The sequence below is a fragment of the Streptomyces sp. GSL17-111 genome, from assembly GCF_037911585.1.
Lineage (GTDB): Bacteria > Actinomycetota > Actinomycetes > Streptomycetales > Streptomycetaceae > Streptomyces.
In genome coordinates this window covers 4,077,501-4,135,171 of record NZ_JBAJNS010000001.1, presented here as the reverse complement: position 1 = coordinate 4,135,171, position 57,671 = coordinate 4,077,501, and the positions used below count along the sequence as shown (strand labels likewise).

Genomic DNA, 57,671 nt, shown 5'->3' with positions numbered 1-57,671 from the left:
GGAAGGACTGGCGGAAGGCCAGGTTGATGCCCAGGCCGCCGACGGCACCGACCGCTCCGATGAGTCCGATGGCCGCCCCCGAGAGTCGGCGGCCGTAGCGGGCGGCTTCCTCACCGGTGAGGCCGAGGGCGAGGGCCTTGGCGTGGTAGATGCCGGGGATCATCTTGTAGGTGGAGCCGTTGCCCACACCGGTGAGGACGAACAGGACGATGAAGCCGCCGAGGAAGACGGGCAGCGACTCCTGGACGGACGCCAGGATGATCACCACGGTCGCGGCGGCCATGCCGGCGAAGTTCCACAGGGTGATGCGGGCGCCGCCGTAGCGGTCGGCGAGCGAGCCGCCGAGCGGGCGGATGAGCGAGCCGAGGAGCGGGCCGATGAACGTCAGCGAGGCGGCCTGGAGAGGGGTGCGGTCGAACTGGTTCTGGAGCACGAGGCCGAACGCGAAGCTGTATCCGATGAACGAACCGAACGTGCCGACGTACAGGAAGGACATAATCCAGGTGTGCCGGTCGCGCACGGACTCCCGAGCGGCGCCGGTGTCGTTCTGCATGACGCTCAGGTTGTCCATGAACAGCCAGGCGCAGGCGGCGGCGACGACGACGAGCGGCAGGTAGATCGCCAGCAGCACGCGCGGCTGCCCGGCGCCCGCCGTGGCGATGACGGCGAGGGCGACGAGCTGGATCACCGGCACGCCCACGTTGCCGCCGCCCGCGTTGAGGCCGAGCGCCCAGCCCTTCCTGCGCAGCGGGTAGAACGCGTTGATGTTGGTCATCGAGGAGGCGAAGTTCCCGCCGCCGACGCCCGTCAGCAGCGCCACCAGCATGAAGGTCGTGTACGACGTGCCGGGCTCCATGACGACGTAGGCCGCGACGCCCGGCACCAGCAGGAGCGACGCGGCGATCACCGTCCAGTTCCGGCCGCCGAAGCGGGCGACGGCGAAGGTGTAGGGCACGCGGACGAACGCGCCGACGAGCGTGGCCATGCCGACCAGGAAGAACTTGCCGGCCGCGTCGATCCCGTACTCGGGCCCCATGAAAAGGACCAGCACCGACCACAGGGTCCATATGGAGAAGCCGATGTGCTCGGAGAGCACGGAGAAGAGCAGGTTGCGGCGTGCGATCCGGGCGCCCTTCTCCCGCCAGAACGTCTCGTCCTCGGGCTCCCAGTGATCGATCCACCGGCCTCTGCGCGGGCTGTCAGAATCTGTCCTCACGTCGCCTCCTCGTCACACGTCGTCATCGGGACCGAGAGTAGAGCGCACGGGTTTCGGGCCTGTGGCGGGACGTGACACGGGCGAAACCTCCCGCTCACCTACCCGACGGCCGCTTGGTGAGCGGGCCGGGGCAGCCCGAGCACGGCGGTGACGGCCAGCTCGTACAGGGAGCACTCGGCGCCGGGCACGGGGCCGGGACCCGCCGCGAGCAGCCGGGGCCCCTGGGCGGTCTGCACGACGGTGGCGTGCGTGAGGCCCACCTGGTGGTCGACGGCCTCCAGCGTCACCGTGACCAGTCGTCGGACGGCGCGCAGGACGTCCGGACGCAGGCCGGCCGGGGCGGGCACTTCGGGGAGGCCGTCCGTCCCGCCGGGGGCCGCACAGGGGTCTCCGCCGGGGCCCCCGCAGGCGGCGGACCGGCCCGCGGGCGCCACGCTGTGCACGGTGTGGGCGCCGCCGTAGGAGTGCGCGCAGACGTCGTACGCCGGGCCGTCGAGGCATTCCTCCACCAGCAGGGGGCCCGTCTCCGGCGCGGCGGCGAAGGGGACGGCGAGCGCCTCGGCGTCCGCAGGGGTGTGCAGGAGGCGGGCCCGGCCCGTCGAGGGGCGGACGACGCAGGGGAAGCCGGTGCGCCGGGCGGCGTCGACCAGCCCGGCCGCGTCGCACCGCTCGGCCCGCACCGGGTAGGGGGTGTAGCGGTTGGCGAGCTCCCGCAGGGCGGCCGGTTCGGTCAACGCGCGTAGCACGCCGGGCGGATTACCCGGAAGGCGCAGGATCGCGTTCGCGTAGGAGGCGTGCAGCGCGGACGCCGCGTCGAAGCCGAAGACGGACGTCTGGGGCATGCCGCTGAACGGCCGCAGCACGTTGAGCAGGCGCCGGGTGTCGCTCCAGTCGCACTCCACGGCCTCGTCGGCCTCGGCGAGGGTGCGCCGCATCCCCGGAGCCGCGAGGTCGGGGCCGACCACGAGGGTCCGGGCCCCGACCGCGCGGGCCGCCCGTACGGCCTCACCGCGGGGGTTGAGGAGCAAGGCCGTGGGCGTGGGGGGTGGCGGTTTCATCTGACGGGCCCCCGAGCGTCCGTCAGGTGGGCGCGTGCGCGCCGGATTCGGGCGTGGTCGGTGTTCGCTCCCCCGACCGCCACAAGCGTGGTCATGACGTCTCCGCTATTGGGTCGACAGGCCGACGACTGGTCAGGTCGGGCCCGTTGTCGCCCGCTGATCATCACAGGGGCGCCACACGAGTGACAGGAAATCATCAGTTCGTCGCCGACGGCAAGGGTCTGCACGCCCTCGGTGGCCGACCCGGCACACACACCGGGACGAACCACCGCGAGACCCGTGTCGGACGTGGGGCGGGGCCGCTACGCCCGCGCCCCCGGGCCGGAGGCCACCAGGTCCTGGTAGTCCTGGTGGCGGGAGAGCCACCCGGTCACGTACGGGCAGGTGGGCCGAACGAGCCGGCCCTCGGAGCGGATGGAGTCGAGGGCTCCGCGCGTCAGGTCGCTGGCGACGCCCTGCCCCTCGAACTCGGCGTCCACTTCGGTGTGGATCAGCTCCCGCACCCGGCCCCGGTCCCGGTAGGCGACCACTCCGGTGATCCGTTCGCCGAGACGGGCTTCGAACCGGTGCGGACCGGTGGCGTTGACGACATCGACGTCCACGTCGGCCTCCTTGCGTGCGTGCGCCCGCGCAGACCGCGACCCCGCACGCGCGGGGTCGCGGTGTCGGGGATTTCCGTGCCCTGCTGAAGACCGGTCCTCACGTCCCCCGCCGACGCGGCCCAGCAGCGCTCCGCCACATCTGGATCACGCCACCTCCTCACATCCTCGGGGAGGCTTGCCCTTCCAGGCTACGCCCGCCCGTCCCCCACGGCGAGGCACGCAGGGGCGCCCCGGCAGGCGCGGCGCGGGCCGACCAGGGCCAGTGGCCGGTGACCGGCTTCGGGCCCCGGGGATATGGGGGTGCGGTGGGGACTCGGGGTGTGCGAGCGTGCGGCCCATGGCACCGGAACCCCCAGCCGTACTGCGCGCGGACGCCACCGTGGGAGCGGCCCCGTGATCACCGTCCCGGCGGGCCGGGTGACGCTCTCGGACCGGCGTACGCAACGGAGTTGGACGGTGGACGTCCGGCCGTTCCGCCTCGCGCCGGTGCCCGTCACCCAGGACCTCTACGCCCGGGTCGCCGGAGCACGGCCGGCCGCCGCACAGGGCGACCGGCTGCCGGTGGAGAGCGTCTCGTGGCGGGACGCCGTCGCCTTCTGCAACGCCCTCTCGGCGCAGGAGGGGCTCGTGCCCGCCTACCGGCCGCTCCCCGGCGGGGAGCGCGTCGTCCGGGACACCGGCGCCGACGGCTACCGGCTGCCCACCGAGGCGGAGTGGGAGCACGCCTGCCGCGCGGGCACCGAGGGCCCCCGGTACGGCCCGCTGGACGACGTCGCCTGGTACCGGCGCAACGCCGGCGAGCGGCTGCCCGAGGTCGGCGGGAAGCGGCCCAACGCCTGGGGGCTGTACGACATGCTCGGCACCGTCTGGGAGTGGTGCTGGGACGTCTACGACGCCGAGGTCTACGGGGAGTACCGGGTGCTCCGGGGCGGCGGCTGGTTCGACGAGCACTGGAGCTGCCGGGCCTCCGTGCGGCGGCGCAGCCACCCCGACCTCCGCCTCGACGACGTGGGCTTCCGTCTCGCCCGCCCGGCGCGGGACGTCAGTGCGGGATCGCGTCGATGAGCGCGCGGGCACCCCGGGCGAGGAGGGCGTCGGCCACGCTGAGGCCGAGCTCGGCCGGGCCGGTGGTGGAGGACTCCTCCGCGTGCAGCACGGTCGTGCCGTCCGGGGTGAAGACGCGGGCGTGCAGGTACACCTCGCCCGACGCGGCCGCCCGGGCGTAACCGGCGACGGGGGTGTTGCAGTGGCCCCGCAGGGCGGCGAGCAGGGCGCGTTCGGCGACCATCTCCCGGGCGGTCGCCGGATCGCCGAGCGCCCTCATGGCGCTGGCCACCGGCTCGTCCCCCTCGCGGCACTGGAGGCCGAGGACGCCCGCGCCGAGCGGCGGGCACATCGTCTCGACGGGGAGGACCTGGGCGATGCGGGCGGAGGCGCCGACGCGGTCGAGGCCGCAGACGGCGAGGACGAGGGCGTCCACCCGGTCCTCGTCCAGCTTCTCCAGCCGCCGGCCCACGTTCCCCCGGATCGGCACGCGGCGCAGGCGCGGGTGGGAGGCGGCGAGCTGGGCCGCCCGGCGCACGGACGAGGTGCCGATCCGGGTGCACGACGGCAACTCGTCCAGGGTCAGCCCGCCGGGGTGGACGAGCGCGTCGCGGGGGTCCTCGCGCCGCATCCACGCGGCGAAGACGGTGCCGTCGGGGAGCGGCCGGTCGCCCGGGACGTCCTTCATGCAGTGGACGGCGACATCGGCGTCGCCGTCCAGCAGGGTGGCGTCCACCTCTCGGGTGAAGGCGGCCTTGCCGCCGAGGGTGGCGAGGTTGCCCGTCCAGCGGTCGCCGTAGGCGGTGACGGGCACGACCTTCGTCGCCGTCCGGGGGAACAGCTTCGCCAGCTCGCGCCGGACCCGTTCCACCTGGGCCAGGGCCATCGGGGAGGAGCGGGTGGCGATGCGGATCAGCTCGGGGGCCACGCCCGCAACGCTAGGCTCCGGAGCCGGCCGACGCTCCCGGACCGTGCCGAACGGGTGGTCCGCGCCGCCGCGTTCGGCCTCCGGGTGCGGCTCAGCGCCGTACCGGCCACAGCCGTGGACGACGGCGGGCGGCGACGTCCTCCGCCCAGCCGACGGCCACGATGAAGAGCGCGACGAGCGGCCAGACCAGCACGAACATCAGCGGCGGATAGAGGCTGGTCAACAGCTCGGCGTGGGTGGGCCAGACACCGGGGATGTCCCACAGCGGGTCCAGCAGCGGGATCGAGGCGATGAGCGCGATCTCGTGCCACAGGTACAGCGTCACTGCGCGGCTGTTGGCGAGCGTGATCGGTTTGTCCCAGCGGGCCAGCCGCTCCGGCAGCCGCTCCCAGGACGGACTGATCCGCAGCAGCAGGACGCAGAAACCGAAGGACCACAGGGCCTGGGCGAGCGGGATGTCGTTGAGATCCATGCCGTCGGCGCCCGGATGGCCGGCGGCCCACCACAGGCCGACGGCCATGAACAGGGGCGCGAGGGAAGGTGCGATGTAGGCGGGGATGCGTCTGAGGAGCCCGTCGTGGTGGGCGAAGCCCAGGACCCAGCAGGAGCCGAAGGTCACGAAGTCGACGACCGCGTGGCCGGTCTGGCCGGGGATCTCCACCAGCCCGGTGCCGAGCAGCGCGGTGAGGCCGAGGGGGGCGAGCAGCGTCACCCAGAGAAGCCTGCGGAAGCACCACAGCAGCAGCGGGGAGAGCAGCACGAACCAGAAGTAGGCCCGCAGGTACCACAGCGGCGCGGCCGCCTGCACGGCCCAGGTGTCGGAGAGCAGCCCGCCCTCGTCGCCGATGTGCCAGGGGAAGGGCGGGGAGCCGACGGGCACGACCCAGCACAGCAGCCGTACCCAGAACCAGACCTCCTCCCCCTTGGCCGGGCCCCAGCCCTGGTAGAAGAGCATGCTCAGGACCAGCACGCCGTACAGCCACAGGGGCAGCAGCAGCCGCCGGACGCGCCGCTTGATGACGCCGGGCGCCGGGCGCCTCAGTGAACGGGCCATCAGCGAACCGGCGAGCGCGAACATCACGCCCATCGACGGGAAGAGGAACGTCAGCCACGCCCACCCGAAGGTGTGGTAGACGACGACCCGCAGCAGCGCGAGCGCCCGCAGGAGGTCCAGGTAGCGGTCGCGCGGCGCGGCAAAGGACGCGTCAGCGGGGTGCGCGTCAGCGGGGTGCGCGTCAGCGGGCTGCGCCTCGGCGGGGGACGCGGGCACGTCCTGCGTCGGCCCCGCCCGGTGGCCGGGCGGGGGCACGGTGGCGGTCATGCGACGGGACTCGTCTCTCGCGGTTCGGTGCGGCCCCCCGCCGCCGGCGCCGCGTCGACCGCGCCGGTGCGGCGGAGCTTCTGCCAGCGCAGTCGGCCACCGGTCAGTGCGGTGATCCAGGACTGGAGGAGGACGACGTACATGAGCTGGCGGTAGAGGATCTGCTGGAGCGGCAGTGACAGCAGGTGCGTCATCTTCTCGCGGTCCAGGCGGAAGGCGTAGGCGGCGCAGAGCGCCTGGATGCCGAGGACGCCGAGCCAGGCCAGGACCGTCTTGCCGGTCGGGCCGAAGATGATGCCGTAGAGGAGGAAGACGTCGATGAGCGGGGCGAGCAGCGGCGCGACGACCATGAACGCCGACACCAGCGGCAGCCCGACCCGTCCGAACCGTCCCGAGGCACCGCGTTCGACGAGCGCGCGGCGGTGCTTCCAGATGGCCTGCATCGTGCCGTAGCTCCAGCGGTAGCGCTGGGACCACAGCTGCTGCACGGACTCGGGCGCCTCCGTCCAGGCACGGGCGTTCTCGGCGTACACGACGCGCCATCCGTCGCGGTGCAGCGCCATGGTGATGTCGGTGTCCTCGGCCAGCGTGTCGTCGCTCATGCCGCCGACGCGCTCCAGCGCCGTGCGGCGGAAGGCTCCGACGGCGCCGGGGATGGTGGGCATGCAGCGCAGCACGTCGTACAGGCGGCGGTCGAGGTTGAATCCCATGACGTACTCGATGTGCTGCCAGGCGCCGATGAGCGTGTCGCGGTTGCCGACCTTGGCGTTGCCCGCGACGGCTCCGACCTCCGGGTCGCCGAAGGGCTGCACCAGCTCGCGCACCGTGGAGGGCTCGAAGACGGTGTCGCCGTCCATCATGACGACGATGTCGTGGCTGGCGTGGGCGATGCCGTTGTTGAGGGCGGCGGGCTTGCCGCCGTTGGGCTGCCGCACGACGCGCACGCCGGGGACGGCCATGGCCTCCACCACGTCGGCCGTGCCGTCGCTGGAGCCGTCGTCGATGACGATGACCTCGACCGGGTGGTCGCTCTGCGCGAGGGAGCGCACGGTGTTGGCGATGCACTTGCGCTCGTTGTAGGCGGGGACGAGCACGGTGACCGGTTCGGTGACCGGCGGGCCCCAGGAGAAGTCGGGCCGGCGGACGCGGCGGGCGTGCAGGAACGACAGGAGGAGCATCATGGCGAAGCGGGCGAAGACCAGGGTGCCGATGACCGCGAGGAGCACGGTGAGGATGCCCATGGCGTTCTTCGAGACGGTGACGGCACCGACGAACGCCTTGCCCTTCCACAGCTCGACGCCGCTCACCTCCGTGTGGGCGCTGCGGGTGCCCAGGGCCTCGGTGAGGTTGGTGAACCGGTAGCCGCGGTCCCGGAGCTCGGGGAGCATCCGGCCGAGGGCCGCCACCGTCTGGGAGCGGTCGCCGCCGGCGTCGTGCAGGAGGACGATCGCCCCCGCGTCCTCCTCCTTCGGCATGGCGTTCTCGATGATCGCGTCCACGCCGGGACGGGCCCAGTCCTTGCTGTCGGTGTCGTTGAGGGCGGTGATGTAGCCCCGGCCACCGATGTAGCGGGTGACCTCCCACGAGTTGTTGTCCAGCGCGTACGAGTGGGAGGAGTAGGGCGGGCGGAAGAGGGAGGTGCGGATACCGGCCGCTCCGGCGAGGGAGAGCTGGTTCTGCGCCAGCTCCCAGTCGATGCGGTCCCGGGTCTGGAGGTCCAGGTCCGGGTGGTTGAAGGTGTGCAGGCCGATCTCGTGTCCCTCGTCGACCATGCGCCGGACGAGGTCGGGGTGGCGGGCCGCCATGGCACCGGTGATGAAGAAGACGCCACGGGCGTCGTAACGGGCCAGTTCGTCGAGGACCTGCGGCGTCCAGACGGGGTCGGGGCCGTCGTCGAAGGTCAGCACGATGGTGCGGTCCGGGACGCGGTGCGTCGTCGGTTCGGACCCCCGGGCGTCGATGACGGGCCCGCCCTCCAGCACCTCCTGCGGTACCTCGTCCTGCGCGGTGGGCGCGCCGACCCGGTGGTCGGCGAGGAACTCGCTGTGGACGTAACCGCGCAGGAGCATCATCGCCACGACGGCGACGAGGACGAGCGAGGGCAGCAGGTAGCGCAGCGGCAGGCGGCGCGGACCGCGCTGCCGCCTGTGGGCGGCCTTGGTCATCGGTCCGCCTGGGCGCCGTCGCCGGACTGCGACCCGTCGGGTTCGCCCGCTCCGCCCGGATCGTCCGACTCCTCGGCGGTGGGCGACGGCTCCTCCTGCGGGGCTTCGTCGTCCGGCGGCGGGTCCTCGTCGGCGGGCGTTCCGGGCTGGGTCTCCGGCTCGGGGCTCTCGGCGGGCTCCGGCTCGGCGTCGTCCTCCGCCTCGGGGGGTACGGGCGTCCGGTCGGAGGGCCGGGCGGGTTCCGGGTCGGCCGGGGGCGCGGGTTCGGCGGGCACCACGGGGTCGGCGGCGGTTTCGCGGGGCTCGGTGGCGACCTGCTCGGAGGCGGCGGGGGTGGGGCTCTCCTCGGGCTCGGCGTCGTCCGGTATGACGATCTTGTCCGAACCGGTGTCGTTCTGCCCGGAGATGGGCAACCAGGGAGCGCTGGCGTTCCCGCCCGCGAGGCTGACCCCCAGCACGACGGCGTAGCAGGCGCAGGCGATCCCGAGCAGCCAGCCGACACGGCGCAGCGTTCGCCGTCTGCGCCCGCTGCTGTCCACGAAGACAGGAGAGTTCAGGCTCATGATCTGTGTGCACCCCTCGACGACCGAGCGCTCTGCCGAGGGTTGCCCTGTAGGTGCCGTTCGCCCGCTAGGTACGTTCCGAACCGTTGCCGCGCCGGATCTTTCGCCCGGCGCCTGCCCGCCCTCAAACACCGCGTCGCGCTGAATCTACCGCACATCCCCGCACACAAGTCCGACGTATCACTCATCGGACGCGCACATCACATGACGATCCGATGACACCACGGGTCACTGCGGACTCTCAATTTCCGAGCGCCTCGTCAGCCGCGGGCAGCCAGGAATGCGGCGGACGCACGAGCCACCCCTCCCGCGCGGACAGCCGAGCCCCGGCCGTCAGCAGGGCCGTCAGCCCGGGGTGCCGCAGTCCCCGCCGCCACACCACCGACACCGGCGAGAGCGGCACCGGGTCCGTCAGCGGGCGCAGCACCATGCCGGGGACGTCGACGAACACCTCGCTCGCCAGCACGGACCAGCCCCGGCGGCGGACGACGCGGACGAACTCGGCGTCCCCCTCGATCTTCGGGAACGGCGGCGCGAGCCGGGCGCCGCGCCCGGCGAGGAGCAGCCGGGCGTAGTCCGTCCACTCGGCCGTGTCCGCGTTGCCCGCGCCCGCGTAGAGCGTCTCCCCGGCGAGTTCCGCGACGGGTACGGCCGTGCGGGCGGCGAGCCGGTGACCCTCCGGGAGCAGCACGGCGACCCGCTCGTGACGGACGAGTCGGTGGTCGACGTGCGCCCGCAGCGCGGGGTCGAGCCCGGCGACCCTCCCGAACGACACGTCGACGGCCCCGGCGACGATCCCGGCCGCCGCTCCCGCGAGTCCGCTGTGGAAGCGGGCCACGAACTCCAGCTCGGGCGCCGCCTCCCGGGCCGCGTCCAGCACCCGCTGCCCCGTGCTGACCGGCGCGGCGACGTCCACGACCAGCGGGCGGTCGCCGTCGGACGCGGCGGCGACCAGTTCGTCGTACGCCGTCAGGACCCGCCGGGCGTGCGGCAGCAGCCGTTCACCGTCGGCCGTGAGCGTCACCTGCCGCGTCGTGCGGAGGAACAGCGGCACGGCCAGTTCCCGCTCCAGGCGCCGCACGTCGCGGCTCAGCGCCTGCTGCGCCACGAACAGCCGGGCGGCGGCGCGGGTGAAGTGCAGTTCCTCGGCGACGGCGACGAACGCGCGCAGCAGCCGGGGGTCGGGGGTGTGGGGCATCGGCCCATATTGACAACACCGGTGGGTGAATGGCCAGTCATCAGGTGTTGGACGCCACCGAGCGGCCCCGGCCAGGGTGAACGCATGCCGTCCACCACCCTGCTGGCCGTCTCCGGGACCACCCTCGTCGCCGTCGACCTCGGGCCCCGGCCGCCGCGCCGCCGCCCGCGCCGGCCCTCCCGCCTCGCCCCCTACGCGCGCCTGTTCGCCCGGCCGGGCACGAAGGCCTTCACCACGGGCAACCTCATCGCGCGGATGCCGATGGGGATGTTCACCGTCTCGGCCGTCCTGATGATCGCCATGACCCGCGACTCGTACGCGCTGGCCGGTGCCGTCACGGCCGTGGGGCTCGGCGCGACGGCCGTCGTCGGCCCGCTCACGGCCCGGCTCGTGGACCGCTTCGGCCAGGCACGCGTCGCCGTGCCGGCCGTCTCGGTGGCCGTCGCCGCCCAGCTGGCGCTCGTCCTGTGCGTCCGCGCCGACGCCCCGGCCTGGACGCTCTTCGCCGCCTACGCCGCCTGTGCCACCATGCCGAACCTGGGCGGCATGGCCCGCGCCCGCTGGACGCACCTCTTCGCGGGCGACGCCGCCGCCCGGCACACCGCCAACTCCTTCGAACAGGCCGCCGACGAACTCTGCTTCATGGCGGGCCCGGTCCTCGCCACCTTCCTGTGCGTCACGGTCAGCCCGTACGCCGGAACACTGTCGGGTGCGGCGCTGCTCCTGACCGGCACGCTGATCTTCGCCGCACAGCGCCGCACCGAACCGCCCGTCGCCGCCCGGGATACCACGGCCGGACGCGGCCCCCTGCGGCGGCCGGGCATGCCCGCGCTCCTGGTGACGTTCCTCGCCACGGGGGCGGTGTTCGGCTCCCTGGAGGTGGCCACCATCGCCTTCGCCGACGCCCAGGGGCAGCGCGGGCTGGCCGGGCTCGTCCTCGGACTCCAGGCGGCGGGTTCCTGCGCCGCCGGGCTGCTGTACGGTCTCGCCCCGCCGGCCACCGCCCCCGGTCGCCGCTTCGTGGTGTGCGTGACGGCGATGGCCTGCCTCATGACCCTGCCCCTGGCCGCCGCCGGCACCGGCAGCCTCGCCGTCCTGGCCCCGGCCCTGCTGCTGGCGGGCATGGCCACGGCCCCGACGATGGTCACCGGCATGGGGATCGTCCAGGCGACCGTCCCGCCGAGCCGCCTCAACGAGGGCATGACGCTCGCCGTCACCGCCCTCCTGGGTGGCGTGGCCCTCGGCGCCGCCCTCGGCGGCTGGGCCGCGGAGCACACCGACGGGGGCACGGCCTTCACCGTGCCCGCCGCCGCCGCGCTCACGGCCGCCGTGGCGGCCGCCGTGAGCGCCGCCCTGCGGGCCCTGCGGCGCGCACGAGGCGTACGGGCCCGGCGGGCCCCGAGGGCCGCACCGGCCGGTCGGTGAACGCACGAAGGCCCTCGCCGGACGGCGAGGGCCTTCGTGGACAGTGGAGATGGCGGGAATCGAACCCGCGTCCAACGGTGCGGAGACAGGGCTTCTCCGAGCGCAGTCTGCTGTGCTTTTCTCAGCCCCGGCAGTCACGCAGACAAGCTGCCGACGGGCTCAGTCACTGTGAGATGTCCCGGCAGACCCCGTGACCGGGTCTACGCGGTGAGTTCCCTAGCTGATGCCAGGAACCGGGTCGGGAACGCACCCGGGCTGACACTTCGCAGGTCGCTGCTCAGGCAGCGAGGGCGAAGGAATCGCGCTTGGAGTTGGCGATTATTTTTTTGCGGCACATGGTTAGCGAGATCATTGCCGCGTTCCTCGGCTCGCTTCCCCTATCTCGACATCCGCTGTCGAAACCGATCATCCCCATGTTCAGTTGACAACCCCGCGAGGGGCGGACCCCGCGCGGCACTGCTGTCGCCCATCGTACGGGATCAACCCGCACGACAGCCACTGCATTCCCGCGCGCGCCCGGACCGGGCCGACGGCGCGCCTCTCAGCGGCGGGCGCGGCGGCGCGCGGCGGAGATCGCCCGCTCCGCCTCCCGGCGGTCCTGCTTCTCCCGCAGCGTCTGCCGCTTGTCGTACTCGCGCTTGCCCCGGGCGAGCGCGAGCTCGATCTTGGCCCGGCCGTCCTTGAAGTACAGCGCCAGGGGCACCAGCGTGAGGCCGCTCTCCTGGAGCTTGCCCGTGAGCTTGTCGATCTCGGCCCGGTGCATCAGCAGCTTCCGCTTGCGGCGGGCACTGTGGTTCGTCCACGTGCCCTGGCTGTACTCGGGGATGTGGACGTTGTGCAGCCACATCTCCCCTCCGTCCAGCTGGGCGAATCCGTCGACCAGGGACGCGCGGCCCTGGCGCAGCGACTTCACCTCGGTACCCGTCAGCACGAGTCCGCACTCGTACGTGTCCAGGATCAGGTAGTCGTGCCGGGCCTTCTTGTGCTGCGCGATGAGTTTGCGACCGGTCTCTTTAGCCATAGCCGGGCCATTGTTCCTCACGCCCGGGCGGCGAGGCCACTCAATACCGTCAGGCCCTTGTCCAGCGCGTCCTCCCCCTCGCCCACGGCGACGTCGGGCACGAGTCCGACGCCCTCCATCGTGCGGCCGCCCGGCGTCGCGTACTGGCCGACGGTCAGCTCCGCCACGGACCCGTCGGGCTGTTCCTGCGGCACCTGCACCGACCCCTTGCCGAACGTGGGGCTGCCGACGACCAGGGCCCGCCCCCGGTCCTGGAGAGCCCCGGCGAGCAGCTCGGCCGCGCTCATCGAGCCCCCGTCGACCAGGACCACCAGCGGACGCTCCGTGTCACCGCCGCGCTCGGCGTGCAGGGCCCGCTGGCCCTCACCCTCGCCGTAGGTGGCCACCAGACCGCCGTCGAGGAAGACGGAGGCGGCCTCGGTGGCCTCCAGCAGCAGCCCGCCCGGGTTGCCGCGCAGGTCCAGCAGGACGCCCTGACCGGGCGGGAGGGCTTCGACGGCCTCGCGCAGCGCCTCGCCGGCGCCGCTGGTGAAGGCGCTGACCTTCAGCCGGGTGATCCCCTCGGACGGGTGCGCGACGGTCACCGGGTCCGTCGCCAGGCGGGCCCGCTCCAGCAGCTCGGCCCACGCGTGCTGCCCGCGTGCCAGCCCCAGCTCGACGGCGCTCCCGACCGGGGCCGCCTCCTCGTCCCCGCGCAGCCGGGCCACCACCTCGGTGACGGGCAGCCCGGTGACGTCGCGGCCGTCGATCGTGCGCAGCCGGTCACCGGGACGCACACCGGCGTCCTCGGCGGGGCTGTCCGGCGTCACCCGGGCGACGACCACGCCGTCACCGGCACCGCGCACCGCGATGCCGACGCCCACGTAGCGGCCGTCCAGCGCCTGCCGCAGCCCCTCGTACTCCCGCGCGGTGTACGCCGCCGACCAGCGGTCGCCGCTGCGGCTGACGGCCTCCTGCGCGTCGTTCGCCCCGCGGGGCTCGGCGACGGCGCCGACCGGGGCCCCGGGGCCTTTGCCGCCGTCGTCCCCCGGCGCCTGGTCCGTGGTCCAGGAACCGGTGGCGAAGCCTGTCAGCAGCACCCCCGCGAAGACCAGCGGCAGTGCAGCCCCGCGGCCGATGCGGCGGGGCTGGACGAACATCCACGAGCCCGACATGAGGCGGAGTCTAGGACAGCACGGGCCGAAGCACGGCGGCTTGACCGTACGGCGCCCGCGTTCTATCTCACACCCGGTTCACACGTTGAGGTACTTGCGCAACGTGAGGAAGGCGGCCAACGACGGCATCAGCAGACCGACGCCCACGACCCACGGCAACTGCTGCAGGACGGCGTCGTAGCCCACGAAGTTGACCACCTGGATCTGCTCCGCCAGGAACTGGTCGATCAGCGCGTACTTCCCGAGCAGCAGCATTCCGCAGGCCAGAGCCGCGCCGATCAGCCCGGCGATGGCCGCCTCCAGGATGAACGGCATCTGGATGTAGAAGCTCGACGCGCCCACCAACCGCATGATCCCCGTCTCGCGGCGGCGGCTGAACGCCGAGACCCGCACCGTGTTGACGATCAGCAGCATCGCCACCACGAGCATCAGCGCCATGACGAAGAGGGCGGCCTTGTTCATACCGTCGAGCAGGCCGAACAAGGGTTCCAGCAACGCCCGCTGGTCCTGGACCTCCTGCACGCCGGCCCGGCCGCCGAAGGCGCTGGCGATGACGTCGTACTTGGTCGGGTCCTTGAGCTTGACCCGGAAGCTCTCCTGCATCTGGTCCGGAGTGAGCGACGAGGCGAGCGGAGAGTCCTTGAACTGCTCCTGGTAGTGCTTGAACGCCTCCTCCTTCGGCTCGTAGTAGACCTTCTCGACGACGTCCAGCTTCTTGAGGTCCGCCTCGATCTCCCGCTTCTGCTGGCCGGTGACGGCGCCCCGGTCGCAGTGCTGGGGGTCGTTCTCCGCGTCGTTCTTGTTGCAGAGGTAGATCGCGACCTGGACCTTGTCGTACCAATAGCCCTTCATCGCGCTGACCTGCTGGTTGGCGAGCAGCGACGAACCCAGCAGGGCGAGTGAGATACCGACGGAGACGATCACCGCGAAGGTCATCGTGAGGTTGCGGCGAAGGCCGGTGAAGATCTCCGACAGAACGAACTGGCCGCGCATGGCGTCCTTTCAGTGCTGATAGCCGTAGACGCCACGCGACTGGTCGCGCACGAGACGGCCCTGTTCGAGTTCGATCACGCGCTTGCGCATCTGGTCGACGATCTGCTGGTCGTGGGTCGCCATGATGACCGTCGTACCGGTGCGGTTGATGCGGTCGAGCAGCTTCATGATGCCGACCGAGGTCTGCGGGTCCAGGTTGCCCGTGGGCTCGTCCGCGATCAGCAGCATCGGCCGGTTGACGAACGCGCGGGCGATGGCGACACGCTGCTGCTCACCACCGGACAGCTCGCCCGGCATCCGGTCCTCCTTACCGCCCAGACCCACGAGTTCCAGGACCTCCGGAACCGTCTTGCGGATCTGGCCGCGCGACCTGCCGATCACTTCCAGGGCGAAGGCGACGTTCTCCCCCACCGTCTTGTTGGGCAGGAGCCGGAAGTCCTGGAACACCGTGCCCAACTGGCGCCGCATCTGCGGCACCTTCCAGTTGGACAACCGGCCCAGGTCCTTGCCGAGGACGTGGACCTGGCCGTGGCTCGCCCGTTCCTCCCGCAGCACGAGCCGCAGGAAGGTCGACTTGCCGGAACCTGAGGAGCCCACGAGGAAGACGAACTCACCGCGCTCGATCTCCAGCGACACGTCGCGGAGGGCGGGGCGGGCCTGCCTCGGGTACGTCTTCGAGACACTGTCGAATCGGATCACTGATTTACACCACGTCGGCCTGGGTAGAGGGGCATCGGGGGCCGCGGTGCGGCTCCTGTGTCAGTGGGCTGACCCTACGCGAAGCGGTCGTCACGCGGCAGCCCGGCTCCGGTTTTGCGCACGTATGCGTCGGCGGACGAATCCTGGCAGAGTGGAAAGCGGAGCAACCCTTGGGGAACGAATCACTCCGCGAGGGCGTTGGCGCGAAAGAGGAGGAGATCGCATGACATGCGACCGACTGGTGTGCGCCAACTGCGCGGGTCCGGTGAACGAGGCCCGCTGTTCCGTGTGCCGAGCCCAGCGGGCGCGCCAGCACCGGGACGGCCTCTCGGCGGCGCTGACGCCCGCCATGCTGCTCGCGCTCCTCGTGGCCCTGCTCTCCGTGGCCCTCGCGGCCCGGGAGATGGCCTTCTGACAACGGTCGGCCCGGCCCGCACGACGCGTCGCCGCTGACGCCGGGCCGCGCACACGGCGACCGGAACACCGCGAGGGCCCGGACACCCTGGGTGTCCGGGCCCTGTGCGCGGTGTGACACCGCCCGTGGATCAGGCGGCCGCGCCGTTGCGGGTCATCAGCCGGGGCAGCATGCGGAAGCCCACGCCGCCGGCGATCATCGTCGCGGCGCCGACGAGCAGGAACGTCGTCTCCGCCGCACCGGTCTCGGCCAGCTCCTCGCCGCCACCCTGCGGGGTGGCCGGCTGCTGCGGCTGCGGCTTCTGCTCGGGGGTGGTGATGTCCTCCTGGGCACCACCGGTACCCTGCGGCTGCTCGCCGCTGCTGCCACCCGCACCCTGCGGCTCGTCACCATCGGTGTCGCCGGTGTCACCGGAACCACCGTTGTTGCCCGAGCCACCGTTGTTGCCCGAGCCACCGTTGTTGCCGGAGGCACCACCGTCAGCCGCGCCACCGTCAGCGCCACCGTCAGCCGCCCCGCCGTCGGCGCCACCGTCGGCCGCGCCACCATCGGCACCACCGTCAGCCGCCCCGCCGTCGGCGCCACCGTCGGCCGCGCCACCATCGGCACCACCGTCGGCCGCGCCACCGTCAGCGCCACCGTCGGCACCGCCGTCAGCCGCGCCACCGTCAGCGCCACCATCGGCGGCACCGCCGTCAGCACCGCCGTCGGACGTGCCGCCGTTGGTCTCGGGAGTCGGGTCGCCCGGGTCGTCCCCGCCATCGGCCCCTTCGATGACCTCGACGTCGAGGTCGATCAGGCTGTCGCCGTCCTGCGTGGCGACGCTCTCCCCCGTGCCGCCGTTGCCCCCGGCGGCCTGCGCGACGCCGGCGACGGTCAGCGAGGCACCGGCGGCGAACACCGTCCCCGCGATGACCCGTGCCACGCGCACTCGCGTCTTGGAATTGGTCACTACCAACTACCCCCAGTAGCTCTTCGTCATGGAGCAGCGGTACCGGGCGCTCATGGTGCCGGGGACCTTCAGCACGGGAGCCCACGGCCACTTCGACGGACCGGGCTTCCCACGCGCCCCCTCATCTGCACACGTCCCTGACACACGCCTGCTGAGCGAACAGCTTTCCCAGTTTTCACAGCAGCGTCAAGCGACGGCCGGACGAAATGTCCGGCTGCAACGACCACTTGTCGACAATGACGGGCCGGTGTGAGCCATGCAACACCCGCCCGCCGTACCGACCGTCAGCTCGCCGGGGACTCCTGCTGCTTGCGCCAGCGAATACCGGCCTCCAGGAACCCGTCGATGTCGCCGTCGAGTACGCCCTGGGGATTGCCCACCTCGTGGTCCGTCCGCAGGTCCTTGACCATCTGGTACGGCTGGAGGACGTACGAACGCATCTGGTTGCCCCAGGAGTTGCCGCCGTCGCTCTTGAGCGCGTCCATCTTCGCCTGCTCCTCGGCCCGGCGGTGGGCCAGCAGCCGGGACTGGAGCACGCGCAGCGCCGCGGCGCGGTTCTGGATCTGCGACTTCTCGTTCTGGCAGGAGACGACGATCCCGGTCGGGATGTGCGTCATCCGGACCGCCGAGTCCGTGGTGTTGACGGACTGCCCGCCGGGGCCCGAGGAGCGGAACACGTCGACGCGGATCTCGTTCTCCGGGATGTCGATGTGGTCGGTCTGCTCCACGACGGGCATCACCTCGACGCCCGCGAAGGACGTCTGGCGGCGGCCCTGGTTGTCGAAGGGCGAGATGCGCACCATCCGGTGCGTGCCCTGCTCGACGGAGAGCGTGCCGTACGCGTAGGGGGCCTTCACGGAGAAGGTGGTGGACTTGATGCCCGCCTCCTCCGCGTAGGAGGTGTCCAGGACCTCCGTGGGGTAGCCCCGGCGCTCCGCCCAGCGCAGGTACATGCGCTGGAGCTGTTCCGCGAAGTCCGCGGCGTCCACGCCGCCGGCCTCGGCCCGGATGCTGACCATGGCCTCGCGCTCGTCGTACTCGCCGGAGAGCAGCGTGCGGATCTCCAGCTCCTCGACGGCCTTGCGCACCGTCGCCAGCTCGCTCTCGGCCTCCGCGCGGGCGTCGGCGTCGTCCTCGCCGTCGGCCAGTTCGAAGAGCACACCGGTGTCCTCGATCCGGCTGTGCAACTCCTCGACCTTGCGCAGCTGGCCCTGGAGGTAGGCCAGCTTGCTGGTGACCTTCTGCGCGTTGTCGGGGTCGTCCCACAGCGAGGGGGCCGCCGCCTGCTCTTCGAGCACGGCGATGTCGGCCCTCATCTTGTCGAGGTCGATCACGGCCTCGATCGACTCCATGGTCGAGGCGAGGGACTTCAGCTCTTCGGATACATCGACGACTGCCACGCCCACCAGCCTACCGGCTGACCGGACGGTGCTCTGCGGTCCCGCCGGAAGGGGCGCGAGGGGCGGTCACTCGGCGGGTGCGTCGGGCCCGGCGTCCGGCTCGACGGCCGGGGGCGGGGCTCCGTTGTCGTCGCCGTCGCCACCGAAGGCCAGCCAGCCGCCCACGCCGAGCGCCGCCGCCGTGAGCGTCGCGGCGGCGGTCAGTCGGACGCGGCGGCGGCGCTCGGCCGCACGGTGACGTGCGGAACCGGCGCGCGGCTGACCCGGAGCGCGGGGTGTGCGCGCCGTACCGTGCGCGCCGCCGGCCAGTTCCTCGGCCCCGGGCACACGCATGCTCGTGTGCGTCTCGCGGTTGGCGGAGTCCGGTGCGGCGGTACCGCGCACCAGCGGCACGGCGCCCCGGGCGGGCGGCGGCTCATAGGCCGGCGGCTCCTCCTGGGGCACGGGCTCGGGCTCCGGCTCGTCGATGTCCAGGGCCGGGACGCCGAGCAGCCGGGGCTGCAGTTCGTGCAGCCGCGCGGCCAGTTCGGCGGCCCGCAGCCGGGAGGCCGGAGCCTTGGCCAGGCACTGGTGGACGAGCCGCCACAGCTCGGACGGGACGCCCGGCAGCGGGGCGACGGCCTCCGTGACGTGGCGGCGCAGGACGGCACCGGGGTGTCCGCCGCCGAAGGGGGTGAACCCGGCGAGCGCCTCGTACAGCACGGTGGCCAGCGCGTAGATGTCGACGGCGGCGCGCGGCGGGAGTCCCTCGACGATCTCGGGAGCGACGTAGTCCGGCGTGCCCACGACCCGTCCCGTGCCACCGCGCCGGGGGGCGTCGATGAGCCGGGCCACACCGAAGTCGGTGAGCAGGGCGTGCCCGGTCGCCTCGTCCAGCAGGATGTTCTCGGGCTTGACGTCGCGGTGGACGTACCCGGCCGCGTGTGCCGCCGCCAGCGCGTCGGCGATGTCGGCGGTGACGCGGACGGCGTCGGCGGGCGTCAGCCGGCGGTGCCGGTCGAGCTGGGTGCGCAGGTCGGAACCGTGCACCAGGTCCATGACGAGCGCCAGGTCGTTGCCGTCCACCACGAGATCGCGCACGCCGACGACCCGCGGATGGTCCAGGCTCATCAGCGCGGTGCGTTCGTGCACGAACCTGCCGACGAGTTCCTGGTCGGCCGCCAGGTCCTCGCGCAGCAGCTTGATGGCGACGCGACCCTCCGGTCCCGAGCCCAGCCACACCGTGCCGGCGCTGCCCCGGCCCAGGATCCGGTGAGCGGTGTAACGACTGCCGATCTTCCGTGCCATGGCGTCCAAAGTACGCGGCGCGGGGGCGCGCGTGACCTGCGAACGCGGGTAACGGCCGAACTCGCGCCCCGAAAGTCGACAAAGCGCCGGAGTGAGCGTCCCGTGCCGGCGGTCGGTCGCCCTCCGCTCAGCCCGCCGTGCCCCCGTCGGTGGTGGCGCCGACGCTGTCGCGGACGTTGTTGAACCAGTCGACCATCGTTTCCCAGAAGCTGCGGCCTTCGGCCACCCACTCCGGAACGGGGGTGAAGTTCCAGACCAGCGCGACGATCGCGACGAGCATGAGGATCATGAACAGGCAGCCCTTGAGGCAGCCGAGGCCGGGGATGCGCATGGGGTTGGCGCTGCGCCGCGGCGGCCTGGGCTCACGCGGGGCCCGCTCCGGGCGGCGCTGCTCGTACCGCTGCGGCTGCGGCTCGTAGGGCCGGGGCTGCGGCTCGTAGTGCTGCGGCGCGGGCGCGGGCTGCTGCGGCGCGGGCTGCGCGTACCGCTGTGGCGGCTCGGCGTACCGCTGCGGCGGCTGGGCGTGCTGCGGCGGCTGGGCCTGCTGCGGGGGCCGGTCGCCGGTGGGGCGCTGCGGGGCCGGGCGACGGGCGGGACGCCGCCGCAGCGGGTCCTGGGCCGGGTCGAGCGGCTGGAACTGCGTCTGGTCGTTGCGCTCCCGCGCGGCGCGCATCTGGTTCTGCCACGGGTGCGCCCCTTCCCCGGACTGCTGCTGAGGCGGCTGCTGCGGCATGACGGTGGTGCGGTCCGCGCCCCCGTCCGGGCCCTCGCCGGGCGCCCCGTGCCCCATGACCGTCGTCGCCGCGTTCGGGTCGTACCCGGCGCCGGCACCGCCGGAGGGCAGGACCTGCGTCGGGTCGGCGTCGCCCGCTCCTGCGGCGGGAGTCGTCCCCGGGACCGGGGCGGGGCTGGGGTCGGGGGCGAGCAGGGCGGCCACGCCGAGGGCGGCCTCGTAGGCGGCCGGGCTCGCGGTGGGCGCCAGCCCGGCCGCGACGGTCCGCAGGGCCCGGGCCAGCGTGACGGCCCCCGGCCGCTCCTCCGGCGCCTTGCGCAGGCAGTGCTCGATGACGGTCCACAGCGGCTCGGGGACGCCGTCGGGGCGGCGCGGCTGCTCGTTCAGGTGCCGGTGCAGCACCTCCAGCGCGCTGCCGCCGCTGAAGGGCGGCCGTCCGGTGAGCGCCTCGTAGAGCAGGATGCCGGCGCCGTAGACGTCGACGGCGGAGGTCTGCGGCCGGCCCTCGGCGGACTCCGGTGCGACGTAGGCCGGGGTCCCGACGAACTCGTGCGTCCGCGTGAGGCCCGGGGAGTCCGCGAGCCGGGCGATGCCGAAGTCGGTGAGCATCGGCCGCATGCCGCCGGCGTCCTCGGCGAGGAGGACGTTGGCGGGCTTCAGGTCGCGGTGGACGACGCCGTCGTCGTGGCTGGAGGCGAGCGCGTCGGCGATCTGCGCGGTCAGCAGGGCGGCGGCAACCGGCGTCAGCGGCCCGTTCTCACGCAGGTAACGGTGCAGGTCGGGGCCTTCGACCAGGTCCATGACGAGGGCGAGGAGGTCACCCTCGACCACCAGGTCGCGGGTGCGCACGATGTTCTCGTGGGTCAGGCGCAGCAGCACCGAGCGTTCGCGCAGGAAGCGCATGACGACGTCCGGGTCGCCGGCCAGCTCCTCCTTGAGGACCTTGATCGCCACGAGCTCACCGGGACTGCCGGTGACCGCCGCCTCCGCGCCGGCCGCCTCGCGCTGGCGTCCGCGCCACACGGTGCCGGTGGCGCCGCGTCCGAGCGGCTCCTCGAGGAGGTATTTGCTGCCTACGGGCCGCACGTCATCGGCTCCCTGGTCGTTCCTGCCGGGCTGGGCGCCCGTCCGGATGGTCCGGGCTTGAATGATCTTGGACGCTGCCGGGCCGATCGGTCCAGCAGTCGGGCACGGCTCGCGCGGGCGGCCGCCCGCTCCACTGTAGTCGGGGCCCGGACGGACCGGCGGGGGATCGGGCGGAGCGCTCTCCCCCGCCGATCTCCCCCGCCGGTCACGTGGCGGCGGGGGCCAGAGGCCACCTCGCCGGGCGGAGACGGGGGCGGTCGTGATACGTACGTGCTTGGTCGAAAGTGTTACCCCGTCAGATGTGAACTCGGTCACAAGCGGTCCCTCTTACGCGTGACCCGGCTCAATCAAGATCATTGGACCGTGCTCGCGGCATGCCTTGTCGGTCGCGGGTGGCAGGATGCACCGACGGGGCTGAACCGGGAGGGGCCGATGCCGAATCAGATCCGGCTCACCGTCCGTGGGCCACGCGCCGGCTCGGGGCAGGGCACGGACGCGTGTGACGTGCTCGTCACCGCGCCGCCCGGCACCGTGCTCGCCGCCGTCACCGGCGGCCTGTCCGCCGCGTGGGCCGCCGCGTGCGCGGGCGCCGCCGCGCCCGCCGCGCCGTCGCGGGAGGGTGAGTCGGCCGCCGTCTTCGTGGGCGGCAGGCGGCTCGACGCCCAGCGGCACACGCTCGGCGAGCCACCGCTCGTCGACGGCGCCGTCGTCTCCCTGCACCAGCCCTTCGAGCCCCCCGCCGCCCCGGCGCCGAGCGGCCCCCGGCTGCACGTCGTCGCCGGGCCGGACGCGGGCGGCGTCCACCTGCTGCACGGTGGCCACGTCCGCATCGGGCGCTCGGCCGACGCGGACGTCGTGCTGGACGATCCGGACGTGTCGCGGCTGCACTGCGTCGTGACGGTCGCGGAGACCGGTTCCGTGACCGTGGCGGACCTCGGTTCCACCAACGGCACCACGGCCGACGGCGTCCCCGTCGGAGAGCGCCCGGTCGCGCTGCGGCCGGGCACGTCCCTGCGGGTGGGCGAGTCCGTGCTGCGGTTGCGGACGGACCCGGTGGCCGTGGCTCCCGAGCCGGGCGCCCCCGCGCCCCGGCGGAGTCCGGAGGCCGCAGGCCGACAGGGCGCGGCGCTGGCCTTCGTCCCGGAACAGGCCGGGCCGGAGGGGGCCCGGGGCCGGGGCGGCCCCTCGGGGACGGCCGCCGGGCCGACGGGCGGCGTCACACACGGCTCCGGACTGGCGGGCGCGCCCACGCCGTTCCTGCCGCCCCCCGGCCCGCCCACGCCCGGTCCCCCCACGCCCAGCCTGCCCGGCGGGCCTGCGGGGTCGGACCGGGCCGCCGTGGAGCGGCGGGCCGTGCGCGGGATGAGCGCCTGGGCCCGCCGCCTGTCGGGCAAGCGGAACGCCCCCGAGGCCGGCGAGCGCTCCCCCGGGCCCGCAGCGGCCGCACCCGGTGGCCCGGTACCCGCACCCGATCCGGGCCGCTGGCCGGACGCGGCCGAGATCCTGCTCACCGCCCTCGGACCCGGCCCCCGCCTGTGGGAGCGGCACCCCGCCCACCAGGACGCCCTGACGGTCCGCCTGGGCACCGCCCATCACGGGGCCCGCGCGGGCAGTCCGGTGACGGTGTCGCTGCGCGAGGCGGGCTCCCTCGGGCTGGCCGGTCCCCGGTCCCGGCTGCTGTCACTGGCCCGTTCGGTGCTGGCCCAACTCGTGACCCTGCACCCGCCCGGCGGGCTGGAGATCGTGCTGCTGGCCTCCGGCCGGGGCACGACCCGTACCCGGGACTGGTCCTGGCTCGGCTGGCTGCCGCACCTGCGCCCGGCCCACGGCCAGGACTGCCGTCTGCTGTTCGCGTTCGACCGCGAGCAGGCCACCGCGCGCACGGCGGAGCTCGCGCGGCGGCTGGAGGAGAGCCCGCTCGGCCCCGAGTGGACGAGCGCCGAACGGGCGGACGTCATGGCCGCCGCCGCCCGCCACACCGGTCCCGCCACGGTGCTCGTCGTGGACGGCGACCCCGGCTCGGCCGCGCTGCGCGAGTCGGTGGCCCGGCTCACGTCGGGCGGCGCGGCGGCGGGGGTGCACGTGCTGTGTCTGGCCGAGACGGCCCCCGCGACGCCGTCGTCCCCGCAGTCCGAGACGCTGGCCGCCGCGAACACCGTGCTGCCCGCCTTCCGGGAGTGCGGTGCGGTGGGGCTGCTCAGCGGGGCCGTCGCCACGGCCGTCCGCGTCGTGCGCCGGGGCGGGGACCGCGCGGGCGAGCCCGCCACGGTGGACGGCGTGTCCCCCGCCTGGGCCGAGCGGGTGGCCCGCGCGCTCGCCCCGCTGCGCGAGGCGGAGGCCGTGGAGGCGGGCGTTCCGGCGCCCCGGCACGCCGCTCCGCTGCCGGACGGCTCCCGGCTGCTGGAGGAGCTCGGCCTGGCCCGGGCCACCCCGGCCGCGGTGCTGGCCCGCTGGCCGGAGCCGGTGGCGCCGCCCGGTGCCGCCCTCGTCCTCGGCGCCGGTCCGCGCGGGCCCGTCGACGTGGACCTGGCGACGGCACGCAGCCACCTGCTGATCAGCGGTGCGGCGGGCAGCGGCAAGTCGGAGCTGATCTGCTCGGTCGCGGCGGCCCTCGCGGCGGGCGACCGCCCCGACCGGCTGGCACTCCTGCTCGTGGACGGCGGCACCGGCCGGACGCTGCGGGCGGCCACGGAGCTGCCGCACGCGTCGACGTACCTGAACGCCGGCGATCCGGTGCGGATGCGGGCGTTCGCCCAGGCCCTGAGCGGTGAGCTGAAGCGGCGCGCCGAGCTGCTGGAGGGCGAGGCCTACGAGACGCACGCCCTGCCCGGACACAGCACTGCCGCGACGGCCGGCACCGGCGGCCCCGAGGGCGCCCCGCCGGTTCCGGACCTCGCGGGGAGCGGCGTGGACGCCGACCGGGGCACGCTCCGGCTTCGTCCGCGCACCGCAGGGGGCGCCCCCGGCCCGGTGCTGCCCCGGCTGGTCGTGCTGGTCGACGACCTCGACGCCCTCGTCGCCCCCGCCCTGGGCAACCCGGGCCGTCCGGCGGCGGGGTCGGTGGTGCGCGCGCTGGAGACGGTCGCCCGGGAGGGCGTGCGGCTCGGCGTGCACCTCGTCTCGGCCACGGGCCGGCCGGACCGGACCGCCCACACCGTGGCCGACCAGGGGTCGGCGCTGCGCGTCGCCCTCGGCGGTTCCCCGGACGGGGGCGGCCCGCCCGGGCGCGGGGTGCTCCACCGCCCGGACGGCTCCTCGACGCCGTTCCAGGCCGGGCGCGTCACCGCCCGGATCCCGCGCACGGCGACGCAGCGCCCCACGGTCCTGCCGCTGGACTGGCAGCGGGCCGGTGACCCGCCCACCCGGCGGCCCGTCCGTGAGATGGGCAACGGTCCGACGGACCTGGCGCTGCTGGCCAGCGCGATGGAGCGGGCGACGGCCGAGTCCGGGGCGGTGCCGGTGCCGCCGCTGGCGTAGCGGCCCGGAGCGGAGAGCACACGCCCACGGATGGGGTACTCCCGGGTGGGCCGGTCGAGTGGGAAACGCGGTGCGGTGGTCCGGATGGCGTGGCACCGCGTGCGCGCCACGCATTATCGGCTTAACAGACCGGCCCCGTGACCGCGCCCACCCCTGGGATGTGTGCCGTGCCCCGCTTCAGCATCATCGTTCCCGCCCACCAGGTCCATGCCTACCTGCCCGAGTGCCTGGAGTCCGTTCTCTCCCAGTCCTTCACCGACTTCGAGCTCCTCGCGGTGGACGACGGCTCCCCCGACGGCTGCGGCGGCCTCCTCGCCGAGGCGGCCGGGACCGACCGGCGGGTGACGGTCCTGCGGCTGCCGGAACCGGGCGGGCCGGGGCCGGCCCGCAACGCCGGGATGCTGCACGCGCGCGGCGACTACGTCCTCTTCCTCGACAGCGACGACGCACTGGCCCCCGGCGCGCTCCAGGCCGTCGCCGACCGGCTGGAGGACACCGCGGGTCCCGACGTCCTCGTCTTCGACCACGAGCGCGCCTTCTGGCACGGCCGCATCGAACGGAGCGTCCCCGCCGGCATGCTGGACCACCGCGAGCCGCAGGTCTTCCGCGCACAGGACCGGCCCGGGCTGCTCCGGCTGCCCGCCGTCGCGTGGAACAAGGCCTACCGGCGGGAGTTCCTGCTCCGGGGCGGCCTGCGGTTCCCACCAGGCGCCTACGAGGGCGTGCCCTTCACCTGGTGGACGCTGCTGACGGCCGAGGCCGTCACCGTGCTGGACCGCGTGTGCGTCCAGCACCGGCGCCGCAGGTCCGGCGGGCTGCTGGCGCAGGCCCCCCGGCGGCACTTCGACGTCTTCGGCCAGTACGACCGCGTCTTCGCGCTCGTCGGCGAACAGCAGCGGTTCGCACGGTGGCGGCCGATGCTCTACCGCCGCATGAGCGACCACCTGGTCTCCGTCATCCTGGCGCCCGGACGGCTGCCGCGTTCCGCCCGCGCGGAGTTCTTCCGGCGCAGCGGCAAGCAGTGCGCGCGCTACCGGGACGCCGCCGGGCGCACCGACCTGCGGCACCTGCTGCTCCGGCTCGGCGCCCGGCGCACGTTCCGGCTGCTGTGGGCGGCGGGGAGCCTGCGACGGCGTCTACGCGCCGCTGTACGCGCCGTGCGGGGCCCGCTGATGCGGACGTACTACCGGATCCACCTGCGCCGGCGCGTCGACCCGGCGCTGGCCGTCTTCGCCGCCCCGGCCGAGGGCGGCTACGCGGGCGACCCGGCGGCATTGGAGGCCACCGCCCGCCGGCTCGTCCCCGGGCTGCGCACCGCCTGGGTGGGCACCGCCGAGGAGGCACCGGACCTGCACCGCAGGGTGCGACGCCTCCAGCCGGGCTCGGCGGCGCACTGGCGCGCCCTGGCGCGGGCCAAGTACCTGGTGACCAGCGGGGACGTCGAGCCGGGGCTGCGCAAGCGGCAGGGCCAGACCCTCGTGCGCACCCACGTGGGCACGCCGCTCGCCCGGGAGGGCCTGGACCTCGGCAACCACCCGGTGGCCGGGCTCGGCACCGACTTCGCGACGCTCCTGTCCCGCATCGACGCCTGGGACTACAGCGTCTCCGCCAACCGGCACTCCACCCTCGCCCGCGAACGGGCCTACCCCGGCGCGTACACGACGCTGGAGTACGGTGCGCCGCGCAACGACGTCATGTACCGGGCCACGGCCGACGACGTCGCCCGCATCCGGGCCGAGCTCGGTGTGCCGCCCGGCACCGTGGCCGTCCTGTACGCGCCCGCCGAACGGGACTACCTGCGCGGGCGGCCCCGGCTGGACCTCGCCCGGCTCGCCCACACGCTGGGCCCCGGCTTCACCGTGCTCGACGGCGGCGCACCGCGCGGCCCCCACCGTTCGGCGACCCGGCTGTGCCTGGCGGCCGACGTGCTGGTCACCGACTACGCGCCGCTGATGTTCGACTTCGCCAACCTGGACCGGCCCATCGTCATCCACGCCGACGACTGGGAGACCTACCGGGCCACCCGGGGCACCTACTTCGACCTCACCACCGCGCCGCCCGGGCCGGTCGTCCGCGACCTTCCCACGCTGGTGCGGCTGTTCCACAGCGGCGCCTGGCGGGCGCCGCAGGGCGCGGAGCTGCGGGCGGCGTTCCGGGAGCGGTTCTGCCCCTACGACGACGGGCACGCGGCCGAGCGCGTCGTGCGGGCCGTCTTCCTGGACGGCGCCGGTCTCGCGCCCGTCGTCCCGCCGCACGAGCGCAGGCCGGCCCCGCTGCCCCCGCCCGCACCGCGCGTCGTGCGTCCGGCGGAGACGCTGCGCTCCACGCGCTCCGGCGTGTAGGACGCGCGCACGACCGCGGGCCGGACGGGGAGCAGCCCGTCCGGCCCGCGGTCGTGCGCCGCCGTCAGCGGTTGCTGCGCAGCAGGGTGCGCATGGTGCGCATGGCGACCGACAGGTTCGCCAGGTCGAACGTCTCGGAGTTGTGGATCTCCTCCAGCGTCGCCCGGGCGCGCCCGAGGATCGCGGCGTTCTTCTCCTCCCAGGCCTTGAACCGCTGCTCGGCGGTCGCCGTGGCGTCCCCGCCCGACAGCACGTCCGCCGTGAGCAGCTGGTGCGCGGCGTACAGGTCCTCGCGGATCGCGGCGCGGGCCATGGACTGCCACCGGTCGGCGCGCGGCAGTTCGCTGACGCGGTCCTGGAGCTGGGTGATGTTCAGCCGGTCGGCGAGGTCGTAGTACACCTCGGCGACGTCCAGGAGCTCGCGTCCCGTGCGGTCGGCGACGGCCACGATGTCCAGGGCCGGGAAGACCGAGGAGAACCCGGCGACGCGGCGGGCGAGCTCGGAGGGCACGCCCGCGTTCTCCAGCTCCTCGTGAATCGCCTCGAACCAGGCCAGGTCCTCGCCCTTGAGGAGGGCGGGGAGCTGCGACCACACCGTCTCCACCCGCTCGCTGAAGACCTCCACGGTCTCGGCGAGCAGGAGCGGCTGCGGCCGGTTGCCCAGCAGCCAGCGGGTCGCGCGCTCCACGAGGCGGCGGCTGTGCAGCCGGATGCGGGTCTGCGTCTCGGCGGCGACCCGGTTGTCGAGCGTCTCGACCTCGTCCCACACCCGGGCCATGTCGAAGATGGCCCGGGCGGCGGTGTGCGCGCGCACGATCTCCTCGGTCGTGGCCCCCGACTCCTCCCGCAGCCGGTGCAGGAACGTCGAACCGCCCGTGTTCACCGTGTCGTTGACGAGCACGGTGGTGACGATCTGACGGCGCAGCGCGTGGTGGTCGATCTCGTCGGGGAACCGCTCGCGCAGCGCCCGGGGGAAGTAGGAGTGGGCCAGCTTCCGCAGGTACGGGTCGTCGGGCAGGTCGGTGCCGATCAGCGCCTCGGTGACGGTGATCTTGGCGTAGGCCAGCAGCACCGCCAGCTCGGGCTGGGTGAGGCCCTGCCCGCTGGTCTGCCGCTCCCGGATCTGCCGGTCGGAGGGCAGGTGCTCCAGCGAGCGGTCCAGCCGACCGGAACGGGAGAGGGCGCGCATGAAGCGGGCGTGGGCCTGGAGCAGGCCGGGGGCCGTCTCCAGGGCGTTGGCCAGCGCCACGTTCTGCGCGTAGTTGGTGCGCAGGACCAGCTCGCCGACCTCGTCGGTCATCTCGGCCAGCAGGGCGTTGCGGTGCTTGACGGTCATGTCCCCGTTGCCGACGACGGCGTTGAGGAGGATCTTGATGTTGACCTCGTGGTCGGAGGTGTCCACTCCGGCGCAGTTGTCGATGGCGTCGTTGTTGACCTTGCCGCCGCACAGGGCGTACTCGATGCGCCCGAGCTGGGTGAGGCCGAGGTTTCCGCCCTCGCCGACGACGCGGGCCCGCACGTCGCTGCCGTTGACGCGGATCGCGTCGTTGGCCTTGTCGCCGACGTCCTGGTGGCTCTCGCCCGACGCCTTCACGTACGTGCCGATACCGCCGTTCCACAGCAGGTCGACCGGTGCCTGGAGGATGGCCTGCATCAGCTCCGACGGCGTCAGCTTCGCGGCGGAGGACTCCAGGCCGAGGGCCTCGCGCAGCTGTGGTGAGACGGGCACCGACTTGGCGCTGCGCGGGAAGACGCCGCCGCCCGCGGAGATCTTGTCGGTGTCGTAGTCCGCCCAGGAGGACCGGGGCAGCTCGAACAGCCGACGGCGTTCCTCGTACGAGGTCGCGGCGTCCGGATCCGGGTCGACGAAGATGTGCCGGTGGTCGAAGGCGGCGACCAGGCGGATGTGCTCGCTCAGCAGCATGCCGTTGCCGAAGACGTCACCGGACATGTCGCCGACGCCGACGACCGTGAAGTCCTGCGTCTGCGTGTCGTGGTCCAGCTCGCGGAAGTGCCGCTTGACGGACTCCCAGGCGCCGCGCGCCGTGATGCCCATGCCCTTGTGGTCGTAACCTGCCGAGCCGCCGGAGGCGAAGGCGTCACCCAACCAGAAGCCGTAGGAGACGGCGACCTCGTTGGCGATGTCGGAGAAGGTGGCCGTGCCCTTGTCGGCGGCGACGACGAGGTAGGTGTCGTCCTCGTCGTGCCGGACGACGTCCTTGGGCGGCAGCACCTCGCCGTTCAGCAGGTTGTCGGTGATGTCCAGCATCCCGGAGATGAACGTGCGGTAGCAGGCGATGCCCTCGGCCAGCCACGCGTCCCGGTCCACGGCCGGGTCCGGCAGCCGCTTGCCGACGAAACCGCCCTTCGCGCCGACGGGCACGATGACCGTGTTCTTGACCTCCTGGGCCTTCACCAGGCCGAGGATCTCCGTGCGGAAGTCCTCCTTGCGGTCCGACCAGCGCAGGCCGCCGCGGGCGACCTTGCCGAAGCGCAGGTGCACGCCCTCCACCCGGGGCGAGTACACCCAGATCTCGTAGGAGGGACGGGGTGCGGGCAGGTCGGGGATGGCCTGCGGGTCGAGCTTCATCGACACGTAGTCGTGCAGCTCGCCGTCGTCGGTGCGCTGGAAGTAGTTGGTGCGCAGGGTGGCTTTGATGACGGTGAGGAAGGAGCGCAGCATGCGGTCCTCGTCCAGGTTGGCCACCTGGTCCAGGGCGCCGTCCAGCTCCTCCAGCAGCCCGTCGAGCAGCTCCCGCCCCGCGTGCTGCCGCTCGGGGGCGAGGCGCGCCTCGAAGAGGCTCACCAGCAGCCGGGTCGTGTGGACGTTGCGCCGGAGGGTCTCCTCCATGGTGGCCTGGCCGAACTTCGCGCCCGCCTGCCACAGGTAGCGGGCGTAGGCGCGCAGCACCATGGCCTGCCGCCAGGTCAGCCCGGCGGCCAGGACGAGGGCGTTGACGCCGTCGTTCTCGGCCTGCCCGCGCCAGACGGCGGCGAAGGTGTCCTGGAAGCGCCGGCGGGCGTCCTCGCCCAGGGCGTCCGCGCTGGGCTCCGGCAGCCGCAGCCCGAAGTCGTAGATCCACACCCGGGTGCCGTCGGCCGTGCGCAGCTCGTAGGGCCGCTCGTCCACGACCTCCACGCCCATCGCCTGGAGGATGGGCAGGACGGCGGAGAGCGAGACGGGCTCGCCGGTGCGGTAGATCTTGAAGCGTCGTTCGCCGGGGGCGGCGCCGACCGGTTCGTACAGGCTCAGCGCGAAGCCCTCGCCCGTCTCGTCCAGCTGCGCCAGGTGCTGGAGGTCGGCGACGGCCGCGCGGGGGGAGAAGTCCTCCTTGTAGCCCTCGGGGAAGGCGTTGCTGCCGAGGGTGCCGAAGCGGCGACCCAGCTCGGCGGCCCGCTCCTCGCCGCACTCGGCGACCAGGGCCTCCGCGAAGCCGTCGGCCCAGGAGCGGGCGGCCTCGGCGAGGCGGTGCTCGATGCGGTCGGCGTCGGCGTCGGTGAGGCGGCCCAGCTGCGAGCCCGGCTCGACGCGGACGACGAAGTGCAGCCGGGAGAGGACCGACTCGGTGTTCCAGGCGGTGAAGTCGACGCTGGTGCCGCCCAGTTCCTCCCGCAGGATGTCGATGAGCCGCAGCCGCACGTTCGTCGTGTAGCGGTCGCGCGGGAGGTAGACGAGCGCGGAGTAGTACCGGCCGTACTCGTCCTGACGGAGGAACAGCCGCAGGCGGCGGCGCTCCTGGAGGTACAGGACGGAGATCGCGATGGAGCGCAGCTCGTCCACGGGGATCTGGAACAGCTCGTCGCGCGGGTAGGTCTCCAGGATCTGGAGCAGGTCCCGGCCGTCGTGGCTGTCGGGTGTGAAGCCGGCGTGCGAGAGCACGGCCTCGACCTTGCGGCGGATCACGGGGATCTGCCGGACGCTCTCGACGAAGGCGGACGCGGCGAACAGGCCCAGGAAGCGGCGCTCGCCCACGACGTTCCCGTCGGCGTCGAACTTCTTCACCCCGACGTAGTCGAGGTACGAGGAGCGGTGCACGGTCGCGCGGCTGTTGGCCTTGGTGAGCACCAGCAGCCTGCGCTCGTGCGCCTTGGCGCGGGCGTCGGGGCTCAGGCGGTTGAACGACGGCGAGACGGGGTGCCCCTCGTCGTCGGCGGTGTGCGTCGGGTCCGCCCGCAGGATGCCGAGGCCGGTGCCGGGCACCGACTTGAGCACGTCCGCCCGCTCCCCGCTCGCGTCGGTGGAGCGCGCCAGCTCGTACTCGCGGTAGCCGAGGAAGGTGAAGCGGTCGTCGGCGAGCCAGCGCAGCAGCTCGCGCGCCTCGGTGACCTCCTGCTCGGACAGGTCGTCGGTGGGCTCGTTCGGGAGGTCGTCGGCGATGGCCAGGGCCGTGCCGCGCATCTTGCGCCAGTCCTCGACGGCCTCCCGGACGTCGGACAGGACGCGGCGGAGGTCCAGGGTGATCTGCTGGAGGTCCGTCGCGTCCGTCTCCCGGTCGATCTCGACGTGGATCCAGGACTCGGTGACGGCGTCCGGCGGCAGCTGGTCGGGCCGGTGGGTGTTCGGCTCCGGGGAGAGCGGGTCACGCCCGGCGTCCAGCACCTCCAGCAGCTTGCCGGTCACGTCGCGGCGGACGATCACCTGCGGGTGGATGACGACGTGGATGCCGCGGTCCTCGCGGGTCAGCTCGTTGGTGACCGAGTCGACCAGGAAGGGCATGTCGTCGGTGACGACCTCCACGACCGTGTGGGTGCAGGTCCAGCCGTTCTCCTCGACGGAGGGGGTGTAGACCCGGACGTTCGCCGTGCCCTGCGGGCGCTGCTGGGCGAGCCGGTGGTGCGAGAGGGCGGCCCCCAGCACGTCCACGGGCTCCCGGTCGGCCAGGTCCTCCGGGGCCGTGTGCAGGTAGTAGCGCTGGAGATACGCGCCCAGTGCCTCCGGGGTCAGCCCCTGTACCGGGAGACTCCCGGTGGGGCTGCCCTCAGCGGCCTGGGCGGCTCGCCCGAGCAGATCGGCCTTGGCTTCGTCCAGCTTGGTCTGCATGTCCTCTGGCTCCTGTCGCGCGCCGTTGCGTGACGTCAGATGGGGTGTCCGGTCGTACAGGGCAAGACGTCGACGCCCTCGCGGGCCGTTCCAGTTCGACGGTATGCCGGGAAACTCGATCAGCAACCGGCACTGCCTCGCGATGTCGCGGGCGGAGTACGGGGAGGGCCACGTCGCCTACGTCCCCGGGCACGGCTATCGCGCTGATCACGGGGTAAGGCTATCGCCCCGGACCGGGGGCGCGTCATGGTCCGTATGTGTACAAAAGCGGGGCCGGAAGTTTGACGGTCTGGACAGGGCCCTCACGCGGCACGTGCCTTACCGGGCCAGGTGTTCCGCCGCCTCCACGGCCTCCGCCAGCGTGTCGACGACCGGAACACCGGCCTCCGCAAGGCTGGCCCGGCTGTGGGATCCCCCGGTGTACAGGACGGCCCGCGCCCCGACGTGCCGGGCGGCCAGTGCGTCGTCCACGGCGTCGCCGATGACGACCGTGCGCCGTGGGTCGACGTCCGTCAGCGACGCCAGGTGCCGGGCCATGTGCGCGGCCTTGCCGTGCCCCGACAGCGGGGTGGCCAGGCCGTCGACCCGGGTGAAGTGGCCCTCGATGCCGTGCCTGCGCACCAGGGGCACGAGGTGGTCGTGCGGCGCGAGGGAGCACAGCGACTGGGTGCCGCCGGCCGCCTGCCGGGCCGCGAGCAGCTCGGCCGCGCCCAGGGTGAGCGTCACCGTGTCGACCCGGTCGAAGTAGTGCCGGTGGAAGCACTCGTTCAGCACGGCGAACTCCTCGTCCGTGGGGATCCGGCCGGTCAGCTTCTCGTAGAAGCGCGGCACCGGCACGCAGTACAGCTCGCGGTAGCGCTCCAGCGTCACCGGCTCCATGCCGACCTCGGCGAAGGCCAGGTTCGTCGCCTCGATGACGGCGTCGATGTCGTGCAGGAGCGTGCCGTTCCAGTCCCAGACGATGTGAGTGGTCTCCCCATGCATACCCTCGACGGTACCCGCAGGCACCGACACGCGACCGGGCCCGCCGTACCCGGCACCTGCGCTCAGAGCAGACCGTCCAGCTCCTGGGTGGCGTACCAGAGCAGCTCGTGCGCCTCGGCCCCGTCCACCACCTGACGCGCGGCTTCCTCGCCCCCGTCCGCCGCGTGCAGCGCCCCGGCCGCGGCGGTGACGTCGGCCACGGCGTCCTCCGCGTCGACGTGCACGGCCGCCGCCTTGGCCAGCGGCACGGCGCCGTCGACCCGGACCTGGCCGACGGCGTCGCCGTCCGGGCCGTCGTCGGCGACGGAGACGGCACGGTCGGCGACGTCGACCGCCACCACGACGCGGCGCCGGGGGGCCGCGGGGTCGTCCGCCAGCAGCCGCAGGGAGCCCAGCGCCGCACGGCCGAGGGCCGCGTACTCCAGCTCCTCGACGTCGTCGGAGGCGCACCACGCGCGCAGCGCGGGCGTGACCGCGAAGGCCGTGAGCGGGGCGGGGCCGAGCTCGCCCCGCCGGTGCACCACGGCCAGCCGGGGCAGGGTCAGGGGGACGTAGAGGCGCATGGACTGCCGCTTTCGTGTGAGGCCGTGAACCGGACTGCCCGCCAGGATACGGCCCCGCCGGAGCGCTCCCCCGCCGAGCGGGCTCGACCGCACCGCAGGTCAGCCGGGTCACCGGTCAAACAACGACCGTCGGACGCCGGAACGGGTGAACGCGGCAACGGCCGACGGTGCGGCAGGGACGGCGTTGCACCGATGTGACGTCACGGATACAAAGAGTGACCAAAGCTACTGGCCAGTAGTGCCGCTTCCGTTCACTTCACGTCGCTTCACGGGGAATCACCATGATCACCACACACGCCACCCGGCCGCCCGGCCGCAAGGACAGCCGGCGACCGTCACGATCGGCGCTGGCCGCCGCCCGCCGCAGCGCGCGGGACCGGCTGCCCCACTACTGGTTCGCACACCGGCTGCTCCAGGTCCTCAGCGGACAGCGGCCCGTGCACAGCCTGCTCGGCCACGTCGAGGGACGTGCCTACGACGACCTCCTGCGCCTCGCACCGCTGGCACCGCTCGCGGCGGCGCGGCCGGCACAGGAACCCGTGCTCGTGCAGGTCGGCGCGTCCACCCCCGGCCCCGGGGTGCTGGAGGCGTTCGCGCGGGTGCGCGTCGGGGAGCGCACCCGCGCCCTGGCCTTCCGGCTGGAACAGGCACCCGACCGCCGGTGGCGGTGCGCCGCCGTCGAGTCGGATCTGCGCTGCCGCGCCTGACACCACCGACGCGGGAGGGGCCGGAGACCACCGCTGTGGTCTCCGGCCCCTCCCGTCACGCCCGGCTCACTTCTTGCGGCGACGGCCACCGCTCTTCTGGGCCTTGCGGCGCTCCGCACGCGTCATCCCGTCGCCGGAGGAACGCGTCGTCGGGCCGTCGGCGTCCTCCGCCACGAAGTCGCCCTCGACGACACCGCCCTCGCCGTCCACGGTGGGGGCGGAGAAGTGCAGGCGGTCCGGGCGCTGCGGCGCGTCCAGCCCCTTGGCCTTGATCGCCGGACGGGCACCCGCCGGCACGGCGTCCTTCGGGGCCTCCTCCTCCCGCGACTCCTGCACCGGAACCTGCTCGACCTGCCGCTCGACCTGCACCTCAAGGTTGAACAGGTAGCCGACCGACTCCTCCTTGATGCCCTCCATCATGGCCTGGAACATGTCGAAGCCCTCGCGCTGGTACTCGACCAGCGGGTCCTTCTGGGCCATCGCCCGCAGGCCGATGCCCTCCTGGAGGTAGTCCATCTCGTAGAGGTGCTCACGCCACTTGCGGTCCAGGACGGACAGGACGACCCGGCGCTCCAGCTCGCGCATGATCTCCGCGCCCAGCTCCTTCTCCCGGGCGTCGTACTGACCGTGGATGTCCTCCTTGACGGCCTCGACGAGGAACTCGGCGGTCAGCCCCTCGCGGTCGCCGACCTCCTCCTCCAGCTCGGCCACCGTCACCGAGATGGGGTAGAGCTGCTTGAACGCGGCCCACAGCCGGTCGAGGTCCCACTCCTCGGCGAAGCCCTCGACCGTCTCGGCCTGGACGTACGCCTCGATCGTGTCGTCCATGAAGTGGCGCACCTGCTCGTGCAGGTCCTCCCCCTCCAGGACACGGCGGCGCTCGCCGTAGATGACCTCGCGCTGCCGGTTCAGCACCTCGTCGTACTTCAGGACGTTCTTGCGGATCTCGAAGTTCTGCTGCTCGACCTGCGACTGCGCCGAGGCGATGGCGCGGGTGACCATCTTGTTCTCGATCGGCACGTCGTCGGGAACGTTCGCCATGGCCATCACGCGCTCGACCATCTGCGCCTTGAACAGCCGCATCAGGTCGTCACCGAGGGACAGGTAGAAGCGGGACTCGCCCGGGTCGCCCTGCCGGCCGCTACGGCCGCGGAGCTGGTTGTCGATACGGCGCGACTCGTGCCGCTCGGTGCCCAGGACGTAGAGCCCGCCGAGCTTCTTGACCTCTTCGTGCTCCGCCTTGACGGCCTCCTCGGCCTGCTCCAGGGCGCCGGGCAGCGCGGCGGCCCACTCCTCGATGTGCTCCTGCGGGTCGTAGCCCTTCGCCCGCAGCGCGGCCTCGGCGATGGCGTCGGCGTTCCCGCCGAGCTGGATGTCGGTACCACGCCCGGCCATGTTCGTCGCCACCGTGACGGAGCCCTTGCGGCCGGCCTCCGCGACGATGTGGGCCTCACGCTCGTGGTTCTTCGCGTTCAGCACCTCGTGCTTCACGCCCCGCTTCTTGAGCTGCTGCGAGAGGTACTCGGACTTCTCGACCGAGGTGGTGCCGACCAGGATCGGCTGCCCCTTCTCGTGCTTCTCGGCGATGTCCTCCACCACGGCGTCGAACTTCGCGACCTCGGTGCGGTAGATGAGGTCCGCCTGGTCCTTCCGGACCATCGGCTTGTTCGTCGGGATCGGGACCACACCGAGCTTGTAGATCTGGTGGAACTCGGCGGCCTCGGTCATCGCCGTACCGGTCATACCGGCGAGCTTGTCGTACAGGCGGAAGAAGTTCTGCAGGGTGATCGTGGCGAGCGTCTGGTTCTCGTCCTTGATGTCCACCCCCTCCTTCGCCTCGATCGCCTGGTGCATGCCCTCGTTGTAGCGGCGGCCGGCGAGGATACGGCCGGTGTGCTCGTCGACGATCATGACCTCGCCGTCGATGACGACGTAGTCCTTGTCCTTCTTGTAGAGCTCCTTGGCCTTGATGGCGTTGTTCAGGTAGCCCACCAGCGGCGTGTTGACGGACTCGTAGAGGTTGTCGATGCCCAGCCAGTCCTCCACGCGGGCGACGCCCGACTCGTGGATGCCGACCGTGCGCTTCTTCTCGTCGACGTCGTAGTCGCCCGTCTCCGGCTTCTGGAGCCGGACGTCGGCGGGCTCACCGCGCTCCAGGCGCTTGACCAGCTTCGCGAAGTCGCCGTACCACTTGGTGGCCGAGTCGGCCGGGCCGGAGATGATCAGCGGCGTGCGGGCCTCGTCGACGAGGATCGAGTCCACCTCGTCGACGATGGCGAAGTTGTGGCCGCGCTGGACCAGCTCCTCCTTCGACCAGGCCATGTTGTCGCGCAGGTAGTCGAAGCCGAACTCGTTGTTCGTGCCGTAGGTGATGTCGCACGCGTACTGCGCGCGGCGCTGCGCCGGCGTCATGTTCGCGACGATGCACCCGACGTCGAGGCCGAGGAACTTGTGGACCCGGCCCATGGTCTCGGAGTCGCGCTGGGCCAGGTAGTCGTTGACCGTGATCAGGTGCACGCCCGCACCGGACAGGGCGTTGAGGTAGGCGGGCAGGGTACCGACGAGGGTCTTGCCCTCACCGGTCTTCATCTCCGCGACGTAGCCGAGGTGCAGCGCGGCGCCGCCCATGAGCTGCACGTCGTAGTGGCGCTGGCCCAGGACCCGCTTGGCGGCCTCCCGCACGGTGGCGAAGGCCTCGGGCAGCAGGTCGTCCAGCGACTCGCCGTCGGCGAACCGCTCCTTGTACTCGTCGGTCAGGGCCCGGAGCTCGGCGTCGGAGAGGTCCAGAAAGTCCTCTTCGATGGAATTCACCTGGTCCGCGATGCGGTGCAGCTTGCGCAGGATCTTGCCTTCGCCTGCACGCATGAGCTTGTTGAAGACGGACACTGGGGATGGTCTCCTTGCCGGTCGGGCCTGGCACGGTGGTGCGATGCTCGGCTGATCCCTCCCTCTCCCTGCCGAGGGCCTCTCCCTGCCGAAAGCACGCCGCACCGGCCATCGTATGCGAGGGGCGCGCGCCCCTGTACCCCCAACGTGCCGGACCCCCGGAAGGTGCCGCTCCGACCCGGTGGACGCCGCCGCGCGCCGACGGCGGCACAATCCCGGCATGGAACCCGTCACCCTGAGCACCGAACGGCTGCGCCTGCGTCCGTTCGAACAACGCGACGCGGAGGCCGTCTTCGCCGCCTGCCAGGACGCCGAGATCGCGCGCTGGACGACCGTGCCGTACCCGTACGCACGCAAACACGCGGAGGACTTCGTCGTCAACATCGGTCCGGCAGGGTGGCGCGACGGCACGCTGTACACGTTCGGCGTCTTCACCCCCGACGGCACCCTGGTCGGGTCCACCGGCCTGGTCAACACCGCGAGGCTGTACACGCCCGACCGCACCGCCGAGCTGGGGTACTGGACGGCCGGGGGGCAACGGGGCAGGGGCTACACCGTCGAGGCCGCGCGGGCCGTCGTCGACTGGGCGTTCACCTCCCTGGGGGCCGAGCGGCTGGAGTGGTACGCCCACGTGGGCAACGAGCCGTCCCGGGCGGTCGCCCGGCGTCTCGGGTTCGTCATGGAGGGCGTCCACCGGGCCCGCACCGTGCACCGGGGCGAGCGGCGCGACGACTGGTCGGCCTCGCTCCTGCCCTCGGACTGGGGCCGCAGCGGGCGGACGCCCTACACCGCCACACCGCCGCCACCCTGAGCCGCCCGCGGGCCCCCGGGGCCGTCTCGGGAAGGACGCGTTGTCAGTCGTCCGGCCTACCGTGGGGCTCATGACGTCCGCGCCCGCACTGTCCCTGTCCGCCGACGACGCCCGTCGTCTCGCCCTGCGCGCCCAGGGGTTCCTGGGCGCCCCCGACCGCCGGGCGGGGGTGCGGGGCGTGTTGCGGCGGCTCGGTGCGGTGCAGCTGGACACGATCTCGGTGCTGGCCCGCTCGCACGAGCTGGTCCCCTACGCCCGGCTCGGTGCTGTCGGCCGGGAGGCGGTGGAGGCGGCGTACTGGTCCGAGCGTCACGCTTTCGAGTACTGGTCGCACGCGGCGTGCGTCCTGCCCGTCGAGGAGTGGCCCTTCTTCTCGTTCCGCAGGCGCGCGCTGCGCGCACGGGGCCGCCGCTGGCACGACCTCGCGGACCGGGACGCGGTCTGCGCCCGGGTGCGCGACCGGCTGAAGGCCGACGGCCCGCTCACCGCGTCGGAGCTCGGCGGTGCCAAGAACGGCGGCGTGTGGTGGGACTGGTCGGAGACGAAGATCGCCGTCGAGTGGCTGCTGGACACCGGCGAGGTCGTGTGCGCCGAGCGGCGCGGCTGGAAGCGTGTGTACGACCTGGCCGAGCGGGCCGTCCCCGACGCTCTGTTCCACGACGACCTGGACGACGCGGAGTGCCTGCGCCGTCTGGTCGCCCAGGCCGGCACCGCCCTCGGCGTGGCGACCCGCGCGGACCTCGCGGACTACCACCGGCTCAGGGGCGCCCAGGTCGACGCGGTGCTCGCCGAGACGCCGCTGGTGCCGGTCGAGGTCGAGGGGTGGGACAGACCCGCCTGGGCCGACCCGGCGGCGCTCGCGTCCCCGCCGCGCGGCCGGCACCGCACGACCCTGCTGTCCCCGTTCGACTCCCTGATCTGGGACCGGCCGCGCACCGAGCGGGTCTTCGGCTTCACCCACCGGCTGGAGGCGTACGTCCCGAAGCCCAAGCGCGTGCACGGCTACTTCGCGATGCCGCTGCTGGCGGGCGGTCGGCTGGTGGGCCGGGTGGATCCGGCCCGGGAGGGCAGGACCCTCGTGGCCCGCCAGGTGTCCATGGCCGGGCGCGGTGCCGTCGCTCCCATGGCCACCGCCCTGGTCGAGGCGGCGGCGTGGGTGGGCTGCGAGGACGTCCGGGTGGAGCGCTGCGACGACGCGGCACTGGCCGGAGCGCTGCGCGCCGAACTCGCCACGGCGCTCCCGGTCCCCGCCGGCTGAGCCGGGCGCGGCAGGGGGGCGGGCGGGGCCGGGCCGGTCACCGGATCTCGAGGATCTTCTCCCGCATCGCGTAGACGACGGCTTCCATCCGGGAGTGCAGCTGCAGCTTCTCCAGGATGTTGCGCACATGGTTCTTCACGGTGTTCTCACTGATGAACAGCTCCTTGGCGATGTCCCGGTTGTTCATGCCGGTCGCCACCAGTTTCAGCACCTCCAGCTCGCGGTCCGTCAGCCGCGGCGCCGGGACGAGCTTGCTCTCGTCGGTGCGCTGGATCATCGACTTGAACTCAGTCAGCAGCTTGGCCGCCATGGAGGGGCTGATCTGCGACTGGCCGTCCGCGACGGCACGGATGGCGGCGCACACCTCGTCCGTGGAGATCTCCTTGAGGAGGTAGCCGGTCGCCCCCGCTTTGATCGCGTCGTAGAGGTCGGCCTCCTCGTCGCTGATCGTCAGCATGACGATCTTCGCGCTGGGAGCGACCTCCTTGATCGCGGTGCAGGCCTCGATGCCACCACGCCGGGGCATGCGCACGTCCATCAGGACGATGTCCGGCAGCAGGTCGGCGGCCTTCCCGACCGCCTCGGCGCCGTCACCCGCCTCACCGACGACCTCGATGTCCTCCTCGGTCTGCAGCACGATCTCCAGGCCGCGACGGAAGAGTTCGTGGTCGTCGACGACCAGGACGCGGATCGGCTCAGGCCGTTCGCACCGCCCGGTTCCCCGCACAGCGGCAGCGGTGCCGCCCTGGCTACCGGCGGGCATCGTGGGCCCGAAGCCGTCCGCCATCGTTCCTCCCCCAGCTGGCCATGCCCGGTCGGCGCCAACCGGGTTGGGCAGACCGCCGGTTGGTCGTGACGCACATGCTATCGGGGGCTCGGCCTCCTGCGGAGCCGCCGAACCGGCCCGCCGTGTCCGCACGGCGGGCCGCGTCACCGCAAAGGCCGTGACGGCCTTGCGGTGACGCGGCCTGCGACGTGCCGGTGCGGCGGGGCTCAGCCGCCGAGAGAGCCACCCGCGCCGGGCGGGATCTCCTCCGCGAAGGGGTCGGGGTTGAGGTGGATGACGCCGTAGTCGTAGGCGTGCCGGCGGTAGACCACGCTCGGCAGCTTGGTGTCGGAGTCGATGAAGAGGTAGAAGTCGTGCCCCACCAACTCCATCTCGTAGAGCGCCTGGTCGAGCGTCATCGGCGCGGCGTTGTGGGTCTTCTCCCGGCAGACCAGCGGCCCTTCACCCTCCACTTCGAGGGGGCCGACCTTCCTGATGGGGGGCGCCTGGCTGACGTCGGCCTCGAAGGCGCCCAGTTCGCCGTTGCCGTTGAGCGTCGCGGCACCGGGCACGGTGGCGGCGACGTCGGCGGCCGGGATGCGGGCGGAACCACGGCGCGAGGTGCGCCGGTCGTGCCGCCTGCGCAGTCGCTCCTCCAGCTTCTCCGCCGCAAGGTCGAGTGCCGCGTAGGGGTCCTTGGCCGCCGCTTCGGCCCGGATGACCGGGCCGCGGTGGCGGAGGGTGATCTCCACGCGGTCGGAACGGTCGGCCTGACGGGGGTTGTGCTCCTTGGACACCTCAACGTCCAAGCGGGTCACCTTGGCGTCCAGCTTCTGGACCTTGTCCAGCTTCAGCTTCTCCGCCACGTGCTTACGGAACCGCTCGGGTACCTGTGTCTTACGGCCCTTGACGACGATGTCCACGCAGAACTCCGTTCCCGGACTGCCCGCCCCTGAGGACGAAGCACGTCCTTGGTGCACTGAGCCGGATGGCTCCGGTACCGACCGGCCGCCCTCCGGCGCTACGTCGGGTTGCGACTTCCACCTCCTTCTCCCCCGTCGGGAAGATCGCCACCCACTCGACAAAAGGGGCGACCGGTGAGGACCGGTGGTGTACGGCACCGCCGCACAGACTCCGCTCTGAGAAGAGTCCGGGGTGGCTCCTACCAGGAGGCCCGCAGCTCTCTCCTTACCGAACGTACCCCGACTGGGGGACGGTCGGCACCCCCTACCGGTGCGTACCCCTCATGAGCTGTCCTCTTGTCTCTCGCTGTCACGTCCTCCGGCGGACACTCACCGCCGGTATGCGATTCCATGCCCAGCCACGCCCCGGTCATGCATCCGGCTACGGCGCGACTCCGGCGGGGGTGCCACGGCGACCACCCCGGCCCCGGTCACCAGGGCACCGGCCGCCGACAGCGCACGGGCCGCCTCGGAGAGGGTGGCCCCCGTCGTCATCAGGTCGTCCACGACCACCACCGGCCCTCGCCCGAGCAGCCGGGCGGCCGCCGGTGGTACGGCCAGCGCCCCGTCAAGGTTGCGCCGCCGCTGCCGCGGTCCCAGACCCGCCTGGTCGGCGACGTCACGCCGCCGGCGCAGCACGGGCAGCGACCGCGCCGGTGTCCCGCACCGCCGCAGCTCCGCCACGGCCGCCCCCGCGAGCCGGCGCACGGGGTCGTGGCCCCGGGCCGCCACGGCGTGCCGCGCCGACGGCACCGGGACGAGCAGCAGCGGGCCGCCGCCGGGGAGCGTCCCGTACCCGGTCCGGCCCGCACGGGCGGCGACCAGGGCCTGCGCGGCCTGGGCCAGGGCCCGCCCCAGCGGCGCCGCCAGGCGGAGGGCACCGCGCTCCTTGTGAGCCAGCAGCACGGCCCGCACCTCGTCGACGTACAGCCCGGCCGCGTACACCGGCGGCAGCCCGGGCCGCACCCGGTCCACACCGCCCGGCCACACCCGCCGGACCGGACCGGCCGCCAGCACCGCGCGGCACCGCGCACACAGCCCCGTCCGCACCGTGCCGCAGCCGGCGCACTCCGCCGACAGCACCAGATCCACGAGCTCCTGCCACCACATACCCCGCATCACGCATGACGCCCCCTTCGGTCGGCCGCGCCGACATCGCATGACTACTCAGAGTAGTCACGACGTCACGGCCTGGCAAGCCCCTTCGGCGGCGGGGCGTCAGCCCGGGTAGACCGGGGCGGAGCCCTCCTCGGTGACCTCCTGCCAGTCCCCGTCGCGGGGTAGCCGCACGATGCCCTCGGCGGAGAAGGCCAGCAGCGGCTTGTCCTCGTCCTCCGAAGCGGCGATGCTCTCGATCTTGTTGACGTTCGGCAGCTTCGCCGGCGTCCCCGGCGAACCGTCCGTCGACATGACCCGCACCTGCTGCACGCCCCCGGCCTCCTTGCCGACCACCACCATGCGGCTGCCGCCCGCCCAGGAGACCGCGACCACGTTCTCCAGCTGGGGCGCCACGTCGCGCAGCCCCGTCACCTTCACCCGGGGCCGGCCGTCGTCGTCGTGCTCGCGCTCGACCCGCCCCAGCATCAGCGTGACGGCGTCGCCCTCGCGGACCAGCAGGGCGATGCGGACACCGTCCGCCGCCACGCGCAGGGCCTCGATACGGCCCTCGCCGAGCCCGTCGACGTCCACCTCCTGCGGCGTGCCCTCGCCGTCCCGCAACCGCAGCAGCCGGGGGTCCTCCGGGTTCTGGTCGGCGACCCACAGGTCGCCCAGCCCGTCCCAGCTCGGCGCGGTGAGCCGCGCCGACTCGCTCTCCCCCCGGCTGACCAGCACCGGTGCCTGGAACGGCACGTCCGAGTGCAGCGGTGCGACGTGGAGGCGGGCGCCGTCGAGCGAGACACCGGCGGCCAGCGTCTCGCTCCGGCTCACGGCGACGTGCCGCATCGGCAGGCTGCCGGTACCGAAGGGGCCGTCGACCGGGATGCCGCTCTCCTGGGCCTCGCCGAGCGCCACCAGGCGCCGCTCGCCGTCCAGGTAGTACTGCATCGCCGCACGCCCGTTCAGCGCGCCGGGCGCGTACCGGTGCGCCTCCTCGCTCCCGAGGCCGCACAGACGGGCCCCACGCTCGTTCTGCAGGGTCACGCGGTGGACCCGCGCCGAGGACTGGTGGTCCACGGTGTGCAGCAGCTGGGCCGCCATCCGTTCGCACTGCGTGCGCTGCACCCTCAGCGGCCGGTCCTTGACGCCGCTGGTGAGCTTCACCTGGAGTGCCCCCGCGTCGTCCAGCGCGAGCGCCTGTTCCGGGGCGAGCCGCACACCCGTCGGGTACGCGGAGGTGACGATGGGCCGCATCCAGTCCGTCGGCCCGCCCAGCAGCGCCCGGACGGTCTCGGTGACCGGGTCGATGCGGCGGCGCACGTAGACGGGGTCGGCGACCAGCAGGTTCTTGCCCCGTGGGACGTCCCCGGCCTGCGGGCCGAGCCCCGCGTAGTAGTAGGTGTTCACCGAGCGGTAGATGCGCTCGAAGTCCGCCTCGCCGAGCACCAGGCCGTCGGGCAGCTGGTCGATGCGCCACTCGCCCTCCTCCTCGACGAGGTGGAAGGCCCCCAGGTAGGGCCCGGCCGCCGGGGTGTACGCGTGCTTGCCGTCCACCTCGGCGAGCCGGGTGCCGGTGACCTCGACGGTGTAGCCGCTCTCCTCGGCGTCCGGCAGCACCCCTGCGGGCGGGACGTCGGGGCCGCCGGAGACGACGGTCGTCCCCGCGAACGGGTCCCACTCCCCGGCCGTCTCCTCCGTCAGGTACTGGCGGGCGGTCTCGTACTCGGCCTCGTCGCTGGTCGTGGCCTCCAGGAAACCCCGGACGATCTGGGCCGGCCGTTCCCCCGACTGCGGAGGCACTCCGAAGACGCGCACCGTGGCGTCACCGTCCGAGCGCTGATTTCCCTCGATGGGCTTCACTTCTCCGCTGGACGGCATCGACGCACAGCCGGTGAGCAGCATGAGCCCGGCGGTGAGCGCCGCGCCGGCCGCCCTCCGTTCAGCCCTCATCGCGACGTCCCCCCGTGCCCTGGGGCCGGGCGCCCGCAGGCAGCGCGGGCCGTGCCGACGGCGGGCCCACGCCGCTCCGGGGCCGCGTTCCCGCCGAACGGCGTCGCGAGTCGGCCGGTTCCAGCGGGATCGGCGAACCGCGCAGGACCTCGCCGGCCGTGCGCGGCAGCGTGAGCCGGAACTGCGAGCCGCCACCCGGCTCCCCCCACGCCTGCAGCCAGCCGCCGTGCAGCCGCGCGTCCTCCACGGCTATGGACAGGCCGAGCCCGGTACCGCCCGTCGTGCGGGCCCGGGCCGGGTCGGCCCGCCAGAATCGGTTGAACACCCGCTGTGCCTCCCCTGGTTTCAGCCCCACCCCGTAGTCGCGCACCGCGATGGCCACCGCGTGGTCGCCCTCGGCGAGGCGGACGATCACGTCGCGGCCCTCTCCGTGCTCTATCGCGTTGACCACGAGGTTCCGCAGCACCCGCTCCACCCGCCGGGCGTCCGCCTCGGCGACGACCGGCTCCTCGGCACCGAGCACCATCACGCGGCTGCCCTTGGCGTCGGCCAGCGGCTCGGCGCCCTCGACCACCCGGTGCACGACCTCCCGCAGGTCGGTCGGCACCGCCTCCAGAGCAGCGGCCCCGGCGTCGAAACGGCTGATCTCCAGCAGCTCCGCCAAGAGCGACTCGAACCGGTCGAGCTGCCCGAGCAGGAGTTCCGCGGAGCGCGCCGTCACGGGGTCGAAGGAGTCCCGCGCCTCGTGGATGACGTCCGCGGCCATCCGCACCGTGGTGAGCGGCGTGCGCAGCTCGTGCGAGACGTCCGAGACGAACCGCCGCTGCATCCGCGACAGCTCCTCCAACTGCTGGATCTTCAGTTGCAGGCTCTGCGCCATCTTGTTGAACGACTCGCCGAGCCGGGCGATGTCGTCCTCCCCGGTGACCTTCATCCGTTCCTGGAGCCGTCCGGCGGCGAGCCGCTCGGAGATGCCCGCGGCCATCCGGACGGGCGTCACCACCTGCCGTACGACCAGCCACGCGATCGCGCCCAGGAGGGCCACGAGGAAGATCCCCGCCGTCGCCAGCGTGCCCTTGACCAGGGTCAGGGACTTCTCCTCCGGTGTGAACGGGAAGAGGTAGTACAGCTGGTACGGGTTCCCGTTGACGTCGTTGAGCCGCTTGCCGATGATCAGCGCGGGTTCCCGGTCGCCCTGCGCTCGGACGATCACGCCGTACTGCTGGTGGGTGTCCGGGCTGGCGTCGAGCTCACGGCGCAGCTCGGGCGTGACGGATTCCTCGGGCTTCACGTCGCCCGAGGCCCGGGGGCCTCGGGTGTTGGAGTTCTCGTCGGCGCTGAACGGCAGCGTCTGGTCGTCGGAGCTGAGTGCCACGACCGAGTAGACCCCCTGGCCGCCGCTGGCGAGCTGCTGGACCAGTTGCGTCAGCCAGGCGCCGGCGTTGAGCACGTTGCGGCCGCTCTCGGCATCGGTCCCGCCGGCGGCCGCCGCGTTGTCGGCCAGCTCCCGGGCCACCGCGAAACCCCCGGCCGCCTGGCTCTGGGCCGCCTGCTGCTTGGCCTCCAGCAGACCGTTGCGCACCTGGCCGAACACCACGACGCCCAGCACGAGCACCACCGTCAGGGACAGCAGCAGGGTCGCCGCGACCACCCGCAGCTGGATGTTGCGCCGCCACAGCCGGAGCGCGGGCAGCAACGGGCGGCGCACCCACCGCACGAACATCCGGAAGAGGGGATGCGCGCGGCTTCCGGTGCTGCCTTCGGCCAGCAGCCCCTCGGGGAGGAGCTGACCGGCCCGGCGCACCGGCGCGAACACGCCGCCGCCGGTCGTGCCGCCGGTCCGCTCCGCCTTCGGACCGGGCGGAGCGGAACCGTTCCCGGCCATGTCAGCCCGGTCCCGCCTTGTACCCCACACCACGGACCGTCACCACGATGTCCGGCCGCTCCGGGTCCTTCTCGACCTTGGAACGCAGCCGCTGGACGTGCACGTTCACCAGACGCGTGTCGGCCGCGTGCCGATAGCCCCAGACCTGCTCCAGCAGCACCTCGCGGGTGAAGACCTGCCAGGGCTTGCGGGCCAGGGCGACCAGGAGGTCGAACTCCAGCGGCGTCAGGGCGATCGACTGCCCGTCGCGCTTCACCGAGTGCCCGGCGACGTCGATCACCAGGTCACCGATGGTGAGCTGCTCGGGCGTCGGCTCCTCCGAACGGCGCAGCCGCGCCCGGATCCGGGCCACCAGCTCCTTGGGCTTGAAGGGCTTGACGATGTAGTCGTCGGCGCCGGACTCCAGCCCGACGACGACGTCCACCGTGTCGCTCTTGGCCGTCAGCATCACCACCGGCACGCCGGACTCGGCCCGGATCAGCCGGCACACCTCGATGCCGTCCCGGCCGGGCAGCATCAGGTCCAGCAGTACGAGGTCCGGCTTGGTCTCCCGGAACGCCGCGAGTGCCTTGTCGCCGTCCGAGACGAACGACGGTTCGAAGCCTTCACCACGGAGCACGATGCCGAGCATCTCCGCCAGCGCGGTGTCGTCGTCAACGACGAGGACGCGTCCTTTCATGCGTTCATCATCCCATTACCTGTGTGTGATGCTCGGGTGCGTGATCGGGAACACAGCTCCGCCAGCCCTTCGGGCGTGACCGGAGAGACCACGCCGGACTCCGTGACGAGCGCCGTGACCAGCTCCGCGGGGGTGACGTCGAAGGCCGGGTTGTAGACCCGGGCCCCCGGCGGGGCGACCGTGACTCCGGGCGCCAGCTCCGTCACCTCGTGACCCGCTCGCTGCTCGACCTCGATCCCGGCGCCCTCCTCGGTCCCCGGGTCCACCGTGCTCAGGGGGGCGACCACGATGAACGGTACGTGATGGTAACGAGCGAGCACGGCCAACGGGTAGCTGCCGACCTTGTTCGCGACCGAACCGTCGGCCGCGATCCGGTCCGCTCCCACGACCACCGCGTCCACCTCACCGGCCGCGAACAGGGAACCGGCGGCGTTGTCCGGCAGCACGCTGTACGCCATACCGGACCGGGCCGCCTCCCAGGCCGTCAGCCTGGACCCCTGAAACAGCGGACGCGTCTCGTCCACCCACAGCCGACGCAACGCGCCCGCCCGGTGCGCGGCCCGGACGACGGCCAGGGCCGTGCCCTCGCCCCCACTGACCAGCGTGCCCGTGTTGCAGTGCGTGAGGACGCGCAGACCCCCGCCCGGCAGCAGCTCGCGCAGCAGCGCCCAGCCGTGCCGTCCCATCGCGGCCCCGGCCTCGACCTCCTCCCGGTCCACGGCCCGTGCCTCCGCGAGCGCGGCGGCGGCGGCCTCCCCGGGCCCCGCCCCGGCGGCCAGCGCCCGCTCGTGGACGCCGCGCACCCGGCGCACGCCGTAGCCGAGGTTCACAGCCGTCGGCCTGGCCTGCGCCAACTGTTCCGACGCCTCCTCGACGTCGAAGCCCCGGGCGGCGGCCAGGGCCACCCCGTAAGCGCCGACGACGCCGAGCAGCGGAGCCCCCCGCACCACGAGCGCGCGTATCGCCGCGACGAGGGCGGGGACGTCCGTGCAGAAGCACTCGACCTCCTCCCCCGGCAGCCGTGTCTGGTCCAGCAGGACCAGCACCGGGCCTTCGGGCGGCTCCTCCCAGCGCAGCACGGGCACTGCGTTCACTTCGTGATCAGCCATTGGCACAGTCTGCCCGCTCGCCCCGCACAGGGGCAGGGCCTGGCACAAGCTCAGGGAGCCCATGGCACGATGGCCCCTACCAGTGCCCCCGCGACCGAGGTGATCCCCAGTGAACGACGCTCCGGGCTGGACCTCGCCCGGGTCTTCCGAGCCAGAGCCACACGGCGACAAGGCCCAGGGCGCCCCCGCTCCGGGAGACGGCCCGCAGCACGGCGAGCGGCCCGCGCAGGCCGACCGCCCCGCACCCACCGGCTGGTCGGCGCAGCAGCCGCCCTCGGCCGGCCCGACCGGCTGGGACGCTCCCGGCAGCCCGCCCGGAGCGCCGCACGGACCGGCTGGCTGGGGCCAGGGGGCGGGCTGGGGCGGCCCGCAGCAGTACGGCACCCCGTACGCCCACGTCGCCAAGCCCGGCGTCATTCCGCTACGTCCGCTCGGCGTCGGGGAGATCCTCGACGGCGCCGTGTCCACCATGCGCGCCCACTGGCGCCCGGTGCTCGGCATCGCCCTGGGGATCGCCGTCCTCGTCCAACTGGTCACGACGGTCGCGACCGGGCTGTGGTTCAGCGACATGAGCGCGTTCCTGGCGCTGGAGGACGACGCCAGTCCGACGGCGGAGGAGATGGCCGACGCCCTCGGCCCGCTGCTGGGCAGCGAGGCCGTCCACGGGCTGATGACCGTCGTGGGCACCGTCATCGCCACGGCCATGCTGACCATGATCGTCAGCCGGGCGGTCCTCGGACGTCCGGTCTCCATCGGGGAGGCCTGGCGCGACGCCCGTCCGCTGCTGGGGAAGCTGCTCGGGCTCACCCTGCTCGTGACGCTGATCGTCCTCGGCGTGCTGGCCCTGTGCCTCCTGCCCGGCGCGGTGCTGGCGGCCGGCGGCTCGGCTCTGGCCGGAAGCTTCTTCCTGCTGATCGGCCTGCTGGGCGGCCTCGTCCTCATGGTGTGGCTGTGGGTCCGGTTCAGTCTCTCCGCACCGGCGCTGATGCTGGAACGCGGTACGGTCGTCGCGGCGCTGCGGCGTTCCGGAAAGCTGGTGCGCGGCTCCTGGTGGCGGATCTTCGGCATCCAGCTTCTGGCCGCGCTGCTCGTGTTCGTGCTGAGCCTGATCGTCTCCGTTCCGGTCGGCGCGCTCGCCTCCCTCGTGGACGGCACCCCCGGCGGCAGCCTGCTCGGCGAGGTCCCGGCCACGCTCACCTGGCCCTACCTGATCGTCACGGCCATCGGTGCGGTCGTGACGTCGACGCTGACGCTTCCCTTCAGCGCCGGGGTCACCGCCCTCCTCTACATCGACGCCCGCATCCGGCGGGAGGCTCTCGACCTGGAGCTGGCCCGGGCCGCCGGCGTGCCCGGCCACACGCCGCAGGAGCCCGGCCCCGGCACCGTCGCGGGCTGACGCGATGACGGCGGTGCCGGCGGTGCCGGCGAGCGGGTCCGCGATGCTGTCCGCTGCCCTCACCCCTCGGGGGGACGACGACGTTCCGGTCACCATCGGACGGGACGCCGCCCGGGAGGCCGCCGAACGGGAACTGTCCAAGCCCGGGTACCGGGCCGACGAAACGGGGCTCGCGCAGCGCGCGCTGGAATGGGTCCTGGAACGGCTGGACGACCTCCTGGGCTCCGCCCTCGCGCTGACGCCCGGTGGCTGGACGGGCCTGGTGGTCATCGCGCTCGTGATCGTGGCTCTGTTCGTCGCCCTGCGGCTGCGGCTGGGAGCCCTGCGGACCGCCGCGCAGGGCCGTACCGGCTCGCTCTTCGACGCAACGCCGCGCAGCGCCGCCGACCACCGCGAAGCAGCCGAGCGCCACGCGGCCGCCGAGGCGTGGGGCCCGGCCGTCCAGGAGCGCATGCGTGCGCTCGTCCGGGCCTTGGAGGAGCGTGCCCTCCTCGACCCCCGGCCCGGCCGCACGGCGGACGAGGCCGCCGCCGAAGCCGGCCGGGCTCTGCCGAGCCACGCCGGGCCCCTGCACGACGCCGCCCGTGCCTTCGACGAGGTGACCTACGCCCACCGGCCCGGAACGCGGACCGCATACGAGGAGCTGCGCGCCCTCGACCTTGCCCTCGCGGCGGCACGCCCCCGCCCGGCCGTCGCCGGACCGGACGGAGGGTCGCGATGACGTCCACCACCACGGCACCGCGGACCGTGACGACGTCGCTCTCCCCCACCGCACGCCAGGTCTGGAAGCGGACGCGCGGCCTGCTGGTCGCCACCGTGATCCTGCTCGTGGGCGCGCTCGCCATCGCCGTACTCCGTTCCGGGGAGCAGCACGGCGCCCTCGACCCCCGCTCGGCCGACCGCCAGGGCACCCGCGCCGTGGCGGAACTTCTGGCCCAGCGCGGCGTGGACACCACCGTCGTCACCACGACGGCGGAGGCGACGCGGTCCACGGCGCCCGACACCACGCTGCTCGTCGCCCGCCCCGACCTCCTGAACGGCCGTCAGCTCGACGCGCTGCGGGCGGCCACGGTGCCCAGCGACGGCCGGACCGTCCTGCTCGCACCGGGCGCGGCCTCCGTCAGCGCTCTCGCGCCGACGGTGGAGACCGTCGCCACCGACAGCCCGCGCACGGTCGCCCCGCAATGCTCGGCGCCCTACGCGCGGCGCGCGGGCGAGGTCGACCTGGGCGGCCTCCGTTACCGCACCACGGACCGGGACGCGGGGATCGACTCCTGCTACCCCGTGGACGGAGCGGCCTCCCTGCTGCGCGTGCCGGTCGGGGACGGCGACACCGTCATCACCGGCAGCAGCGACTTCCTGCACAACGCGACCCTCGACGAACAGGGCAACGCGTCCTTGGCGCTCCAAATCCTGGGCTCACGCGAACACCTCGTCTGGTACCTCCCTTCTCCGACCGATCCCGCCGCTGAGGCGTCCGGCGACGAGAGCATGGCCGACCTGCTCCCGCCCGGATGGTTGTGGGGAGCGCTCCAGCTCTTCCTGGCCGCCGTGTTCGCGGCGCTGTGGCGGGCCCGCCGCCTGGGGCCGCTCGTCCCGGAACGCCTTCCGGTCTCCGTGCCGGCCGCCGAGACGACGGAGGGCCGGGCCCGGCTCTACCGGCTGGCCGACGCGCGGGACAGCGCCGCCGCCGCCCTGCGGGCCGCCACCCGCGACCGCGTCGCTCCGTTGCTCGGTCTCCCCGCAGCCGAGGCCCACACGCCGGAAACCCTGGTACCCGCCATCGCCCGGCACAGCGGTGACCTCTCATCAACGCACTCCCTCCTCTTCGGACCGGTTCCGCCGGACGACGCCGCACTCGTGCGGCTGGCTGACGAGCTCGACGACCTGGAACGCCGCATCACCCCCTCTCCGGCCACCGCCCCGACAGACAAGGACCGCACCTCGTGAGCGCCCCCTCCGCAGCCAACGCCCGCGCGGCCCTCGAAGCCGTTCGCGGGGAGATCGCCAAAGCCGTCGTCGGCCAGGACGCCGCCGTGACCGGACTCGTGGTGGCCCTGCTCTGCCGCGGTCACGTACTGCTGGAAGGGGTCCCCGGCGTGGCCAAGACGCTCCTCGTCCGCACGCTGGCCGCAACGCTGGAACTGGACACCAAACGCGTGCAGTTCACCCCGGATCTGATGCCGAGCGACGTCACGGGTTCGCTCGTCTATGACGCCCGCACGGCCGAGTTCTCCTTCCAGCCGGGTCCGGTGTTCACGAACCTGCTGCTGGCCGACGAGATCAACCGCACACCGCCCAAGACCCAGGCGTCCCTCCTGGAAGCGATGGAGGAGCGGCAGGTCTCCGTCGACGGCGTCCCCCGCCCGCTCCCCGAGCCGTTCCTGGTGGCCGCCACGCAGAACCCGGTCGAGTACGAAGGCACCTACCCCCTCCCCGAAGCACAGTTGGACCGCTTCCTGCTCAAACTCAACGTGCCGCTGCCCTCCCGCGAGGACGAGGTCAGCGTGCTCACCCGCCACGCGGACGGCTTCAGCCCGCAGGACCTCGACGCCGCCGGCGTCCGGCCCGTCGCCGGGCGGGACGAACTGCGGGCCGCACGCGACGCCGTGGCTCGGACGTCGGTCTCCCCCGAGATCGCGGGCTACATCGTCGATATCTGCCGTGCCACGCGTGATTCCCCTTCCCTCAGCCTCGGCGCCTCCCCCCGGGGGGCCACCGCCCTGTTGTCCACGGCACGTGCGTGGGCCTGGCTCACCGGCCGCGACTACGTCATCCCCGACGATGTCAAAGCGCTCGCACTACCGACCCTCCGTCACCGCCTTCAACTCCGGCCGGAGGCCGAGATGGAGGGCGTGACCTCGGACAGCGTGATCCATTCGATCCTCGCCCACGTCCCCGTACCGCGCTGACCCGGTGCACTGACCATGGCTCTCACCGGACGCTCAGCACTCGTCGCCGCCCTCGGCACGCTTGTCGTCGGCCTCTTGCTGCCGAGCTGGACCGGACTGCTCACCGTCCAGTTCCTGCTCGTACTCGCCATTGTCTACGACCTCATCCGGGCCGCACCAGTGCGAACGCTCCGGTTCACACGTTCCGGTGACACATCAGTTCGACTCGGCGCGACCGCCACGGTCCGGCTCGCCGTCATCAACACCTCCCGTCGCCCGCTGCGCGCGCGGCTCCGGGACGCCTGGCCGCCCAGCAGTTGGCCCCCGGGGACAGACGTCAACGCCTCACGCCACTCCTTGACCGTTCCGCCCGGCGAGCGCAGGCACATCTTCAGCCTTCTGACACCCACCCGTCGAGGCGACCGCGACGCGGTCCGCGTCACTGTCCGCTCCCACGGACCGCTGGGTCTGGCCGCCCGGCAGGGCAGTCACTCCGTGCCCTGGACCGTCCGGGTCCTGCCCGCCTTCGACAGCCGCAAGCACCTGCCCGCCAAGCTGGCCCGGCTGCGGGAACTGGACGGTCGCACCAGCGTTCTGACGCGCGGTGAGGGAACCGAGTTCGACAGTCTCCGGGAGTACGTCCCCGGGGACGACACCCGGTCCATCGACTGGCGGGCCACCGCGCGGCAGTCCTCCGTCGCCGTGCGCACCTGGCGGCCCGAGCGGGACCGGCACATCCTCATCGTGCTGGACACCGGCCGCACGTCCGCGGGCCGTGTCGGCGACGTTCCCCGGCTCGACGCCGCCATGGACGCGACACTGCTCCTCGCCACCCTCGCCTCCCGCGCCGGCGACCGCGTCGCGTTCCTGGCCCACGACCGCCGTGTGCGCGCACGCGTCCGGGGGCGCGGACTGACGGACACGTTGCCCGCCCTGGTGAACGCCATGGCCCCGCTGGAGGCGACGCTCGTGGAGTCCGACGCCCGGCACATGGTCTCCACGGTCCTGCGGGAAGCCCGGCACCGCTCCCTCGTCGTCCTGCTCACCGGCCTCGACCCGGCGCCCGTCGAGGAGGGGCTCCTGCCCGCCCTCCCCGCGCTGACGCAGCGCCACACCGTCCTGGTGGCCTCGGTGACCGACCCCCGGATCGAGGAGATGGCCAGGGCCCGCGGCACGGTGGACGGCGTCTACCAGGCAGCCGCCGCAGCACAGGCCCAGGCCGAACGCCGCCGGAGCGCCGACCGGCTACGACGCCACGGCGCCACCGTCGTCGACGCTCCACCCGCCGACCTGGCACCCGCCCTGGCGGACGCCTACCTGACGTTGAAGGCCACCGGCCGACTCTGACGACCACTCCCGTTCACGTCCCCTGGGCGATACCGAGAGCCAGCGATGCGACGGCCAGAGCGAGGTAGGCACCGGGGAACACGATGGTGTTCAGGACCCGGGCACGGAGATGGGCGACGACGGCACCCACGAAGAAGAGGACGAGCCCGCCCGCAGCGGCCACACCGATTCCGCGCCACCCCAGCAGTCCGGCCACGAGACCGACCGCGCCCAACCCCTTCAGGAGCCCCAGGCCCGGTACCCAGGGCTGCGGCACCGCCACCGCCGCCGCATTGGCCAGCACGAACCGGGCCCGCGAGGCAGGAACCCTCACCCGTGCCGCAGAGATGCTGTTCGTGTCACAGCCCGCGCTGACGAAACAGATCCGTCGACTGGAACGCGAACTCGGCGTTCGGCTGTTCACCCGCTCCCACGACGGAATGGCGCTCACCGAAGCAGGTGACACGCTCCTCCAACACGCCCCGAGGCTGCTCGACCGGTGGCAGGAAGCGCGACGAGCGGCCCGGCGGGCAGAGGGCCGGGCCGCAAAGACCCTGCGGGTGGCCGAGCTTTTCAACGAGGAGCGCTGCGTCGCGCTTCCCACGGGTCACCCGCTGGCGGCACACGACCGTGTGCGCCTCGACGAGCTCCTGGACGAGCCGTTCGTGGCCGCGCCGGAGGAAGCCGGGTGGGTTCAGGGACTACTGGCTGGCCCGCGACGAACGGCGGGGCCGCCCCGTCCCATCGGTGCCGTCACCGTCGTGCAGGACTTCGTCGAGTGCTGTGTGGAATGCACCGCGAGTGGTGACGGAACGCAAAAAAGCCCGGGTCCCTGAACTGAAGTTCAGGGACCCGGGCCCACAATTTGTTCGGCGGCGTCCTACTCTCCCACACACTCCCGCATGCAGTACCATCGGCGCTGAAAGGCTTAGCTTCCGGGTTCGGAATGTAACCGGGCGTTCCCCTAACGCTATAACCACCGAAACGCTATGAAACACACAACCGGAAACCCCACACCCCCATTTAGCAGGGGAGCGGGCTTCGACAGTTTGCTGTCTCAGAACCTACACAGTGGACGCAAGCAACTATGGACAAGCCCTCGGCCTATTAGTACCGGTCAACTCCACCTATTACTAGGCTTCCATATCCGGCCTATCAACCCGGTCGTCTACCGGGAGCCTTAACCCATCACGTGGGTGGGAGCCCTCATCTCGAAGCAGGCTTCCCGCTTAGATGCTTTCAGCGGTTATCCTTTCCGAACGTAGCCAACCAGCCATGCCCTTGGCAGAACAACTGGCACACCAGAGGTCCGTCCGTCCCGGTCCTCTCGTACTAGGGACAGCCCTTCTCAAGACTCCTACGCGCACAGCGGATAGGGACCGAACTGTCTCACGACGTTCTAAACCCAGCTCGCGTACCGCTTTAATGGGCGAACAGCCCAACCCTTGGGACCGACTCCAGCCCCAGGATGCGACGAGCCGACATCGAGGTGCCAAACCATCCCGTCGATATGGACTCTTGGGGAAGATCAGCCTGTTATCCCCGGGGTACCTTTTATCCGTTGAGCGACGGCGCTTCCACAAGCCACCGCCGGATCACTAGTCCCGACTTTCGTCCCTGCTCGACCCGTCAGTCTCACAGTCAAGCTCCCTTGTGCACTTACACTCACCACCTGATGACCAACCAGGCTGAGGGAACCTTTGGGCGCCTCCGTTACTCTTTAGGAGGCAACCGCCCCAGTTAAACTACCCACCAGACACTGTCCCTGATCCGGATCACGGACCCAGGTTAGACATCCAGCACGACCAGAGTGGTATTTCAACAACGACTCCACCACCACTAGCGTGATGACTTCACAGTCTCCCACCTATCCTACACAAGCCGAACCGAACACCAATATCAAGCTATAGTAAAGGTCCCGGGGTCTTTCCGTCCTGCTGCGCGAAACGAGCATCTTTACTCGTACTGCAATTTCACCGGGCCTATGGTTGAGACAGTCAAGAAGTCGTTACGCCATTCGTGCAGGTCGGAACTTACCCGACAAGGAATTTCGCTACCTTAGGATGGTTATAGTTACCACCGCCGTTTACTGGCGCTTAAGTTCTCAGCTTCGCCCTGTCGAAACAGAGCTAACCGGTCCCCTTAACGTTCCAGCACCGGGCAGGCGTCAGTCCGTATACATCGCCTTACGGCTTCGCACGGACCTGTGTTTTTAGTAAACAGTCGCTTCTCGCTGGTCTCTGCGGCCACCCCCAGCTCAGAGTGCAAGACTCATCACCAGAAGAGGCCCCCCTTCTCCCGAAGTTACGGGGGCATTTTGCCGAGTTCCTTAACCATAGTTCACCCGAACGCCTCGGTATTCTCTACCTGACCACCTGAGTCGGTTTAGGGTACGGGCCGCCGTACAACTCGCTAGAGGCTTTTCTCGACAGCATAGGATCATCCACTTCACCACAACGGCTCGGCATCAGGTCTCAGGCTACATGTTGTGCGGATTTGCCTACACAACGCCCTACACCCTTACCCCGGGACAACCACCGCCCGGGCTGGACTACCTTCCTGCGTCACCCCATCACTCACCTACTACCCCCTCGGGTCAGCGGCTCCACCACACCAAAACTGCCCAAAGGACAGATCCGGGGGCTTCACGGCCTTAGCATCAGAAGATTCAGTGTTGGACGCTCTACAGCGGGTACCGGAATATCAACCGGTTATCCATCGACTACGCCTGTCGGCCTCGCCTTAGGCCCCGACTTACCCTGGGCAGATCAGCTTGACCCAGGAACCCTTAGTCAATCGGCGCAAGAGTTTCCCACTCTTGTATCGCTACTCATGCCTGCATTCTCACTCGTGAACCGTCCACAACTACCTTCCAGTGCTGCTTCACCCGGCACACGACGCTCCCCTACCCACCCCAGCCGGCGTTAGCCGTCATGCTGGAGTGACACGACTTCGGCGGTGTACTTGAGCCCCGCTACATTATCGGCGCGGAATCACTTGACCAGTGAGCTATTACGCACTCTTTCAAGGATGGCTGCTTCTAAGCCAACCTCCTGGTTGTCTCTGCGACTCCACATCCTTTCCCACTTAGCACACGCTTAGGGGCCTTAGTCGATGCTCTGGGCTGTTTCCCTCTCGACCATGGAGCTTATCCCCCACAGTCTCACTGCCGTGCTCTCACTTACCGGCATTCGGAGTTTGGCTAAGGTCAGTAACCCGGTAAGGCCCATCGCCTATCCAGTGCTCTACCTCCGGCAAGAAACACACGACGCTGCACCTAAATGCATTTCGGGGAGAACCAGCTATCACGGAGTTTGATTGGCCTTTCACCCCTAACCACAGGTCATCCCCCAGGTTTTCAACCCTGGTGGGTTCGGGCCTCCACGACCTCTTACAGCCGCTTCACCCTGCCCATGGCTAGATCACTCCGCTTCGGGTCTAGGGCACGCTACTCAAACGCCCTCTTAGGACTCGCTTTCGCTACGGCTCCCCCACACGGGTTAACCTCGCAACATACCGCAAACTCGCAGGCTCATTCTTCAAAAGGCACGCAGTCACGACACAGAAAAGCAAGCTTTCCTGTGCGACGCTCCCACGGCTTGTAGGCACACGGTTTCAGGTACTATTTCACTCCGCTCCCGCGGTACTTTTCACCATTCCCTCACGGTACTATCCACTATCGGTCACCAGGGAATATTTAGGCTTAACGGGTGGTCCCGCCAGATTCACACAGGATTTCTCGGGCCCCATGCTACTTGGGTGGTCCTCAAGCAAGTTGCTGACGTTTCAGCTACGGGGGTCTTACCCTCTACGCCGGGCCTTTCGCATGCCCTTCGCCTACACCAACAATTTCTGACTTGCCGACCGGCCGGCAGACCGATCAAGAGAACTCCCACAACCCCACACACGCAACCCCTGCCGGGTATCACACGCCTGCGGTTTAGCCTGATCCAGTTTCGCTCGCCACTACTCCCGGAATCACGGTTGTTTTCTCTTCCTGCGGGTACTGAGATGTTTCACTTCCCCGCGTTCCCTCCACACTGCCTATGCGTTCAGCAGCGGGTGACAGCCCATGACGACTGCCGGGTTTCCCCATTCGGACACCCCCGGATCACAGCTCGGTTGACAGCTCCCCGGGGCCTATCGCGGCCTCCCACGTCCTTCATCGGTTCCTGGTGCCAAGGCATCCACCGTGCGCCCTTAAAAACTTGGCCACAGATGCTCGCGTCCACTGTGCAGTTCTCAAACAACAACCAGCCACCCGTCACACACCCACACAA

At 72.2% G+C, this 57,671-nt stretch carries 42 protein-coding genes, 2 rRNA genes and 1 other RNA gene (1 of these 45 only partly in view); 14 read left to right on the top strand and 31 right to left on the bottom strand.

The window, feature by feature from the left end:
- The 3 genes from V6D49_RS18445 to V6D49_RS18435 form a co-directional block, all read right to left on the bottom strand.
- A protein-coding gene (locus tag V6D49_RS18445; RefSeq protein WP_340561182.1) for a nitrate/nitrite transporter crosses the window boundary here: on the bottom strand, positions 1-1,216 show its 5' portion. It extends 188 nt beyond the left edge of the window; the window shows 1,216 of its 1,404 coding nt (coding positions 1-1,216); the start codon lies at positions 1,214-1,216; its stop codon lies off the left edge, out of view.
- Positions 1,217-1,314: 98 nt separating this feature from the next.
- Positions 1,315-2,244, bottom strand: a complete 930-nt coding sequence (locus tag V6D49_RS18440) for a hypothetical protein (protein ID WP_340561180.1) — start codon at positions 2,242-2,244, stop codon at positions 1,315-1,317.
- 332 nt (positions 2,245-2,576) lie between these two features.
- Positions 2,577-2,876: a GNAT family N-acetyltransferase gene (locus tag V6D49_RS18435; protein ID WP_340561178.1), complete on the bottom strand. Its 300-nt coding sequence runs from the start codon at positions 2,874-2,876 to the stop codon at positions 2,577-2,579.
- A 393-nt stretch (positions 2,877-3,269) separates the two neighbouring features.
- On the opposite strand from V6D49_RS18435, the gene V6D49_RS18430 reads away from it, so the two are divergent.
- Positions 3,270-3,941, top strand: coding sequence for a formylglycine-generating enzyme family protein (locus tag V6D49_RS18430; protein WP_340561176.1), 672 nt, complete (start codon positions 3,270-3,272; stop codon positions 3,939-3,941).
- Here V6D49_RS18430 and hemC read toward each other — a convergent pair.
- The 5 genes from hemC to V6D49_RS18405 form a co-directional block, all read right to left on the bottom strand.
- Positions 3,919-4,848, bottom strand: coding sequence for a hydroxymethylbilane synthase (gene hemC, locus V6D49_RS18425; protein ID WP_340561174.1), 930 nt, complete (start codon positions 4,846-4,848; stop codon positions 3,919-3,921). The two genes, V6D49_RS18430 and hemC, sit on opposite strands and share 23 nt — an antisense overlap.
- Positions 4,849-4,939: 91 nt before the next feature.
- Positions 4,940-6,169 (bottom strand): acyltransferase family protein, encoded by a 1,230-nt coding sequence (locus tag V6D49_RS18420; protein WP_340561172.1) that lies wholly within the window; start codon positions 6,167-6,169, stop codon positions 4,940-4,942.
- Positions 6,166-8,334, bottom strand: a complete 2,169-nt coding sequence (locus V6D49_RS18415; protein ID WP_340561170.1) for a bifunctional polysaccharide deacetylase/glycosyltransferase family 2 protein — start codon at positions 8,332-8,334, stop codon at positions 6,166-6,168. Before V6D49_RS18415 ends, V6D49_RS18420 begins: the two co-directional genes overlap by 4 nt.
- On the bottom strand, positions 8,331-8,897 hold the full coding sequence (locus V6D49_RS18410; RefSeq protein ID WP_340561168.1) for a hypothetical protein: 567 nt from the start codon (positions 8,895-8,897) through the stop codon (positions 8,331-8,333). Before V6D49_RS18410 ends, V6D49_RS18415 begins: the two co-directional genes overlap by 4 nt.
- A gap of 241 nt (positions 8,898-9,138) precedes the next feature.
- The gene (locus V6D49_RS18405) at positions 9,139-10,095 is read right to left on the bottom strand and encodes a LysR family transcriptional regulator (RefSeq protein ID WP_340561166.1); all 957 of its coding nucleotides are present in this window, start codon (positions 10,093-10,095) and stop codon (positions 9,139-9,141) included.
- 84 nt (positions 10,096-10,179) lie between these two features.
- Here V6D49_RS18405 and V6D49_RS18400 point away from each other — a divergent pair, with 84 nt between their 5' ends.
- Positions 10,180-11,520, top strand: a complete 1,341-nt coding sequence (locus V6D49_RS18400; protein ID WP_340561164.1) for an MFS transporter — start codon at positions 10,180-10,182, stop codon at positions 11,518-11,520.
- Positions 11,521-11,561: 41 nt separating this feature from the next.
- Here the strand turns inward: V6D49_RS18400 and ssrA are convergent.
- The 5 genes from ssrA to ftsE all read right to left on the bottom strand — a co-directional run bounded on the left by ssrA (position 11,562) and on the right by ftsE (position 15,387).
- Positions 11,562-11,933: a transfer-messenger RNA gene (ssrA, locus tag V6D49_RS18395) on the bottom strand.
- Between the two features lie 128 nt (positions 11,934-12,061).
- Positions 12,062-12,541, bottom strand: coding sequence for an SsrA-binding protein SmpB (gene smpB, locus V6D49_RS18390; RefSeq protein WP_191208164.1), 480 nt, complete (start codon positions 12,539-12,541; stop codon positions 12,062-12,064).
- A 17-nt stretch (positions 12,542-12,558) separates the two neighbouring features.
- Entirely contained in the window at positions 12,559-13,695 is a 1,137-nt protein-coding gene (locus V6D49_RS18385; protein WP_340561162.1) for a S41 family peptidase, read from the bottom strand.
- 78 nt (positions 13,696-13,773) lie between these two features.
- Positions 13,774-14,688, bottom strand: a complete 915-nt coding sequence (gene ftsX, locus V6D49_RS18380; protein ID WP_340561160.1) for a permease-like cell division protein FtsX — start codon at positions 14,686-14,688, stop codon at positions 13,774-13,776.
- 9 nt (positions 14,689-14,697) lie between these two features.
- Positions 14,698-15,387 (bottom strand): cell division ATP-binding protein FtsE, encoded by a 690-nt coding sequence (gene ftsE, locus V6D49_RS18375; protein WP_191208167.1) that lies wholly within the window; start codon positions 15,385-15,387, stop codon positions 14,698-14,700.
- A gap of 223 nt (positions 15,388-15,610) precedes the next feature.
- Here ftsE and V6D49_RS18370 point away from each other — a divergent pair, with 223 nt between their 5' ends.
- Entirely contained in the window at positions 15,611-15,802 is a 192-nt protein-coding gene (locus V6D49_RS18370) for a hypothetical protein (RefSeq protein ID WP_340561158.1), read from the top strand.
- Between the two features lie 130 nt (positions 15,803-15,932).
- On the opposite strand, the gene V6D49_RS18365 is transcribed toward V6D49_RS18370, so the two are convergent.
- The 4 genes from V6D49_RS18365 to V6D49_RS18350 form a co-directional block, all read right to left on the bottom strand.
- On the bottom strand, positions 15,933-16,727 hold the full coding sequence (locus tag V6D49_RS18365) for a hypothetical protein (RefSeq protein ID WP_340561156.1): 795 nt from the start codon (positions 16,725-16,727) through the stop codon (positions 15,933-15,935).
- Between the two features lie 311 nt (positions 16,728-17,038).
- A complete protein-coding gene (prfB, locus tag V6D49_RS18360) occupies positions 17,039-18,154 on the bottom strand; it encodes a peptide chain release factor 2 (RefSeq protein WP_340561154.1) in 1,116 nt (371 codons plus the stop codon).
- Between the two features lie 66 nt (positions 18,155-18,220).
- Positions 18,221-19,441 carry a serine/threonine-protein kinase gene (locus V6D49_RS18355; RefSeq protein WP_340561152.1) on the bottom strand — a complete coding sequence of 407 codons (1,221 nt, stop codon included), beginning with the start codon at positions 19,439-19,441 and terminating at the stop codon, positions 18,221-18,223.
- Positions 19,442-19,568: 127 nt separating this feature from the next.
- Positions 19,569-21,260, bottom strand: coding sequence for a serine/threonine-protein kinase (locus V6D49_RS18350; protein ID WP_340561150.1), 1,692 nt, complete (start codon positions 21,258-21,260; stop codon positions 19,569-19,571).
- A gap of 432 nt (positions 21,261-21,692) precedes the next feature.
- On the opposite strand from V6D49_RS18350, the gene V6D49_RS18345 reads away from it, so the two are divergent.
- On the top strand, positions 21,693-24,737 hold the full coding sequence (locus V6D49_RS18345) for an FtsK/SpoIIIE domain-containing protein (protein WP_340561148.1): 3,045 nt from the start codon (positions 21,693-21,695) through the stop codon (positions 24,735-24,737).
- A 158-nt stretch (positions 24,738-24,895) separates the two neighbouring features.
- Positions 24,896-27,079, top strand: coding sequence for a bifunctional glycosyltransferase/CDP-glycerol:glycerophosphate glycerophosphotransferase (locus V6D49_RS18340; protein WP_445330651.1), 2,184 nt, complete (start codon positions 24,896-24,898; stop codon positions 27,077-27,079).
- Positions 27,080-27,143: 64 nt separating this feature from the next.
- Here the strand turns inward: V6D49_RS18340 and V6D49_RS18335 are convergent, their stop codons facing one another.
- The 3 genes from V6D49_RS18335 to V6D49_RS18325 all read right to left on the bottom strand — a co-directional run bounded on the left by V6D49_RS18335 (position 27,144) and on the right by V6D49_RS18325 (position 33,667).
- Positions 27,144-32,120, bottom strand: a complete 4,977-nt coding sequence (locus V6D49_RS18335) for an NAD-glutamate dehydrogenase (protein ID WP_340561144.1) — start codon at positions 32,118-32,120, stop codon at positions 27,144-27,146.
- A 318-nt stretch (positions 32,121-32,438) separates the two neighbouring features.
- Complete coding sequence (locus V6D49_RS18330) at positions 32,439-33,104, bottom strand: HAD family hydrolase (protein WP_340561142.1); 666 nt, start codon at positions 33,102-33,104, stop codon at positions 32,439-32,441.
- A 62-nt stretch (positions 33,105-33,166) separates the two neighbouring features.
- Positions 33,167-33,667: a DUF6912 family protein gene (locus tag V6D49_RS18325; RefSeq protein WP_340561140.1), complete on the bottom strand. Its 501-nt coding sequence runs from the start codon at positions 33,665-33,667 to the stop codon at positions 33,167-33,169.
- Between the two features lie 281 nt (positions 33,668-33,948).
- Between V6D49_RS18325 and V6D49_RS18320 the strand changes: the two genes are divergently transcribed.
- Positions 33,949-34,374 (top strand): Rv3235 family protein, encoded by a 426-nt coding sequence (locus V6D49_RS18320; protein ID WP_340561138.1) that lies wholly within the window; start codon positions 33,949-33,951, stop codon positions 34,372-34,374.
- 66 nt (positions 34,375-34,440) lie between these two features.
- Here V6D49_RS18320 and secA read toward each other — a convergent pair whose 3' ends face one another.
- A complete protein-coding gene (gene secA / locus V6D49_RS18315) occupies positions 34,441-37,260 on the bottom strand; it encodes a preprotein translocase subunit SecA (protein WP_340561136.1) in 2,820 nt (939 codons plus the stop codon).
- A gap of 220 nt (positions 37,261-37,480) precedes the next feature.
- On the opposite strand from secA, the gene V6D49_RS18310 reads away from it, so the two are divergent.
- Both V6D49_RS18310 and V6D49_RS18305 read left to right on the top strand, forming a co-directional pair.
- Positions 37,481-38,071: a GNAT family N-acetyltransferase gene (locus tag V6D49_RS18310; RefSeq protein ID WP_340561134.1), complete on the top strand. Its 591-nt coding sequence runs from the start codon at positions 37,481-37,483 to the stop codon at positions 38,069-38,071.
- A gap of 70 nt (positions 38,072-38,141) precedes the next feature.
- Positions 38,142-39,329 carry a winged helix-turn-helix domain-containing protein gene (locus V6D49_RS18305; protein WP_340561132.1) on the top strand — a complete coding sequence of 396 codons (1,188 nt, stop codon included), beginning with the start codon at positions 38,142-38,144 and terminating at the stop codon, positions 39,327-39,329.
- A gap of 37 nt (positions 39,330-39,366) precedes the next feature.
- Here the strand turns inward: V6D49_RS18305 and V6D49_RS18300 are convergent, their stop codons facing one another.
- From V6D49_RS18300 to mtnA, 7 genes are all read right to left on the bottom strand, one after another.
- Entirely contained in the window at positions 39,367-40,116 is a 750-nt protein-coding gene (locus V6D49_RS18300) for a response regulator (RefSeq protein WP_445330545.1), read from the bottom strand.
- Between the two features lie 206 nt (positions 40,117-40,322).
- Positions 40,323-41,018, bottom strand: a complete 696-nt coding sequence (hpf, locus tag V6D49_RS18295; RefSeq protein WP_340561130.1) for a ribosome hibernation-promoting factor, HPF/YfiA family — start codon at positions 41,016-41,018, stop codon at positions 40,323-40,325.
- A 369-nt stretch (positions 41,019-41,387) separates the two neighbouring features.
- Positions 41,388-42,176, bottom strand: coding sequence for a ComF family protein (locus tag V6D49_RS18290; RefSeq protein ID WP_340564116.1), 789 nt, complete (start codon positions 42,174-42,176; stop codon positions 41,388-41,390).
- 99 nt (positions 42,177-42,275) lie between these two features.
- Complete coding sequence (locus V6D49_RS18285; RefSeq protein ID WP_340561128.1) at positions 42,276-44,105, bottom strand: LpqB family beta-propeller domain-containing protein; 1,830 nt, start codon at positions 44,103-44,105, stop codon at positions 42,276-42,278.
- Positions 44,095-45,990, bottom strand: coding sequence for an MtrAB system histidine kinase MtrB (gene mtrB, locus V6D49_RS18280; protein ID WP_340561126.1), 1,896 nt, complete (start codon positions 45,988-45,990; stop codon positions 44,095-44,097). Before mtrB ends, V6D49_RS18285 begins: the two co-directional genes overlap by 11 nt.
- 1 nt (position 45,991) lies before the next feature.
- On the bottom strand, positions 45,992-46,669 hold the full coding sequence (mtrA, locus tag V6D49_RS18275) for a two-component system response regulator MtrA (RefSeq protein WP_191208184.1): 678 nt from the start codon (positions 46,667-46,669) through the stop codon (positions 45,992-45,994).
- Positions 46,666-47,778, bottom strand: coding sequence for an S-methyl-5-thioribose-1-phosphate isomerase (gene mtnA, locus V6D49_RS18270; protein ID WP_340561124.1), 1,113 nt, complete (start codon positions 47,776-47,778; stop codon positions 46,666-46,668). Before mtnA ends, mtrA begins: the two co-directional genes overlap by 4 nt.
- Before the next feature lie 109 nt (positions 47,779-47,887).
- Here mtnA and V6D49_RS18265 point away from each other — a divergent pair, with 109 nt between their 5' ends.
- From V6D49_RS18265 to V6D49_RS18245, 5 genes are read left to right on the top strand one after another with little or no spacing between them, the layout of a single operon-like run.
- Positions 47,888-49,174, top strand: a complete 1,287-nt coding sequence (locus V6D49_RS18265) for a glycerophosphoryl diester phosphodiesterase membrane domain-containing protein (RefSeq protein WP_340561122.1) — start codon at positions 47,888-47,890, stop codon at positions 49,172-49,174.
- A gap of 43 nt (positions 49,175-49,217) precedes the next feature.
- Complete coding sequence (locus tag V6D49_RS18260; protein ID WP_340561120.1) at positions 49,218-49,895, top strand: DUF4129 domain-containing protein; 678 nt, start codon at positions 49,218-49,220, stop codon at positions 49,893-49,895.
- Entirely contained in the window at positions 49,892-51,124 is a 1,233-nt protein-coding gene (locus tag V6D49_RS18255; RefSeq protein WP_340561119.1) for a DUF4350 domain-containing protein, read from the top strand. The genes V6D49_RS18260 and V6D49_RS18255 overlap by 4 nt, the downstream gene beginning before the upstream one ends.
- Complete coding sequence (locus V6D49_RS18250) at positions 51,121-52,086, top strand: AAA family ATPase (protein ID WP_340561116.1); 966 nt, start codon at positions 51,121-51,123, stop codon at positions 52,084-52,086. The genes V6D49_RS18255 and V6D49_RS18250 overlap by 4 nt, the downstream gene beginning before the upstream one ends.
- A gap of 15 nt (positions 52,087-52,101) precedes the next feature.
- Positions 52,102-53,412 (top strand): DUF58 domain-containing protein, encoded by a 1,311-nt coding sequence (locus V6D49_RS18245; protein ID WP_340561114.1) that lies wholly within the window; start codon positions 52,102-52,104, stop codon positions 53,410-53,412.
- 13 nt (positions 53,413-53,425) lie between these two features.
- On the opposite strand, the gene V6D49_RS18240 is transcribed toward V6D49_RS18245, so the two are convergent.
- Entirely contained in the window at positions 53,426-53,725 is a 300-nt protein-coding gene (locus V6D49_RS18240; protein ID WP_340561112.1) for a DoxX family protein, read from the bottom strand.
- A gap of 22 nt (positions 53,726-53,747) precedes the next feature.
- Between V6D49_RS18240 and V6D49_RS18235 the strand changes: the two genes are divergently transcribed.
- Positions 53,748-54,227 carry a LysR family transcriptional regulator gene (locus V6D49_RS18235; protein WP_340561110.1) on the top strand — a complete coding sequence of 160 codons (480 nt, stop codon included), beginning with the start codon at positions 53,748-53,750 and terminating at the stop codon, positions 54,225-54,227.
- Positions 54,228-54,258: 31 nt separating this feature from the next.
- Here the strand turns inward: V6D49_RS18235 and rrf are convergent.
- Together rrf and V6D49_RS18225 are read right to left on the bottom strand one after the other, a co-directional pair.
- Positions 54,259-54,375: ribosomal RNA gene (rrf, locus tag V6D49_RS18230) — 5S ribosomal RNA — on the bottom strand.
- A 103-nt stretch (positions 54,376-54,478) separates the two neighbouring features.
- A 23S ribosomal RNA gene (locus V6D49_RS18225) occupies positions 54,479-57,605 on the bottom strand.
- Positions 57,606-57,671 lie beyond the last annotated feature (66 nt).

Excerpts from the sequence above, each read along its gene's own strand:
- V6D49_RS18345 (WP_340561148.1), top strand. The coding sequence starts at position 21,693 with ATGCCGAATCAGATCCGGCTCACCGTCCGTGGGCCACGCGCCGGCTCG.
- V6D49_RS18340 (WP_445330651.1), top strand. The coding sequence starts at position 24,896 with ATGTGTGCCGTGCCCCGCTTCAGCATCATCGTTCCCGCCCACCAGGTC.
- smpB (WP_191208164.1), bottom strand. The coding sequence starts at position 12,541 with ATGGCTAAAGAGACCGGTCGCAAACTCATCGCGCAGCACAAGAAGGCC.
- V6D49_RS18260 (WP_340561120.1), top strand. The coding sequence starts at position 49,218 with ATGCTGTCCGCTGCCCTCACCCCTCGGGGGGACGACGACGTTCCGGTC.
- mtnA (WP_340561124.1), bottom strand. The coding sequence starts at position 47,778 with ATGGCTGATCACGAAGTGAACGCAGTGCCCGTGCTGCGCTGGGAGGAG.
- V6D49_RS18370 (WP_340561158.1), top strand. The coding sequence starts at position 15,611 with ATGACATGCGACCGACTGGTGTGCGCCAACTGCGCGGGTCCGGTGAAC.
- V6D49_RS18410 (WP_340561168.1), bottom strand. The coding sequence starts at position 8,897 with ATGAGCCTGAACTCTCCTGTCTTCGTGGACAGCAGCGGGCGCAGACGG.
- V6D49_RS18330 (WP_340561142.1), bottom strand. The coding sequence starts at position 33,104 with ATGCATGGGGAGACCACTCACATCGTCTGGGACTGGAACGGCACGCTC.
- V6D49_RS18320 (WP_340561138.1), top strand. The coding sequence starts at position 33,949 with ATGATCACCACACACGCCACCCGGCCGCCCGGCCGCAAGGACAGCCGG.
- V6D49_RS18255 (WP_340561119.1), top strand. The coding sequence starts at position 49,892 with ATGACGTCCACCACCACGGCACCGCGGACCGTGACGACGTCGCTCTCC.
- V6D49_RS18355 (WP_340561152.1), bottom strand. The coding sequence starts at position 19,441 with ATGGCACGGAAGATCGGCAGTCGTTACACCGCTCACCGGATCCTGGGC.
- V6D49_RS18310 (WP_340561134.1), top strand. The coding sequence starts at position 37,481 with ATGGAACCCGTCACCCTGAGCACCGAACGGCTGCGCCTGCGTCCGTTC.
- V6D49_RS18285 (WP_340561128.1), bottom strand. The coding sequence starts at position 44,105 with ATGAGGGCTGAACGGAGGGCGGCCGGCGCGGCGCTCACCGCCGGGCTC.
- V6D49_RS18325 (WP_340561140.1), bottom strand. The coding sequence starts at position 33,667 with ATGCGCCTCTACGTCCCCCTGACCCTGCCCCGGCTGGCCGTGGTGCAC.
- V6D49_RS18245 (WP_340561114.1), top strand. The coding sequence starts at position 52,102 with ATGGCTCTCACCGGACGCTCAGCACTCGTCGCCGCCCTCGGCACGCTT.
- V6D49_RS18385 (WP_340561162.1), bottom strand. The coding sequence starts at position 13,695 with ATGTCGGGCTCGTGGATGTTCGTCCAGCCCCGCCGCATCGGCCGCGGG.
- V6D49_RS18290 (WP_340564116.1), bottom strand. The coding sequence starts at position 42,176 with ATGCGGGGTATGTGGTGGCAGGAGCTCGTGGATCTGGTGCTGTCGGCG.
- V6D49_RS18405 (WP_340561166.1), bottom strand. The coding sequence starts at position 10,095 with ATGCCCCACACCCCCGACCCCCGGCTGCTGCGCGCGTTCGTCGCCGTC.
- ftsX (WP_340561160.1), bottom strand. The coding sequence starts at position 14,688 with ATGCGCGGCCAGTTCGTTCTGTCGGAGATCTTCACCGGCCTTCGCCGC.
- V6D49_RS18420 (WP_340561172.1), bottom strand. The coding sequence starts at position 6,169 with ATGACCGCCACCGTGCCCCCGCCCGGCCACCGGGCGGGGCCGACGCAG.
- V6D49_RS18415 (WP_340561170.1), bottom strand. The coding sequence starts at position 8,334 with ATGACCAAGGCCGCCCACAGGCGGCAGCGCGGTCCGCGCCGCCTGCCG.
- V6D49_RS18305 (WP_340561132.1), top strand. The coding sequence starts at position 38,142 with ATGACGTCCGCGCCCGCACTGTCCCTGTCCGCCGACGACGCCCGTCGT.
- mtrA (WP_191208184.1), bottom strand. The coding sequence starts at position 46,669 with ATGAAAGGACGCGTCCTCGTCGTTGACGACGACACCGCGCTGGCGGAG.
- V6D49_RS18335 (WP_340561144.1), bottom strand. The coding sequence starts at position 32,120 with ATGCAGACCAAGCTGGACGAAGCCAAGGCCGATCTGCTCGGGCGAGCC.
- V6D49_RS18300 (WP_445330545.1), bottom strand. The coding sequence starts at position 40,116 with ATGGCGGACGGCTTCGGGCCCACGATGCCCGCCGGTAGCCAGGGCGGC.
- mtrB (WP_340561126.1), bottom strand. The coding sequence starts at position 45,990 with ATGGCCGGGAACGGTTCCGCTCCGCCCGGTCCGAAGGCGGAGCGGACC.
- V6D49_RS18400 (WP_340561164.1), top strand. The coding sequence starts at position 10,180 with ATGCCGTCCACCACCCTGCTGGCCGTCTCCGGGACCACCCTCGTCGCC.